This window comes from Leisingera sp. (assembly GCF_982940295.1).
In genome coordinates this window covers 1-57671 of sequence record NZ_CEYXRG010000014.1, presented here as the reverse complement: position 1 = coordinate 57671, position 57671 = coordinate 1, and the positions used below count along the sequence as shown (strand labels likewise).

Sequence of the window (57671 nt, the reverse complement as noted above, 5' to 3'; positions counted from 1 at the left end):
GCATTCTCCACGCCTGCGCGACAAGCGCCACGGGGTGCTGGGCAAGCCGCCAAACCGCCGCTAACCTGCCGTGGAACTTGCCTTTTCAGACGGATCTCCCAGCGATGAAGATTGCCTATGTCCTGAACACCTACCCGCAGCCCTCGCACAGCTTCATCCGCCGCGAGCTGCAGGCGCTGGAGCGTCAGGGCGTGGACATCCTGCGTCTGGCGATGCGCCCCGCCGGCGCAGCTTTGGCCGATCCCGGCGATCAGGCAGAGGCCGCGCGCACGGAGTATGTGCTGCAGGCCGGGGCTTGGCGTCTGCTGGCGGCTCTGGCGCGGGAAGCGGCGGCGCCGGCCCGTTTCGGGCAAGCACTCAGGCTGGCTCTGAAACTGGCCCGGGCCTCGGACAAGGGCGTCCTGCGGCACCTGGTCTACCTGGCCGAGGCGGCCTATGTGAAACAGCGCTGCGCGGCGGAAGGCGTGCAGCACATGCACGCTCATTTCGGCACCAACTCTGCTGCGGTGGCGATGCTGGCGCATGTGCTGGGCGGCTCAAGCTACAGCTTCACGGTGCACGGGCCGGAGGAATTCGATGCGCCGCACGCCCTGTCGCTGGGTGAGAAGATCAACCGGGCCAGCTTCACCGTGGCCGTCAGCAGCTTCGGCAAAAGCCAGCTCAGCCGCTGGGCCGCGTTCGGCAAATGGGACAGCCTCAAGGTGGTGCACTGCGGCATCGAGCCGGACCGCTTTGCGGATCACGCACCGCTGCCGCAGGGGCCGCTGCGGCTGGCCGCGATCGGGCGGTTTGTCGAGCAGAAAGGCCAGATGGTGCTGGTCCGCGCCATGGCACGTCTGGTGCGGGAGATCCCGGACCTGCATCTGACACTGATCGGCGACGGGGAGATGCGCGCGGATCTGGAGGCGGAGATCGCCCGGCAGGGACTAGGCGGCAACATCACCCTGACCGGCTGGCTGCCGGAAGACGGCGTGCGGACAGAGCTGGCCCGGTCCCACGCGCTGGTTATGCCCTCCTTTGCCGAAGGCCTGCCGATGGTGGTGATGGAGGCGATGGCCGCCGCCCGTCCGGTGGTCGCGACATATATTGCCGGCACGCCTGAACTGGTCGTGCCGGAGCAAACCGGCTGGCTGGTGCCGGCCGGGGATGAGGCCGCATTGGCAGAAGCCGTTCTGGCGCTGGCGCAAACACCGCCGGACAGGCTTGCCGCCATGGGACAGGCCGGCCGCGCCCGGGTGCTGGAGCGCCACGACAGCGTAGGCGAGGCAGCCAAACTCGCCGCGCATTTCCATGAGGTCATCCAGCATTAACCGCGGGAGCTCTCCCGCCGGTCGCCGGCGCATCTATGAGATGCACCGCTCCCGTTGGGCCCGGCTCAGCGCACGTGGCGCTGAGCCTGGCCCAAGGCCGCCAAGGGTGCGCTGGCGCAGCCAGGGCATCCTGCGGGCGCGGGAGGGCTTCGTCTTTGCAGGCGCAGTCAGCGGCCGCGGGCCCAGCGGGACCGGGAGGCAAAGAGAGGCGTTTTGACCGCAAGGGCAACTGCGCTGTAAATCAGAAACCCGGCTGGATCCGTCACCAGCAGCTTCAGAACCGCCCCACCGTCCGGCGGCCGCTTGCCATCGTTCCGCATCAGCTGCGGAAACCTGGCTGCCACTTCCGCCACCCCGGCATTCTGCCGCCGCCGCACCCGCACCAGGTTTCGGAACCCTTCCACCATCGGCCAGCTGTAGCTTGCCTCCACCTGCACCCGCTCCGCCGGGGTAAAGCTCAGCCGGGCGAAGATGTCGTCAGCGATGATATCGGGCCAGTCCCCCCAGCGCTCCCGCCCGGCGCGGTTCATGGCAAAGATGCCAAATCCCGGCACGCCGCGGGAAAAGAACGGCAGCCGTGTCCACAGCCGCGCATAGGCCCGGGTCACCGCACTGCGGGCAGGGGCCACCTGCGGGCGGCCGCTGGCATAGCGCGGCGCGCCATCCGCCAAGGCCTCAGCCAGTTGCGGGATCAGCTCGGGCGAGACCCGCACATCGGCATCCAGATAGATCAGGATATCCCCGCGCGCCGCGGCGTCGCCATCCGTCAGCGCCCGCAGTTTTCCGCCCTCCGGCTGCTCCAGCACACTGAGCGCCCAACCGGACGGAGGCTCAGCCCCCCGGGCCAGCGCCGCGGTCGCGTCGGTGCAGCCATTGGCCAGCACCAGCACCTCACCCGTCATGCCGCCCGGCAGCGGCTCAGAGGCGAACACCGCCTCCAGGCAGGCCGCGATATAGCCCGCCTCGTTATGGGCCGGGATCAGCACCGACACCCGGGGGGTCATTTCACCGCCTCCAGTGCGTCCCAGCGCGGGTTGGCGTCGCTCAGGGTTCGCAAGGCCCCCCAGCTGCCCCATTTACCAGGCACCCCCACATCGGCGTAGGCGGTGAACAGCGACCCGCCAAGCGCGCGCCAGCCCGCCAGCAGCTCACGGTAGAGCGCGCCCATTTCGGGCGTATAGTTGAAGTGGGTGAAAAAGCCGGTCAGCGTGCTGTCCTCCACCATCGGGCCGATGCCGACCACATGGCTGCCGCCCTCATACATGATCAGTTCCAGCCCGTGCTTTTGCGCGACGCCCGCATGATACGGCAGCACCCGGCCCAGAAGATCCGCCAGCGTGTCGGCGCTGTCGCCCGAGATCAGCCCGTCGCGCAGCTCGGCCCCTGCCTGGGCTGAGGCCGCATCATACTGGTGCCGCTCGATAAAGTCCGCCGCCGCCGCAGCTGTCAGCCCGCGCTCGGCGGCAACCGCCCGGGCCTGATCCCGGCTGGCGGCGATCCAGGCGCGGACCTGCCCGGCGCGGTCCTTCAGCCCAAGGATACCGCCGAAATAGCCGGTTACCGCATAGGCGTCGAAATAGGCCGCAGGCGCCAGCCTGTCTGCCCGTTCCGCTTTCCACAGCGGTGCCGTCAGCACCTGTTCCTCCAGCCCCAGCCAGCCGGTCTGCGAGGAGATCACCCGCACCAGCCGTTCGCTGTCCGCCCCGAAAACCTCTGTCCAGATCTGCGCGACCTCTGCCGCGCGGCCGCCATAGAACTGCATCCAAAGCCCCTCGCCGCCCCAGCGCGCCTGCGCCTGGGCATCCGCCCAGGCGGCCTGCTGGAATTGCCAGTTCCAGACTTCGTTGGAATATTCCACATAAGCGCGCAGATCCTCGTCCAGCCCTTGCTCCGCCAGCCGGGCGAACTGGCGGACATAGCTGTCGTCCGCCATATGCGGCATGGTGAACCAGGGATCGGCGCCCAGCGTATTGGCCAGCGCCACCATCACCTCAACCGGCACGCCCTTTAGTGCCCAGGTGTAGTCGCGGGGCAGGGGGCGGTCCTCCCAGCCTGTCTGGCTGGAGTCATTTGTCGCCATCCAGTCCATGAACCGCAGCGCGGCAAACCCGTCCAGCCGGTCCAGCCACAGCGGATTGAACAGGGCGCCGCCGTCAAATGCCGCCAGATGCTCTTCCTTCACCACGGTGATATTGCGGACGTAGCCGCCATCCCGGCCCATACGCTGGATGCGGATCTCCACCGGGCCGGGGCCAGGAGTGAAATCAAACCGCACCTCGCCCTTGCCATAGCGGACGTTTTCCGCACGGCCCGAAACCTCGACGATGCCAGCGCCATCAAACCGCAGCACATAGCGGCCTCTCAACGAAACCGCGTCCTCCGGCAGGTCGGTCAGGATCACCGTCCCGATCGAGCCCAGCTCCGGCGGGATCGCAGTGGGCCAGCCGTCGGCGTCAAGATAGCCCGCGGCCAGCAGGTCGCCGTGATCCGCGCCGCCCCAGCGCCCGGGCAGGTGGCCGACCCAGGGCCGCGCGGTTTTGAAATGGTCCAGGAACGGCGCCTGGGTGCTCCAGTCGGCAATGCCCGCCAGGTTGATGGCGATGGGCTGGCGGGCGGGTTTTCCTGTCAGCTCCGGCACGTCTTCCAGCACCGCAGCATTCAGCACGGGCAGCACCGGATCCTGCGGCAGCGCCGCCGGTTCCGCGGGCAGGGCTGCCGTGCGCACGCTGTCGCCTTGTGACGCGGCCCAGGCAATGTCCTGCAACCGCTCCGCCAAACCAGGCGGGGGCGCCGGGTAGGGTTTGCCCCAGCGGTCAGCCAGCCGGTGCGGCAGGCCCGCGGGGTTGTCGCCGGTCAGCACCGCATATTGCAGCAGCGCCAGAAAGTAGAACCCCGTGGCGTTGGGGTGGATGTCATCGGCAAAGACATCGCGGATGCTGCTGAGCCCCGGCATCGTGCCCGCGCGGATCGCATCGTCGAGCCGCGCCATAGCCTGGCCCGCGGGCAGCAGCTTCACATCACCGCCGGTGGCCGTATTAACCTCATCCACCACCGCCTGCCAGCGCGGCAGATCCTGCTCCAGCCGCTGCCGCCAGGGCGCATCCGCGCCGTCGTCAAAGGGCACATCGGCGCCGGTGCCGCTGTTCAGGCTGTGCCAGGTTTCCTGCAGATAGAAGTCCACCGCCGGGTTCGCCGCCCGCGCCAGCTCATAATAGCGGGTGACGGCGCCTCCGGTATCGCTCCACTTCAGGTGATTGGCCAAGGGGATCGCCTCGGTCACGATCACCGCATCCGCTGGCTGGCGCAGCCTTTCACGTGAATCAACGCCCTCCGCCGTGCTGCTGTGCTGCCAGTTGTAGCTGAGCGGCGCGCCATTGATGATCTGCGCCTCCACCGTCGCCTCAGCGCGCGCGTCGAGCAGCTGCTCCAGCATCTGCGGATTGTCCGGACCGAACAGCGAATGGCCGATCATCACAACCGAAGTGATCAGCGCATCCAGGTTCATGCCGGTGCCCCCGCCGCGGTCAGACCGGTACGGGGCAGGCGGCGCACCACCTGCCAGACGATCTGCTGCACCTTGGCCGCCGCCTCAGCGCTGAAGGCCTCTGCCGGGGTGCCATCGGCGCGGCTCAGTTCATGCGGCAAGCCGACGGGAGAGCGCTGGTACAGCACCGCGTAATGCGCCAGCGCCACCGCATAGGCGCCCAAGTCATTGATATGGATCGTGTCCAAGTCCCCGTCGGGCGTGCGTGCAAACAGCGATTCACGTGAAGCCAGGCCCGGGATCTCGCCAGCCTCCGCCGCCCGCACCACCGCCGCCAGCACCTGGCCGCCGGGGATCAGATACACCGGATGCTGAGGATTGCGGCGGCTGTCCGCTGCCAGCAGCTTGCCGACCCACAGCGCCTCCAGATCGCCGTCAACCCGCTCCAGCCAGCCGTCGGGATCATCCAGCCGGTGCCAGGTCTCATAGAGATACAGGCGGGTCTGCGGCGAAGCCTTGCGCGCCAGATCGGCCCATTTCCCCAGATACTTGGCCGCATCGAAATACTTGATTGCGTCGCGCAGCTCGACCATTTCGGTCAGCACCACTGCGCCGTATTCACCCGACCCGATGGCCTCCCTCGCCTCCCGGAAGGCCGGCGCGCGGTTGGCCGTCTCAAAATTAAGGATATCCTCCCCCGGCTCCCAATGCGCCCGGAGAGAGGTGCCGGACCCAAGCTGGCTGTTAAACCCGTGCCCCGCTGGCGCCAGCTGCGCCAGCATATACGGCATGTCCGGCCCGACCAGCGAATGGCCCAGGTGAAACACCTTCAGCGGCCCCCCCGGCGGGGTCAGCGGCGGCGGCACCGGCACGGACCGGCTGCGGGTTGCAAACACCATCAGCCCCAGCGTGGCGGCAGCAGCCCCCAGCGCCAGAAACCCGCGCCGCCCCATCATCCGCGCCCCCGGATTTCCGCCGTGGTCATGATCAGTCCGGCCCCGACCGCAAACCGCCCGCCAACCGCCTCGCCGCGCAAAAACGGCGGCCGGTCGGCGGTGAAAAACGCCTGATAGGCCCCCGCCGCCAGGTCGAATTCCAGCTCCATCCCGTCAAAGCCGTAAAACGCCCGGCTCAGCGTGTATTGGGCTTTGTAGGCCGCTTCCTTGGCGGAAAAGATCACCTTGGCCATCTGCCCCGGATTGTCCTGGCCCTTCAGCCAGGCCTGTTCCCGGTCCGAGCAGATCGCGGGCAGCAGCTCATCCTTCAGCGGCGTGTCTTCCTCCACGTCGATGCCCAAGGCCTGCACCGCGCCCTCCCGGGCCAGCACCGCCATGGCGCAACTCTTGGTGTGGGTGATCGAGCCGACCACGCCCGCAGGCCAGACCGGCGCCCGGTCGCTGCCGACTTGCACCGGGGCAGGGGGGAACCCCAATTTCCGCATCGCCTGATGCACCGCGGCCCGCCCGGCAGCAAACTCGTTGCGCCGCTTCTTCACCGCATTGGGCGACAGCCCCGCGGCCTCCGCGGCCAGGGGTGCTGGCGGCGCGCCCAGCGGGTCGGCCCCGGCCAGCGCCACATCGGCGGCAAAAAGCGGCCGGACCAGCGCCAGCCGCTCTGCCAGTTTGCTGTTGTCGTTGCTCATCCAGCCCTTGCCCTGCGGTTTGCCCGCATCGCCCGCCGTTTCGACATGGTGTCGGCGCGGTCCGGCCCTGCGGTCTCCTGCGGCTTTTCTTCCGTATTTGCCGGGGTGCCTGCAAGCCCTTCGATATGCGCCGCCAGCCCCGCCAGTGTGGGGAAGCGGAAGATATCGGTGATCGACAGCGCCGACGTTTCCAGTTCTGCGCGCAGCTCCCGGTGCGCCTGCACCGCCAGCAGCGAATGGCCGCCGAGCGCAAAGAAGTTATCTTGCGCCCCGATGCCGCTGACACCCAGAATGCGTCCCCAGACCGTGGCGATCCTGGCCTGCGCACCTGCATCCAGCGGCACCGCTGGCACGGCTTCGGTCCGTGCCGGCTGCGGGTCCGGCAGCGCCTTGCGGTCGATTTTCTTGTTTGGAGTCAGCGGGAAAGCCTCCAGCGTGACGATATGCGCAGGCACCATCACCTCCGCCAGCCGGGCCGCGAGCGCCTGTTTTAGAGCGTCCTCGGACACCGGTGCAGAGGCGGTGACATACCCGATCAGCTGCTCGGCCCCTGCTTCACCGCGCGGCACCACCACCGCGCCGGTCACACCCGGCTGCGCCGCCATCGCGGCCTCAATCTCTCCCAGCTCAATCCGCTGGCCCCGGATCTTCACCTGATGGTCGGTTCGGCCCAGGAACGCGAGCCGGCCATCCGCCGTCCAGCGCACCAGATCACCGGTGCGGTACAGCCGGCCCTCAGCGAACGGCGCGTTAACGAACCGTTCAGACGTCAGCTCCTCCCGCTGCCAATACCCCGCGGTGACACCCGCGCCGCCGATATACAATTCCCCGGGAGTCCCCGCGGGGACAGGCGCTCGTTTTTCGTCCAGCACATAGACCTGCGTGTTGGCAATCGGTGTGCCAATCCCAGCCGTCCCCGCGGGGACAGCAGAGATTTTCTCCACCGTCGACCAGATCGTCGTCTCGGTCGGCCCGTACATGTTATGGATCTCCGCCCGGGTCGCCGCCCGCAGCGCCTGCACCAGATCACCGGGCAGCGCCTCGCCGCCGACCAGCAGATGCTTCAACTGCGCAAGGCAAGCGCTGGCATCCGCATCCGCGGCAATCATCCGCGCCATCGACGGCGTGCACTGCATGTGGCTCACCCCATGCCGCACGATCTGCGCCGCCAGCGAGAAGTCATCCGCCGCAAGCTCCTGCGGCGCGTTCGACAGGCGCAGCACCTCGGCCAAGGGTTTCAGCCCCTCCAGCACCACCTCCGGCGCGATGCCATAGTCGATCAGGCAGGCCACCTCATCCACACCGATGCGTTTCAGCTGCTCCACCCGCTGGCAGGCGTCCTGGATGGTGCCGAACAGACCGGAGTCCTCGAAATAGCGCTCGAACGCGAAATCGAGGATGGCTTCCAGTTCCTCCTCCGACAGCATCCCCAGGTCCATCTCGAACGGGTTGTTCACCCCTTCGGGTTTCTTGAAGGCGGGGAAAGCCCAGGCGTATTGCTTGATCAGCCCGGCGGCGGAGCGCAGGTAGTCCTTCATCGGCTCCCGCGCGACCCGGCGGGCCTCCTCGCGGGTCTCCGCCAGATAGCTGTGCAGCATCAGCGTGACCTTGAAATCCGCGGGGTCGTGGCCTGCCTCACGCAGGGCCTCGTGGTAGATGCGGATCTTGCCCGCGACCTCATCAATGCTCTGGCCCAGCAGGTGGGTCAGCACATTTGCCCCGATCGCCCCGGCCTCGCGCCAGGTTTCCGGGTTGCCCGCGGTGGTGACCCAGACCGGCAGCTCCTTGGAGACCGGGCGGGGCTGGGTCAGAACGCTATGCTCGCCGCCGTCCTTGCGGGGGAAGGCCACTTCCTCGCCGCGCCAGAGCTTGCGCACGGTTTCAATGGTTTCGAACATCGCGTGTTTGTTGGCGGGTGGTGTGTTCTCTGGGCGCAGGATGAAATCGTCGGGCTGCCAGCCGGAAGCAAAGCCGATGCCCGCACGCCCGGCGGTCAGGTTGTCGATCACCGCCCATTCCTCGGCAATCCGCGCCGGATGGTGCAAGGGCGCGACGCAAGAGCCGGAGCGCACGCCGATATTCTGCGTCACCGCGGCGACCGCGGCACCCGTTACCGACGGGTTCGGATATGGCCCGCCAAAGGCGTGGAAATGCCGTTCCGGCGTCCAGACCGCGTTGAAGCCGTGCTGGTCGGCAAACTTGGCGCCCTCCAGAAGCAGGTGGTATTTCTGCGGCCCCGGCCCGTCGTCATTGCCCCAGTAAAACAGGTTGAAATCCATCTTGCGGTCCGACAGGGCCACCGGCCCCTTGGACAGCTCCAGCCGGCTTTCATCGCTGGATAAGACCAGCTTGAAGCCGCGGGTGAGGGTCCAGAACAGCTCCAGCACCGAGATGTCAAAGCTGAGGCTGGTCACCGCCAGCCAGGCGTCTCCGGGCTGGTGCGGGATGCGCTGATCCATGCCGGCAAAGAAGTTCGAGACATTGGCATGGGTGACCATCACCCCCTTGGGCAGGCCGGTAGAGCCGGAGGTGTAGATCAGATAGGCCAGATCGCTGCCGGTGGCGCCGCCATCAAAGTTTTCTCCGGTCCCCGCAGGGACAGTTTCAATCTCCAGCACCTGCGCGTCTGAGGCAGGCAGGCTGCCCGCCAGCGCGGCTTGCGTCACGATCACCTGCGCCTGGCTGTCGGCGATGTAATGCGCGATGCGGTCGGCGGGGTAGGCGGGGTCCAGCGGCACATAGGCGCCGCCGGCCTTCATCACACCAAGCGCGGCAAACACCAGCTCCGGCGCGCGGCGGATGTGGATGCCCACATGGCTGCCCGGTTTTACGTTCATTTCACGCAAGAGTCTGGCCACCGCATTGGCGCGGGCATTCACCTCGGCATAGGTGAAACTCTGGTCCTCGAAGACCAGCGCGGTGGTGTCCGGGGTCTTTGCGGCCTGTGCCTCGAACGCGGCGTGGATGGTCAGACCGGCGGGGAAGTCCGTTGCGGTCTGATTCCAGTCCTCCAGCAGCAGTTTGCGCTCAGCCTCGGGCAGGACCGGAAGATCTGCAACCGGGCGGTTTCCGTCCCCGGCGATGGCGCTCAGAACCAGTTCCAGCCGGGCGGCCAGCAGGGTCGCAGCATCTGGCGTGAGGGTGGCCGCATCGCAGTGCAGCGCCATGGCGCCACCTGTCACGGCGACGGTGGCGGTGCAGCCTTCGACCGCGGTATCCCGGCCAAGCATCAGGCCGATGCCGGGCATGGCCTGCGCCGGAATCTCCGGATCGCGGGCGACCAGGTCTTCGGCAAAGCCGCCGGATTTCCGCGCCTTGCCAATCTCTTGAGCGGTATGCTCCACGAGGGCCGCAACGCTGTCTTGCCGCCGGGCCTGCAAGGGCACCCAGGCTGAGATCAGGCCGGGCAGGCCCTCCATTCCTTCTACGGACAGCGCCACATCCCCGGTTTCGCCGCTGTTGCTGAGCAGGGCAAAGGCAAGCGTAGCAGCGGCGGCATGCTCTTCGCTTAGACCCGCAGGCATTGAAATTTCACGGCGGATGGAGCCGCTTCCACCCGCATCCAAGGCCAGCGGCACCTGCACCGGCTGCATCGCCGCAAGCCGCTGGCGCCAGTGGCTTTCGCCGGTTTGGACCGCAGCAAGACGGGCGGTGAGAGCCTTGGCCTCTGCTGCGGTCAGGGAGGGAACCATGTCTCCGGCTTTGACCAGTTTGGAGATGTCCAGCGGTTGGCCCGCGGGTGTGGTCAGGCGGGACAGGGTCAGGGCGCAGTCACCAGTGGCGATTTTTATGCTGGCTTTACCGGTCTCAAGCACGGTGCCCGGCTCGCCACTGCCCTTCGCAATTTCCGCGCTGCCGGCCAGAACAACGGTCTCGCCAACGCGCAGCTTGGCGGCGCACAGCGGGTTCCAGTAGCCGCCGGTATCGAGCGCCCGCACCAGCCGGGCGAGTTCCGCCGAAGGGCGGGTGAAGTCCAGCATACCGCCCGCGGCCGGGAGGTCGGATTTTCTGAACAGGCGGCGCTGGCTCAGGTCTTGTTTCCGGCGGCTCAGATCGCCGGTTTCCAGCTGGGTGACGACCTCGCCAAAACTGTCCATCGCCGCCGCATAGCATTTGGAGTTGAGGCTGAAAGCGGTCTCATCCGCCGCCACGTCGAACATCCGCTGGGCCAGGATATCGCCCTCGTCGACGCCGCCCTCGATCATGTGCCAAGTGATGCCGTGCTGCGGCTCGCCGTTGATCAGCGCCCAGTTGGGGGTGTTGAGACCCGCATAACGGGGCAGGGGTCCGTCGTGGAAGTTGACCGCGCCCTTGGCGGCTAGGGCCAGCACATCATCCGGGATCACGGTGAGGTTGGCTATCGACAGCAGCCAGTCGAAACCGCCGGTCAGGCCGGCGGGTTTATCCAGCAGTTCCAGCCCCTTATCCACGGCCCAGGCGCGGATGTCCGCGTCCTGCGAAACCACCGCCCGGATCTGGTGGCCGCGGGCGAGCAGCGCGTCGGCGCAGCCGATCAGAAGGGATTCATTGCCGATCAGGGCACAGGTGAATGCGGTCATTTCTGCTCCTTTGCAAGCGGAGAAGGGAGGCGCGTTTCCGAAGGCGGTGTGCGGCGCGGCGCAATCAGCGCGCGCAGGCTGTGCAGGCAGAGATCGCGCAGGAAATGCGGCGGATCGGCCTGCGGCTTGTTCTGGATGAGGCGGCGCAGGCCGTAGATCAGGCTGCCGCTGATGCGGGCCAGGGTGGCTGCGGCGGCATAGGCGCGGCCGTGATTTTTGACAAAGTAGTGCAGGCGCGAGTCGAACCAGTAGCCGGGCGTGCGCTGCCAGCCCCTCATCCCGGTGGAGGCGGAGCCGATGTGCGCAACCTCGCTGGCGGGCACATAGTGGGTGCGCCAGCCCGCGCGGGCGGCACGGCGGCAGAGGTCGGTCTCCTCGAAATAGAGGAAGAAGGTCTCGTCGAAACCGCCCACGGCTTCGATCACCTCGCGGCGGATCATCAGGCTGGCGCCGGCGGTCCAGTCGACTTGCACCTCGCCCCGCGGCATCTCCATCGCCACCACCCAGGGTCTTAGGAGGCGGGTAAAGATGCCGGTGCGCACGCTGGCCTCGAACTCCCCCGCGACAGAGGGGAAGCGGAAGGCGGTGCGGTGCGGCTCCCCATCGGTTCCATGCACATAGGAGCCGGCAAGCCCCGCGCCGGGGCGTTCCAGCAGGAAGTCGCGCAGAGTGCGGATGGTGCTGCCTTGCACAAAGGCGTCGGAGTTCAAGAGGTAATAGAACTCTGGCGCGCTGCCGTCCGCGAGGCCCGCCTGGATGCCGATGTTCATGCCTGCGCCGAAGCCGCCGTTGACCGGCGAGGCCAGCAGCCGCAGCCGCCCGCTGTCCAGCCAGCCGCGGGCCTCTGCCTCTTTGCGGATATGGTCAAAGGAGCCGTCGCCGGAGCCGTTGTCGATGATCAGCAGCTCGCCCGGCAGCTCCTCCATCTCGCGCAGCGCGGCCTCTGCCGCCTGCAGGGTCATTTCCGGCGTGCGGTAGTTAAGGAGGATGGTGAGGATGCGCTGCTGGCTCATGCCGGTCACTCCGCGGCCTGGGCATAGCGGGACCGCCCGGCGGCGGCATCAGCGGCGTCCAGGCGGGCCTTCACGCCTGCAGCCAGCACGCTGACGTTGGGGACCAGTACCATACTGTCGTGATCGCCCGGCACCTCGGCCACTTGGGTGTCCGGGGCCCATTTGGTCCAGTCGTTGTCGTCAAACACATACTCGCGCTCGCCGCTGACCCAGTTGCCGTTTGAGACCTGCCATTTGCGGTCCAGCGGCGGCCGGAACAAAGTAAGCGGGCCGTGCCAGGGTTTGAGGGCATAGGCCTCCACCGCGGCGCGGAAGGCCTGTTCGATCTTGCGGTTGTTGAATTCCGGCCGGGCGCCGGTCTCCGCCGGGCTGGCACGGCGTTTCTCAAACTCCCAGGCGATGCGGTTCCGGGCCCATTCGCCAAGGTAGCCCAAGCCCTTGCTGCGCAGTTCCGCAAGTTTGATCAGGGCCTTGTCGCGGCGGCTGAGGGCCGGGCGCACCGGCAGTGGCGTGTCCAGCAGGATCAGTGCGGCGGTGTCCTGGCCCTGGTCCTTCAGCTGCTGCGCCATCTCATAGGCGGTGATGCCGCCGCCGGAGAAGCCCCCCAGCAGATAGGGGCCCTCGGGCTGGATCCGGCGGATTTCGGACAGGCAGCTGCGGGCGGCGTCTTCAATCCGGCTGTGCGGGGTATCGTCGCCCACCAGCCCCTTGGCCTGCAGGCCATAGACCGGGCGGTCCTTGCCGACCTGCAGCGCCAGATGGCGCAGGTTCAGCACATTGCCGAACATGCCCGCAACCAGGAAGAAAGGCCGCCGCCCGGTGCCGTCGCCGGGATGCAGCTGCACCAGATGGGTATACTGCGGCTGTTCCTGCGCGGTCTCGGGCGCGTCCCCCGGTTCCGCCGCCACGCCGCCGCCGGTGCGCTCGATGATCCGCTCGGCCAGTGCCGCGACGCTGGGCGCCTCGAACAGCACCGACAGCGGGAACTCCACGCCAAAGCTGCGTTTGACCTGCGCGAACAGCCGCACCGCAATCAGCGAGTGGCCGCCAAGGTCAAAGAAGCTGTCCTCGATCCCGACCTGCGACATGCCGAGGAGCGCGGCAAACAGCTTGGCCAGCTCCTCTTCCACCGGGTTGCGCGGCGCGATGTAGTCGGTGTCGAGCTGCGGGCGGTCGAAGGTCTGGGCCTCAGCCTCCGCTGGCGCGCTTTGGCTGGCCTGGGCGATCAGCGCCGGCAGGTCCAGCGAGGACACCACCACCTGCGGCAGGCCGGCGGCAATGGCGCGGGCCAGGGCCCCGCCGCCTTCTTCCGCCTTGATGCCATTGGAGATGTTCAGCTGCAGGCGGCGTTCTTCGGGCGAGAGCGGCTGGGCGCTGGGGGCGGCTTCCAGTCCCAGCTCAGCGGCACTGGCGTCGGGCTCAGCCGCTGCGGCCGCGGCGTCGATGCCGGAGGCGAGGCGCTGCATACGGAAGCCTTCAACCTCGGCAAGGATGGTGCCCTCCGAATCTGTCAGAGTGACGTCAAAGACCGCAGAGGTGCTGTCCGGCGCGCTGGCCAGCCGCACGTGGCTGCAGATTTTTGGGGTCAGCGGGGCAAAGACGCGGATCGCACTGTAAGACACCGGCACCCACAGGGCATTTGCCTGGTATCCCGGGATCAGCCCCATTGCCCAGCCGGTCGCCAGGTCCATCAGGCCGGGATGCAGCAAAGTGCCGTCCTGCGCCGCAGCCTGCGGCAGGGACAGGCAGGCAATTCCTTCACCCTCGCCCAGGGCGGCGCGCTCCAGCACATGCCAGCGCGGGCCAAAGCGCAGATGCGCCTCCTGCGGGGATTGCAGGCGCCCGCCGACAGGCGCCTGCACCTCCGGGCATTGGGTGAAAATCTTCTGGAGGTTGAGTGCAGCGGGGCGTTCTGCCGCCGCTGCGAAGGCCAGCAAAGCCTGACAATTCAAAGAGTAACCATTTGTATACGCCGAGTAAATAAACAGTTCATAACCATTTTCTTTAGCTTCTAGCTTAACCAGAACCGTCTTGGGCGCACCGTCGTCCACGATCAAGGGGCGCAGGAAGTAGAGGTCGCGGATTTCGAACGGCGCTTGGACGCCCGCCGCCGCCAGCGCCTCCGCTGCCATCTCGATGTAGCCGGTGCCGGGCACCAGGGCGGTGCCATCCGCGGTGCGGTGCTCGTCCAGCAGCCAGTCGCCGGTGCTGAACCGGGGGGTGAAAATGCGGTTGCCGGCGGCGTCGAAGCTTTGCTGCTGCAGCAGCGGCTGCGGGCAGGGCTCCGGCGTGCTGACTCCCGCGGCGCTGTTGCGGGCGCTCATGGCGTCGGCGGCCATGCCGGTATCGGCCCAGACGCCCCAATCCACCGCCACAACACGGGTTTGCCCGCCTGCGCGGTGCTTGGCCCAGGCGTTGAGGTATTCGTTGGCGGCGATGTAATCCACCTGGCCCGCGGGCCGGGTCACGGCGGAGGAGGAGGAGAACAGCACCAGCAGCTCCAGGCTGCCGTCCGGGAACACCGTGTCCAGCGCGCGCAGCCCGCTCACCTTGGGGGCCAGAACGCGGGCGATCTGGTCTTCGTCCTTGGCCAGCAGGGGACCGTCGTTGATGACGCCGGCACCGTGGATCACACCTGTGAGCGGACCGTTTGCGGCCTCGGCCTGCTCCCTTGCGGTGCTCAGCTCGCCTGCGTGGCAGACGTCTGCGGCCAGCGGCAGCACGGTGCCGCTGCCGGTTTCCTCCAGCGCTTTGACGGCGCGGATGCGCCGGGCGGTGCGGTTGGCCGGGCTGTGGCTGCTGAGATACCGGTCCCAGCTGTCGCGCGGCGGCAGGCCCTCGCGCGAGATCAGCGTGATCCTGGCCCCGTAGTCCTGCATCAGGTGGCGCGCAACGGCCAGGCCGATGCCGCCATAACCGCCGGTGATCAGGTAATGGCCGCCCGGTTCGAAGGGTGGTGTTTCCGGTTCAGGCAGGGGCTGCGGGCGCCAGCTGAGTTCGAACCGCTTCTCCCCGCGCCAGGCGGCGGAGGTGTTTGCGGGCTCTGCCATCAGTTCTTCCAGCAGGCGCGTGGTAAGGTCCGTGTCCGCCGGTTTGCGGGCAAACAGGCCCCGCGGCGCCTCTGGCAGTTCGATGTCCACGGCGGTGCAAGTCAGCCCCGGCAGCTCGCGCGGGATCACACCCAGCGGGCCTGCGATCATTGCCTTCTCCGGATAGGGCAGGGCCTCGTCCCGCACCTGTGCAGCGCCGGTGGTGAAGACGGTCATATGCACCGGGCCGGGCAGATCAGCGTTACCCAGTTCCTGCGCCAGCGCGGTCAGGGAGTGGAACCCCATCTCCAGATTGCGGTCAAAGAAGGAGGAGCCGGGGCGGAAGGCTTCCTGTTCCGTCACCAGCCAGAAATGCGCGATGCGGTCCGGCAGTTTCCCGGCGCCGGCCAAATCTGCCAGCAGCGCGCCATAGGCGGCGCGGCCCTGCTCCGGCGGCAGGATATAGGTGTTGGGCGAAAGCTGCGCGTAGGTGTCGCCTGCGCGCACCCGCGCAACGGTGTGGCCTGCGGCCTCCAGCCGGTCTGCGGCGCGGGCGGCATGGCCTGCGTCATCCTCGAAGATCAGCCAGGTGTGCGGCTCTTGGCCCAGCTCCTGCAGCACATCCAGGACGCAATCGGCCAGACGCGGGCGCCAGGCGGGGCGGTAGCCCCAGTCTTTGAGGTCGTCGTGGCGCTCCGGCGCGGGGTCTTCCTCCTGCGCCGGTTTGCCCGGCTCGATGAAATAGCGGCTGCGCTGGAAGGCATAGCCGGGCAAGGGCAGGCGGTTGCGCCGCGCCTCGCCCCAGATCTGCTCCCAGTCGGCCTCCACCCCGCAGGCCCAAAGCCGGCCGATGACGCCAAAGAAATAGCTATCGTCCATCACCTCTTGGTCCGGGTGGCGCAGGGAGCTGAGCACCTGGCCCTGTTTTACCGCGGGCGACATCTGCGCCAGCGCGCTGAGCGCCTTGCCGGGGCCGACCTCCAAGAACACGCGGCCCGGGGTTTTGGCGAGGGTTTCGATGCAATCGGCATAGCGCACGGTGTTGCGCAGCTGGCCCACCCAGTGATCGGCGCTGGTGGCCTGTTCCGCAGTCAGGGCAGTGCCGGTGCGGTTGGAGATCACCGGCAGCTTGGGCGCCGCCAGGGTCAGCGAGCGGATGAAATCGCCATACTGCTGCAGGATACCGTCCAGCATCCGGGAGTGGGCGGCAATGTCGATCTGGATGCGCTGGTGCTCCACCTCGCGGTCAGTCAGCTCCGCCGCCAGACGGTCCAGTGCGTCCTGCGGGCCGGAGACGGCGGTGAGGGCAGGGGCGTTTACACTGGCAATGTCCAGGTCACCGCCGATGAAGGCCTCGACCTCTGCCAGCGGCAGGGCGATGGACAGCATCCCGCCCGCAGGGACGGTGTCAAACAGCCGCCCCCGCAGCAGGACCAGGTCGATGCAGCCCTCAAAGGACACAACACCAGCCAGGCAAGCGGCGGTGTTCTCGCCCATTGAGTGACCGACCAGTGCGGCAGGCTTCACGCCCCAGCTGATCCACAGCTGCGCCAGCGCGTATTCCACGATCATGATCAGCGGCAGCTGCACCGAGGGCTGCTGCAGGCGCGCATTGGCGGCGTCTTCCTCGCCCTCTTCCGGCAGCCAGAGGGCGCGGATATCGTAGTCGAGGCTCTTTTGCAGATGCTCCAGCCCGCGGTCCATCCAGTCGGCAAAGACCGGCTCGGTCTCATAAAGATCCCGCGCCATGCCGGCATATTGCGCGCCGCCGCCGGGAAACATGAAAACCACCTCCGGCGCGTCACCGAGGCGGTCGTGGGTGAAGACCTTGCGCGGATCGTTTTCCTCAATGAGTTGGGCAGCTTCGGCAACTGTCTCCGCCACCAGCACCCGCCGCTTGGCAAAACCGCGGCGGCCTTCCTTGAGGGTGAAGGCCACGTCGGCCAGATCGGCCTGGGGATTGGCCTGCAAATACTCCGCCAGCGCCTGGGTGTTGGCGTCCAGCGCCGCCTTGCACTGGCCGGAGACACAGAGGATCTGGAACGGGAAGTCGCTTTCCTCCGAGGGCGCACGCTCTGGCGCTTCTTCCAGGATCACATGGGCGTTGGTGCCGCCGACGCCGAGCGAGTTGACGGCTGCCCGGCGCGGCCCCTTGTGCGACGCCCAAGGGGTGAGGGCGGCGTTCACGCGAAACGGCGAGGTCTCGAAATCAATCGCCGGGTTCGGCGCCTCAAAGCCCAGCGAGGGCGGGATTTCCTTGTGATGCAGCGCCAGCGCAGTCTTGGTCAGGCTGGCAACACCGGCCGCGGTGTCCAGATGGCCGATGTTGGTCTTGACCGAGCCGATGCGGCAAAAACCGGTGTCCTGCGTGGTGGCCCGGTAGGCGTCGGTCAGCGCCGAGACTTCAATCGGGTCGCCCAGATAGGTGCCGGTGCCGTGGCACTCGACATAGTCGATGGTGTCCGCCGGGGTGCGCGCGACTTGCAGCGCGGCCTGAACTGCCGATGACTGGCCGCCGACTGAGGGTGCTAAATAGCCCGCCTTGTCCGCGCCGTCGTTGTTGATGGCGGAGCCCTTGATCACCGCCCAGATGTGGTCGCCGTCGGCAATCGCATCCTCCAGCCGCCGGAGCGCCACGGCGCCTGCGCCGGAGCCGAAGACGGTGCCTTGCGCCCGGTGGTCGAAGGCATGGCAATGGCCGTCCGGGCTGAGGATCTCGTTTTCCTTGTAGAGATAGCCGCGCCCCTGCGGCAGCTCGATGGTGACACCGCCCGCCAGCGCCATATCACACTCGCCTTCGCGCAGGGCCTTGCAGGCGTAATGCACCGCGACCAGCGAGGTGGAGCAGGCGGTCTGCACGTTGACGGACGGCCCCTTCAGGTCGAACACATGGCTCACCCGGGTCGACAGGAAATCCTTGTCGTTGCCGGTGTGGCGCAGCAGGAACATGCCCACATCGTCGACCAAGGCCGGGTTCGAGCAGAGGTTGAAATAGAAATAGCTGCCCATGCCGCAGCCCGCGTAAACGCCGATGGGGCCGTTAATGCTTTCCGGCGGGTGGCCTGCGTTTTCCATCGCGCCCCAGGCCACTTCCAGGAACTTGCGGTGCTGCGGGTCGAGGATCGCGGCCTCCTTGGGGCTGAAGCCGAAGAACTCCGCATCGAATTCATCAAACCCCTGCAGCCGGGCCGAGGCGGGCACATAGTTGGGGTCCGCCAGCACGGATGCCCGCTCGCCATTTGCCAGCAGGGTGCCGCGGTCCAGCACCTCAATCGATTCAATGCCGTCACGCAGGTTCCGCCAGAACACCTCTGCAGAGCCAGCGCCCGGCACCGTCACCGACAGCCCGACAATGGCAATATCGCCGGAAGAGTTTTTCTTGGCAGCGCCCGCCGCTGCGGATGTTCCATCCTGCATCGTCAATACCTGACCCCACTGGCCCTTCGCAAACAGCCCGGCACGCCGCAGCCAGTCCGCTTCGCGAAACTGGCAGGGCCCGCCGGACGGGTTCATTGTCTGGTGCCGGGGTTTCCCCGGCGAATGCGCCGGCCTTGCGGCATAGATCCCCATCTGGTCCGCAGGGCCGGCTGATCTCATTTTTACCTTCGTCAATCCATGCGGCTGTCCTGTGGACGCATTGTGTCAATTTCGGCCGCAAACGCGGAAAGATTGCGGCATCACAGGATGCTGCGCCGCTCGGGTCCGGCGGCGTCCGGCAGCATCGCCTGCGCCCCGCCGAACAGGGCGGTTTTCGGGCGGAACAAATCCGGGTAGAGCAGCCGCTCCGCGTAGCCCAGAACCGACCCCGCGCACATCCATGTGATCGGGATCAGCGTCGCGTTCAGCAGCATGTCGACCATGGTCGCGGCGAGGATCAGCGCAATCGGCGCGGCATAGGGCGAGACGCTGCCGGCAGGCGCCCGCCGCGCGGCATGGGCCAGCAGCAGCAGCGGCGCGGCCAGCAGACCCATCTCGGCGATGTAGCCCAGCCAGCCGAAGGTGCCGAAAACGATGATCCAGCGCCCGTCCGGGATCGACAGGATCTGGCCGGTCTCCTCGTGCCGCAACAGGTTGCGGCCCCAGCCGCCCCAGCCGAACCAGGGTTTCTCAGCTGCGCGCGCCAGCAGCTGCGCTTCGTTCTCGAACCGGTAGTTCAGCGAATGCGCCCGCTCGGCGCTGATCATCTCGGCCTGGGCCACCAGCGCCTCGGTCGGCACCAGCCCGGTGTTGCGCAGCATCGGGTAGACCACTGCAATCAGCGCCAGCACCAGCGCGGCCCGCAGCTGCCAGCGCAGGGGCGCCAGCGCCACCACCGGGGTGAAGGCCAGCGCATAGGCCAGCGAAGCCAGGCTCTTGCACAGCACCAGCACGACGAACAGATAGGCCGCCGCCAGCGCCAGGCGCAGCCGCTGCCCGCCAGCGGCTGTGCGCGCCAGCGCGGCGGCGGCCAGCAGCGCCGACAGCATAAAGAACGCCAGCCACAGCGCATGGGGCAGAAACACGATGGGCCGGAAGCCGCCCTGGCGCATCATCTGGCTGAAGTCATGCTGGAAAAAGCCGTAGATCCAGACATTGATCTGCGGGCTGAACCGGATCTCAATCAGCGACGGGATAGTATAGGCCAGCGCGCCGATCATCAGCGCCAGCAGCAGCTCGCGCTGGGCTTCGGGCGTGGACAGGTAGCGGCGCGCCAGCAGGAAGGGGATCAGAACGATCATCTGGTTGATGATGACGGACCCCAGGTCGCGCCAGCGCAGCCCGGGCAGCTGATCGGTCAGGAAGAGGATCGGGTCGGAATTGGCGATCCTGCGGAACAGGATCGGCTCGCCATTGGTCAGCACGGTGGGGATGACCCCGAACACGAACAGCAGCACCAGCAGCCGCACCGCCGGGTGCCGCGGCAAAAGCGGAACCGGCTTGCGCAGCAGAAAGACGCACAGCAGTAACGCCATCACCGAGGGGATGGCGAACTTGTCCATGTCCGGCACCAGCGGCAAGTCGAACTCGGCCAGCGGCGGCAGCAGCAGATAGCCCGCGATGATGCACCACAGCACCGCCCGTTCCAGCGGCAGGCGCCGGAACAGCACCAGGCTGGCCAGCGGCCAGGCCAGCAGCATCAGATAGGCCAAAGCGTTGGGCAAAGCCCCGTGCTCCCTCAGTTCCCCGGTTGTTGGTTCAAAGTTTAACGATTGCCGCAGGCGCTGTCGCGCGGATTTGCAAGAACCGGTAAACGGTGTGCAGCTATGCCACGCTGGCGGCGGGGATCGGCTTCCCGCGCTGGCCTGACACGGGCGCGGGATGTATCAGGGAGCCGTCTAAGACCGGGGGATGGAGTGCATTTTGATTTCAACGGGCGCAGGGTGGCGGTGAACATGCCCCGCCGGGCGCTGCTGGAAGCGGAGATCCGCGCCCGGTTCAAGGCGGGCCAGGGCTTTGCGCTGGCCACGGTCAATTTGGATCACCTGGTGAAACTGGCGCAGTCGCCGGAGTTCCTGGCCGCCTATCAGGCGCAGGATCTGGTGGTGGCGGACGGGCGCCCGATTGTCTGGCTGTCACGGCTTGCGGGCCGCCCGGTGGAGCTGATGCCGGGCTCGGACCTGGTGCTGCCCCTGTGCCGGCTGGCGGCAGAGGCCGGGGTGCCGGTGGCGCTGGCAGGCAGCTCGGAGGAGGCGCTGGCGGACGCCGCAGCAGCGCTGACCGACCAGGTGCCGGGACTGGAAATCGCCTGGTGCCACGCCCCTTCGGGCCGGTTCGATCCGGACGGCGAAGAGGCGGACCGGATCCTGCACCGGCTGGATGAAACCGGCCCCTGCCTCTGTTTCCTGGCGCTGGGCGCCCCCAAGCAGGAGCGCCTGGCGCAGCGCGGCCGCCGCCTGGCGCCGCGCACCGGGTTTGCCTCTGTCGGGGCCGGGCTGGATTTCCTCGGCGGCCATCAGAAACGGGCCCCGGCCTGGGTGCGGGCGATTGCTATGGAATGGCTGTGGCGGGCGTTCTCCAACCCGTCCCGAATGCTGCCGCGCTATGCCAAATGCCTGGCCATCCTGCCTGCCCAGATGCTCAGGGCCTGGCGGCTCCGGACCCGCTGAGCAGCCTGATGCGAGGCTCTGCCTCGCGCTCCGGGATATTTTCGGCCAGATGAATAAAGGATCCGGTCTTCATCTGGCTGCAAATATCCTGGGGTGAATTGGCCGGAAGGCCAAGAGGGGCAAAGCCCCTGCAGGCGCTACTTGTATTCCAGAATGCCGCGCGCCGTACCGCGCCAGCGGCGCCAGCGGTACTCCAGCGCGCCGGAGGCCTCGGCGAATTTGCCAAGCACCGAAAACAGCGCCTGCTCGTACCCCATGCGGCGGGACAGGCGCAGAACCTGCGCCGGATAGATCAGCGCCGCCAGCAGCAGGACAGGGCTGATCAGCCCGGCGGCCGCGATGGCTGCGGGCAGCACCGCACCCCAGGCAAGCGCGCGGCGGGTCTCGGCCACCCAGTGGCGCTCAGGTCCTGCGCCATGAAGCGCTGCGCCCTCGGCAAAGGCATGGCCCGCCCTGCGGCTGCGGTTCCACCATTGGCCGAACCGGGTCATCTGCGCGTCGTGCAGCGTCATCTCCGCATCCAGCCGCCAGACTTGCCAGCCCGCCCGCCGCAGCCGCAGGCACAGTTCCGGCTCCTCGCCCGCGATCAGGCTCTCGCGGTAGCCGCCCGCGGTATAGACCGCCGCCACCCGCATCAGCGCATCACCGCCGCAGGCGCTGGCCTCTCCCACCGGCGTGTCCCATTCCGCGTCACACAGCCGGTTATAGACCGACGCCTCCGGGAACCGTTCCCGCCGCCGTCCGCAAACCACGGCCACCCGGGGATGCGTCTGCAGAAAATCCGCCGCGGCGGCGAGCCAGCCGGGGTCCACCTCGCAATCGCCATCTACGAATTGCACCAGCTCAATTCCAGTGCTGAGCGCTGCCAGCCCGGCGTTGCGGGCACGCGCCGCGGTGAAGGGGCGGCTCAGGTCCAGGTCCACCACTTCGGCCCCCAAGCGCCGCGCCGCCTCCGTTGAGCCGTCGGTGGAGCCGCTGTCCACATATATCAGCTGCTGCACCTGTCCCTGCAGGGAGCGCAGGCAGCGGATCAGCCGTTCGCCTTCGTTGCGCCCGATCACCACGGCGCCGATCGCCGGGGCGCTCATGCGCCGCCCCTTGCCAGATAGCTGCTGTAACCGGGCGCGCGGCGCAGGAAGCCCAGGTGCTGGAGGCCGGCGATGCTTGCGTCTTCCAGCGCCGCATCGGACCACAGGCTCAGCTCCGGCTGCGCCTGCATCGCATCGCTGCGCAGCCTGTCCTCGCCATGTTCCGAGACCGCCTCGGCCCGGGTCTGCAGATCGCGGGCCAGGCTGTCGCCAGCGAATTTGTAATGGCGGATCAGCCCCTCAACGTCCGCCACCGCCACCCCGGCAGAGACATGCGGATGCACCGCTGCCTGCACGCCGGCACCGTTGAAAACCAGCGGGTGCTTGCTGAGGCAGCAGCGCTCGCCGAAGACCTTGCCGCGAACCCCGCCGTACTGCATCTTCGCGCCTCCCGGCGGCAGGCTGTTCTGGCGCAGGTAGTAGGCAAGCCCGGTGTCGTCGTGGCCATAGTCCAGCGCCTGCACCGTGCTGACGTCGCAAAAGCGGAACGCCTTGACCGCTTCGGCATAGGACAGCCCGCGGGCCGCCGCCAGCGGGCCCTTGGGGAACATCTCCAGCATTTGCGCCTGCAGCGCCGTATAGCCCTGCTGCGCCAGATAGCCGGTCAGCCCGCTCAGCCCGGCGGTGCCGCTGCCCTCGAAATCCAACAGCTCATCCATGTCGGCAAACAGGCACCAGCGGTCCGTGCCGTACCGGTCGGCGGCATAAGCGCGGAAGCTGTTTTCAAACTCCAGCCAGGGCAGGGCGGAGCGCAGCACCGCGGTGCCCGGCTCGCGCCGGATGCGGTCCACCGTGCCGTCGGTCGAACCGTTGTCGAAGAAGACAAAGCAGGAGACCCCAAGCCGCCGGTAATGCTCGAAAAACACGTCGAGGTAATAGATCCCGTCCCGCACCAGCGCGATCAGCACCACCTCCTGCGGTGCTGCAAAGCGGCGGGCGGGCCCGTGTAGATGGCGCAGCGACCTGTGCAGCCGTGCACGGTGCAGGGCGTCCTGCGCCATCCGCCCGGCGCGGGCCGCCAGTCTGTGGCCGATTGATCTGTGCACGCGGGGCTCCGTCTTGCGCCTGCCGGGACTGTTGCTGTCAACCTGCAAGGTTCCGCCGGCGGCTGCAAGCGCTGCCTGCCCGCTCAATTGCATTTGCGGCGGGATTGCTGCAGGCTCTAGACCGGGGAAGCGATCGGAAAGGACCGCGGCAGATGGCGGCTGAGCTGACCGTTCTGGCCGGAGTTGCCGGCAGCAGCAGGACCCGGCTGGCCCTGGCGGCGCCCGGGATCGGGGTCACCGCGCTGCAGAGCTTTTCCAACGACAGTTTCGCCAGCCTGCAGGATGTGCTGCAGGCCTATTGCGCGCAGCCCGGCTTGCCGCCGCTGCAGGGGGCCTGCCTTGCGGTGGCCGGTCCGGTCAGGGAGGGGCGCTTCCAGCTCAGCAACCGCAATTGGAGCGGATCGGCAGCTGAGATTGCCGCGGCGCTGGGCCTGCCCGGCAGCGCGCATGTGACGGTCATCAACGATCTGGCGGCGCTGGGCCATGCGCTGCCGGTGCTGATCCCGGGGCAGCTGTCTTGTCTGCGCCCCGGACGGCAGACTGGGACCCAGGCGCTGGTCGCGGGTATCGGCACGGGGTTCAATGCCGCCGCTATGGTGGAAGGGGAGGCGCTGGAGGCCGAACTGGGCCATACCGGCCTGCCGCAGGCGCTGTGCCGCCGGCTGGACAGCCTGCTGGACCATGCGCCGGAGTCGTTCGGCAGCATCGGGGCACTGTTTTCCGGGCCAGGACTGGTCCGCTTTCATCAGGCGCTGACCGGCGCCGCAGCCAGCAGCGCCGAACTGATCGAGGCGGCTTATCTGGCTGATCCTCACACGCCGGAGGCGCGCACCGTCTGTGAATGGGCGCATCTTCTGGGCCTGCTGGCGCGGGAGCTGACGGCGGCCTATCTGCCGCGGCAGGGGCTGTTCTTTGCCGGCAGCGTGGCCCGTGGCATCCTGAGCACGCCCGCGCGGGAGAATTTCCTGGATAGCTATACCGCCCCCGGCGGGCGGCTGGGCGGGATCTGCGCGGACATACCGCTGTGGCTGATCACCGATGACGCTGCTGGTGTCAGCGGTGCCGCCGAGGTGGCGCTGGCTGCTGCGGGGGAGGCGGAATCCGGCACGGATTCCGGTCCGGAAATCACCTGATTTCCGGGCCGTTTTCCGCGCCGGAAAACGGCGGCCCGCGGCTGGCCGCCCAAGAGCCGCCGCAGGCCGTCAGTAGTCGCGCTTGAAGAACAGCCCGAAGCCGGTTTCGCCCTCGCTGTCGACCGTGCCCTGCACCGTCAGGCTCTTGGTCACATCCAGGTTGATGCTCAGCTCGCTGTCGCCGCGGGTGTTGACGTTGAAATCGGTATAGACGTTCTCCGCCACGTAACCGCCCAGCCCCAGCTGGCCTGCCCCCAGGTTGTCGGCGCCAATATCGACCGAATCCGCGCCGGTGGCCTCGCGCACCCTGCTCTGGGCGCCGCCGCCGCGCCCGCTGAGCGTCAGCGCCGAGCCGGCCAGCCGGGCCAGCGCCAGCGGCGAGATGTCCTCGATATTGTCGCCGAACAGCAAGAGCGCCAGCGCCTCCTCGGAGGGGCGCGGCGGCTCCGCCGTCACCTTGATCTCGGGCGCATCGACCCGGCCGGAGATTTCCAGCGTGGCGGTGCCCTCCTCGGTGGCGGCGGAAGATCTGAACTCCAGATAGGGTTTCAGATCGCCCAGCAGGGTGATCCGCCCCTCGTCCAGCTCCAGCCGCCGGCCCAGGATGTCAAAGGTGCCGCGGATCAGGCTGATCTGGCCCGAGGGCGACAGCCGTGCGGTGGTGCCGCGCAGGCGGATGTCGCCGCCCAGTTCCGCGCGCAGGCCGCGGCCGCGCGCAAAGATCCGCGATGGCGCGCTGATCAGGATATCCAGTTCGGTCCTGGCCGAGCCGCCCCCGCCGCCGCCGTTGTTGCCGGTCAGCCCGGCCCGCGCCAGGGTCTGGCGCACATCGCGCGGCGCGTTCACATGGCGGATCGGCGGGATCGGTGCCGACGAGACCGAGCCGCCTGCGGTATTGAGGTTGATATTGGTCTCGCCCACATTGATCTGCCCGTCGATCCGCTTGTCGCCCGCCATGGCTCCGGACAGGGTGAGGCTGCCATTCAGCAGCGTCTCGTAAGACAGGTTGTCGGTCACCACCAGATTGCCGATGGCAATCTGAAGATTGCTGCTGAAGGGCGGGCGCATCGCCACCGGGCCGTTGATCCGCAGGGTGCCGCCGTCACGGCCGCGGGCCGAGACCTGCACCTGGGCGCTGGAGCGGGCAAAGGAGACGGTGGCATTGATATCGTCCAGCCGCTGCGCCGCCGCCGGGATCACCAGCGAGGCGCCGGGAACCGAAACAGTGCCGCTCAAGGAGTCCAGCGCCGGCTCCCCGCGCAAGGCCAAATCGAAATTCGCAGGCCCCTGCAACAGGTTGGGAGAGATGAACGGGTTCATCCCCTCCAGCCGCAGAGTGCCCTTGGCGTTCACATCAGCGGTGCCTTCGGCCTCGTTCCAGCTGCCCGCGATGCGGCTGTCGATGCCTGCAGGGCCGCTGGCGGTGCTGTCCACCGTCCAGGTGCCATCGCGGCGGGTGGCGGTGCCCTTGGCGGCCAGCCGCCCGGCCAGGTCAGGCACCAGCTGCTGCAGCCGGCCGATGGCGCCCTCAAACTTCAGATCGGTGTCGCCGTTGCTCTCGGCAAAGCGGCCCTCGGCCTTGACGCCAAGGTCCGCCGGACCATCGGCCGTGGCCGCGATCTGCCATTCGCCGTTGCGCCGCTCCGCGGTGCCTTCCGCCGTCAGACGGCCTGCCAGTTCCGGCACGAACCGCTCCAGCTCGTTGAAGGCGGCGGCAAAGGTGAAATCGGCATCGCCCTCCAGCGTCACCGACCCGTCCAGCTTGGCGCTGGAGGAATGCGGCCCGGTCAGCTCGGCCACGCCATCAAACCGCCTGCCGGTGCGGGTTAGGGTGGTGGCCAGCTCCAACGTGCCGGGGGCCTGAGGCAGCAGCACCTCCACCTTGGTCAGACGGGCTGTGATCTCCATCTGGCCGGATTGGTCGTTCAGCGTGCCCGCGGCAGAGGCCTCCAGCGCGCTGCCCGCCAGCTCGAAAGTGTCGACGGTAATGCCGATCTCGTCCCGCGACGCCTTGAGAGCCAGCGTGGTGGTGCCCGCCAGCAGCTCATCCGCCTTGGCAATCCCGGCAGAGAGGTTCTCGGCAATGAGGTCCAGATCGGTGTCAAACGCACCGGACAGCGGCGTGAAGGAGCCCTGCACATCCGCCCGCACCGCGCCGCCAAGAGGCCGCCCGGCGAGGTCCGAGAAGCGCGCCAGCTCCGACGCCTCCGCGGTCAGATCCGCGGTGATCTTCAGCCCTTCCTCCAGACCGTCCAGGGTGACATCGCCCGCTGCCTGGTAATCGGTGCCGCGCAGTTCCATATCCGTGATCCGCAGCGCCCCAGGCCCGTCAGTGCTGAGGGTGCCGTCAAAGCGGATGTCGTTGCCGGTGGCCTTGGCCAGCGCCGGGTCGCGCGGCTGGAAGCCGCTGAGCGCCGCCGACAGCCGCCCCTCCAGCGCAAAGCCGCTGGTCTGGTCCAGGGTGCCGCGGCCGGTGACTTCGGCCTGATCGACCAGCGCGCCCGGGTGGCTCAGCTGGTTCAACACCCCGTCCAGGCTCCAATTGCCGTCCGTCCGCTTGCGCAGCTGCAGGTCGGCTGCCGCCAGCGTAGTCTGGCCGCCGCCCACCGGCAGGGCCACCGCGGCCTGGCCCGGGGGCGGAGTGATGGCGGCCTTGAGGTTGGCGGTGTCCAGCCTGCCGCCCGCCGCCAGCGCCGCGGCGCCGCTCACCTGCAGCGCCCGGGTGCGCAGGGCCAGTGTGTCCAGCGCCACAGCGCCGCTGCCTTCGCGCGTGCCCTTGACGTTCAGCCGCAGGCCGGGACCGAAGAAGGGCCGGTGCACCGGCGGCAGCAGCACGTCGATATTGCCGCCCAGATTTGCGGAAAAGCGGATATCGCGCGGGCTCTCCGGCGCCGCGTCTGCGGGTAAAGGCTGGGCCGCCAGCACCACCTGGCCCGCCAGCCGCTCCGTCCCGTTGGAGCTGAAGCTGATATCGGCGGTGAAGTCCGTGACCGGCCCGCTGCCCTTGGCGGTCAGCTGCAGGTCGGGGTTGCCCGGCAGATCCAGGCTGCGCGAGATCAGCCCGCCCGCGGCCTCATCCGCGGTCAGATCCAGAGTGATCTGCTGGGTTTCGTTGGCATAGCCCGCCTCCAGCCGCAGGTGGTCGCCGGGCTTGTCCAGCCGCACCGCCTCCAGCTTGGTGTCCAGCGCGCCGTCCGCCAGCCGCAACGAGCCCTCGACCCTGAGGCTGGCGGCGGTTCCCGCCAGTGCCTCGCCCAATTCGATCCGTGCTGCCTTGATCAGGCCCAGCTCAATCGCCACCGGCAGCTCCGGCAGTGCAAAAGGCGTCGCCGCCGCCTCCGGCAGTTCCGGATCGGGCGGCAGCGGCTTGGGCGCGCGGTCCACGGCGATGCGCTCCGCCGACAGCTCATTGACAGAGAACCGCCCGCGCAACAGCTCCAGCCGGTTCCAGTCCAGCGCCGCGCCCTCGATGGTCAGCCAGATGCCGTCCTCGTCGGCCACCGTGATCTTCTGGATCTTGGCCTCAGAGGAAAACGCGCCCTCCAGCCCGCTGACGCTGATATAACGGCTGTCGCCGGACAGCGTGTCCTCCAGGAAATCGACCAGCAGCCCGCCGGCGTCCTCCTTGGTGGTGTCCTGCGCCGCCAGCGGCGCGGCCGCCAGGCCCAGGGCCAGGCTATAGGCAAGTAGCTGTCTCAAAACGCCTGTCCTATCCCGATGTAGAATTGCAGCCCGTCCTCGGTTCCCCCGTCGACCGGATAGGCGAGGTCGAGCCGGATCGGCCCGATCCCCGCCACATCATAGCGCAGCCCGATGCCGGCGCCTGCATGGCGGGCAGACGATCCCGAAACAAAGCTGTCTGCGTCCACAAATCCAATGTCGTAAAAACCGACCAGGGAAATCGTATCGGTGACCTTGCCCCGCACCTCGCCCGACAGCGCCGCAAAGCTGCGCCCGCCTGCGATGCCGCCCGCAACCGGGACGCCCAGCGACTGGAATTCATGCCCGCGCACCGTTCCGGCTCCGCCGGAGAAGAACAGCAGGGTGGGGGAGATTTCACTCAGCGACGGCCCGACGACCGAGCCCAGCTGCAGCCGCCCGGCCAGCACGATCCGGTCGTCCGCACCCAAGCCCCAATAAGCGCGCCCGTCCGCCTGGATCTGCAATCCGGATTTGCTGCCGCCGACACCGATAAAGGGTGTGGCATCGCCCTGCAGGTAATAGCCGCTGGCCGGGTTCACCCGGCTGTCGCGCCCGTCGTATTCGGCGCGCAGGCGGCCTGCGATGTATTTGAACCGGCGCTGGCCGAACACGTCCTCCGCCAGGATCGAGGACACCCCCAGTGCGGCTTCGGCAAAGAATGTGTCGGAGAAGGTGCGCCGCACGCCCGCTGCACCAAAGACCTGGGTGGCTTTATAGTGCTCCTCGTCCAGCTTTTCGGCCTCGGCCAGGTAGAAGATCAGGTCATCCGGCCCCAGCGCCGCGGGCCGGTCCAGCCGCACGGCCACGCGCCCGTCGATGTCATTGCTGCTGCCGATGCCGCTGAGCCGCGCCTCGATCCGCAGCTTCTCGGCGGCCCCGAACAGGTTGCGGTGCATCCAGCTGCCCGACAGCTCCACCCCGTCCGAAGAGCTGATCTCGGCCCCGAACGTCAGGCGCCGCGGCGGCAGGTCCTCGACCACCGCGGTGTAATCCAGGGTGCCGTCCGGGTTCGGCTGCTCCGCCTCGCGCAGCACAACGCTGGAGAAGGTGCCCGTGCGGCGCAGCCGGGTGGCGGATTTGGCGATCAGATCGGGGTGGAATTCCTCCCCCGCCGGGAAGCCGGCGATCCGGCGGATGGCCTCCTCGCGGACCCTTGTGTCGCCGGTCACGGCCATCCGGCCAAAGCGCAGGCGCGGGCCAGGGGCCAGCCGCAGCTGGGCATCCAGGCGGGCTTGCAGGTGATTGGCGGTGATCTTCTGGTCCGACACCGTGGCCTTGGCATAGCCGCTGCGCCGCCAGGCCCGCACGCCGGCCGCTGCCGCATCGCGGATTGCGCCGGTGCTGGCGGGCTGGCCGGGGGCGTATTCCTCGGGGAATTCAACATCGCTCTGCCGGGGCAGCGGCGACAGCTCCGCCTTGCCAAAGGCAAACCGGGGGCCGGGCTGGACGGAAATCTCTACCTTGCCGACGCTCTGCGGCGGGTTCAGCGGCTCGATCAGCGCAGCCTCGCGCCCGTCCAGGCGGATATTCACCACCGGCGCGAAATGGCCTGCGTCGTACAGAACCTGCACCAGCGTCCGGTAATCGGACAGTGCCGCCGCCAGGATCTCCTGCAAATTGGTCTCGCCGCTGGCCGCAACCGAGGCCGAGGCACCGCGCAGCCGGTCCGCCAGCGCGGCATCGGCTCCGGGGGCTTGCAGCGTGGCGTCCGCGCCAAAGGCGGCAGGCGGCACAAGGATCAGAAAGCTGAAGGCAAGGGCACGCGCGGTCAAACGCGGGCGGAATGGAAAATTCATGTCTGCTCCCGGCGGCGGGCGTAAAAAAATCAGCCTTGCGGCCCGGCAGGGCAGCAGGCGTCAGGGCTGAGCCTAGCACGGGGAAATTGCGAGATGGAACCAGCAAAGCGGCGGCATTCCGCCTGTCCCCGGCGGCGGCGGATTGCCGCGCATCGGTTTCGCCTGATGGGCAACGGCTGCGGCAAGCACGGATTACGCCGGATGCGGCGGCGCTATTTTGCCACTTTGGCGCGTGCGCCGAATAATTGACCGTAAAGGTGATTGGAATGTGATTATTAAACTGTACTATTCAGTTCAGCTCCGGCAGGTAGAACTGCCGGAGCTGTCACTGATTAACAAACACTACATCAGGTAACGTCAGGCGCAGCCACCACTCACATGCAGCTAGGCCTGGCAGAATGATACCACGTGGATTATTGCTGTCCATATAATTGTCAGTTTGATAATTTCACGTGGTATCACTTTGCACGGCTTCGCCTGAAACAGAAGGTAGAGATTTCAAGGGGTAAGAGTTTTGAATAGTCTAAGGTCAATTTTCGAGCTGCGGGACATGCTGTACCAGATGGAACGCGATATGGGGCTCGACCGGCTTAGCCCGGCGGAGCGGGATGTGCTGCTGGCAGCCCACGCTTTGACCAGCGCGCCGGGGGCGCCGGTGCAGTCGGACCAGATCCGCAGCCACCGGCTGGTGCAGGGAATTGCCCAGGCCACCTACCACCGCACATTGAAATCGCTGCTGGGCATGGGCCTGCTGGAGCGGGCAGGCGGCAGCCGGGCCAAGCATTACGTGGTCCGCTTCGATCCTGCTCTCCAATGACGGCAGGCCGCTTGCGGTAAAACATCGGATTGCAGCTTCCGCGGCCTGTGTCTAAACGGGCGGCATGAGTCGATATTACAAGTTGCTATCCCGGTTTCAGGGTTTTGCGGTGATCGCCGCCGTCTACGTCGTCTGCCACGGATTGACCGCATGGGTGGTCACTCCGGTGCAGAATATGTTCCTGCCGGACATCACTGTCTTTGCCAGCCTGGCCTACCTGCCGCACGGTGTGCGCGTGCTGTGCGTCTGGCTGTTCGGCTGGAAAGCCATCCCGCCCCTCGCGGCAGGCGCGCTTTTGTCGGAAGTGCTGTTCACCGAGGCCAGCGTGCGGACGCTGATGGAGCCGGTGCTGCTCCAATCCATCGGCGTCGGAGCCTTCTCCGCCTTTGCGGCCTTTGAAATCGCCTGGCTGTTCGGCTGGAGCCTTTATGCCGGGGAGTCGCGCCGGATCGCCTGGACCGGTCTGCTGGCCATCGGCGCACTGGCGTCGGTCATCAACTCGCTGGGGCAGACGGTGGTGTTCTCAGGCCTGATATTCGCAGACGACCAGCTTCCGGTGATGGCGGTTTATGCCGCTGGCGACCTGATCGGGCTCGCGGCCTGCATGTTTGCACTGATGCTGATCTTCCGCTGGTTCCGGCTTGCGGGGCAGCGGCACAGCCCGCAGTAACAGCCGGGCCCGCCACGGGCGGGCCTGCGGCGGACACCTGCGGCCCGGGCGGTTTTCAGCCCGCCATCAGCCGGGCCACATCCAGCATCCGGGCGGAAAAGCCCCATTCATTGTCATACCAGCCAAAGACCCGCACCTGAGTATCGCCTGCCATGCGGGTTTCCGGCCCGGCAATCACCAGCGATTCCGTCCGCGCGCGCAAGTCCGAGGAGACCAGCGGCATATCCGTCCAGCCCATCACCTTGGAGGCGGCGATGCCTTCACGCAGGGCGGCGGTGAAATCCGCCTCGCTCATCGGGGTTTTGAGCTGCGCCACCAGATCCACCGCCGACACGCTGGCGGTCGGCACCCGCACCGCGGCGCCGCTGACCCGGCCCTTCAGGTGCGGCAGCACCTCGTCGATCAGATGCATGGCTGAGGTCGTCGTCGGCACCATCGACTGCGCGCCGCCGCGCGAGCGGGCAAAATCGCCGCGCGGCGCGTCCACCATCGGCTGCGAGTTGGTGTAGCAATGGATCGTGGTCATATGCGCGGTGTCGATGCCTGCGATCTGGTCCAGCAGCTTGACCAGCGGCGTCAGCGCATTGGTGGTGCAGGAGGCGTTGGAGACGATGCGGGTATCCCCCAATGCCTCCTCGTTGGCGCCCAGCACCATGGTCAGCTCAGCCGCCGGAGAGGGACCGGAGATCAGCACCTTGCCAGCCCCCGCCTTCAGCCCGCGCTCCGCCACGTCGGAGGTGCGGGCGATACCGGTGCATTCCAGCACCAGGTCGACGCCGCTCAGATCGACCTTTGTCAGATCGGGTTCGTGGCTCACGGGAATGTTCCGGCCCATCACCTGCAGCGCGCCGCCGCCATGCTCCACCGGATGGGCAAAGGGGCCGAAGGTGCTGTCGTACTGGAACAGATAGGCGCACATGTCCAACGGCGCGATATCGTTGATCCGCACCACCTCGATGCCGTCGCCGCGCGGCGTGGTCAGAATCTGGCGCAGGATGGCGCGGCCGATGCGGCCGAATCCGTTGATAGCAAGTTTCATGCGCAATCTATGGCAGGCGCGCTGGGACCGCTCAATCCGTATGCCCCGGGAAAATGATCACATTTCCCAAGAGGATGTTTCAGAAAAAGACGGCAAAACCCCGCAACCGTCAGGCGCGCCGCTATTTGCGGCAAATGACCTGAGCGTAATAGGTGCCGGTGATGCTGCGCACCATCGTGTCGAGGTTGACGCTGCAGCCGGTGGCCGCCCGCATGGCCCGCACCGCCTGGCGGGCGGTGAGCACCGCGGGCGGGCGGAAGGCCAGATGCTCCAGGTTCATCCGCGTGGCGCTGTAGCGGCCCGCGGTGCCCTCGACCGGCACCACCAGCCAGTCGCGGCCCAGAACGGAAACCTTGGTGCCTTCCACGCCTTTTGCGGAGGCGGCGGGCGCAAGCGCGGCGCACAGGGCCGCGGCCAGTGCAGTCTGTTTCATCATCGAAATGCTCCTGCGGAAAATGCCTGCGCTCAGCCTAGCGCAGCCCCGGCACAAAGCAAGACACGCCTTACAGGTGGTCCACCGCCTCAGCCTGGCGTAATTCCGCCGCGCACAGCTGCAGCCCGCGCAAGAGCCGCTCGGCATCGGCCTGCGGCTGCCGCCCGCGCGGGGCGGAGCAGCCTGCCACGATCGGCGTCTGGCCGGGCCGCGACACCGGCACCGCATAGCCGGTGATCCCGGCCTCGAACTCGCTGTCGGTCAGGCAATAGCCCTGCTCGCGCGCCTGGGCGATACGCTCCAGAATGGCGGCGGGATCGGTCAGCGACTGGCCGGTGTGGTGCGGGATCTCTGTTTCTGCCAGCACCGCCGCGGCCTCGTCATCCGGCAGCCCGGCCAGCAGCATCCGCCCCAGGCTGGTGTGGGCCAGCGGAATATGCGAGCCGGCCGTGAAGCCATAGGTGATATGGCCATGATCCACCGTTGATTGCGCCAGCAGCAGCACCCGGCCCTGATCGAGCATCGCCAGCGTCACCTCGATCTCCATTTGGCGCGCGTGGCGGTTCAGCACCGGCTGCACCCGGCGGCCGAACTGGTTGGCCTGCAGGAACCCGCCCGCCAGCGCCAGCACCCGCGGGGTCAGCGACAGCATCCGCCCGTCCTGGCGCAGATAGCCCGCCTGCACCAGCGTCAGCGCCCCGCGCCGGGCGGTGGCCCGGTCCTGACCGGTGCGCCGGGCGATCTCGGCCAGGGTCATGCTGGGGGAGGCCGCATCAAACACCGCCAGAACCGCCAGCCCCTTGGCAAAGCTCGACGAAATATTCCTGTCCTGTTCCACCGCTGTCATCTGCGCCGCCTAACCTGTTCTTGAAATGCTGCCGCCGGTTCCGGCGGGTCTGTGCGAATGCTGCACACAATGTTCGCCTGATGAACTCTGTCAAGCCGCAAAACCTCCGTAATATCCGGATTACGCAACGGGTTACCGGGAAACCCGGCGGCAGACTGGACGCTGGGGGCAAATCCGGTGCAATTTCAATCAGCTCACTCGCCAAGAGGCCGCCCATGGCACAAGATTTCACATCCGGCAAACTGGCCCGCCTGGGGCTGCTCAGCGCAGAGGACTGCCGCAAGGCGGCTGAGATCACCTCCCGCGCGCAGTTCGACGGGATCGAGACGGTGCGGGTGCTGTTCCCGGACCAGCACGGGCTGTTGCGCGGCAAGACAGTGATGGCGGAGGGTTTTGCCGCCGTTTTCGAACGCGGCCTCAACGTGCCCGCAACCCTGCTGCTCAAGGACACCTCCCACCGCAACGCTTTTCCGGTGTGGGAGGGCGGCACCGGCCTGGCCGGGCCGATGCAGGGGGCGGGCGACGTGCTGCTGGTGCCGCGCCCGGACACCTGGCGTGCGCTGCCCTGGTCCGGCCATTCCGCCTGGATCTTCTGCGAGCCGGTCTACCCCGACGGCCAGCGGATCCCCTTTGCCTCCAGCGGCGTGCTGCAGCGGGCGGTGGACCAGCTGGCGGGGCAGGGGATGGCCGCCACCTTCGGGCTGGAGGTGGAATTCCACATCTTCGAGCTGACGGACACATCCGCCGCACACGACCAGGCAGGCCGCCCCGGCGCGCCGGTCCAGACCCGCAACCTGACGCAGGGCTATCAGTATCTCACCGAAACCCGCTACGGCGAGGTGGAGGGCGTGCTGGACCTGTTGCGCCGCAACGCCCAGAAACTGGGCCTGCCGGTGCGCTCGGTCGAGATCGAAATGGGCCCCAGCCAGGTCGAATTCACCTTTGCCCCCGACAGCGCCATGGCCCAGGCTGACGCGATGGTGATGTTCCGCACCATGGTCAAGGAGGTCTGCGCCAGAAACGGCCTGCACGCCAGCTTCATGGCCAAGCCGCGGCTGGACAACGCGATGGCCAACGGCTGGCACGTGCACCAGTCGCTGCAGGACCTGGCGACGGGCCGCAACCTGTTCGTGCCGGAAACCGCCGGGATGCTGACCCCGCCCGCCAGCGCCTGGATGGCTGGCCTCTTGAAATACGCCTCGGAAACCTCGCTGCTGATCGCCCCCACGGTGAACAGCTACAAACGCTACCTGCCGTTCCAGCTGGCCCCCAACCGGATCGGCTGGGGCGAGGACAACCGCGGCGCCATGCTGCGCGCGCTGATGCAGCCCCATGACCCCGCCAGCCGGATCGAAAACCGCGCCCCCGACAGCTCCGCCAACCCCTATTACGCGCTCGCCGCCCAGATCATCGCAGGCGCCGCCGGGATCACCGAGGGGCTGGAGCCGCCGAAACCCACCCTGTCCCCCTACAGCGAAGACGCCGAGCGCCTGCCGCGCTCGCTGGGGCAGGCGCTGGAGGGGTTCGCAGGCTCGACCCTGTGCCGCGAGGCGCTGGGCGCGGACACCGCAGATTACCTCCTGCAGCTCAAGCAATTCGAATGGGAGCGCTATCTGGATACCGTCAGCGAATGGGAGCAGGCGGAATATTTCAACCTGTTTTAAGCGCCCGCACCGCTGCTTGGGGATGCGCAAAAAATCTATCCATTCCGGGATTGCCGTCTTGATCGCTGGCCCCGCCCGTTGATACCGTATACCCGCGTATGCGGGGGCCGCCCTCCCGCCATATGCGGCGCCCTTTCCGGCGGCCTCAACCCATTCAAAACCCACGCCTCTTCGAAGGACAAAACCCCCATGAAATATACCGAGGAACACGAGTGGCTGCTGCCCGAGGACGACCTGATCACCGTCGGCATCACCGCCCATGCCGCCGAACAGCTGGGCGAAGTGGTCTATGTCGAACTGCCGGAGCCGGGCACCGAAGTCTCCAAGGATGACGAGATCGTGGTGATTGAATCGGTCAAGGCCGCCTCCGACATTCTCGCCCCGCTCGATGGCGAGATCGTCGAGGTGAACGAGGCGCTGGCCGATGACCCCGGCAAGGTGAACGAGGACCCGGAAGGCGGCGCCTGGTTCTTCAAGATCAAGCCCTCGGACCTGTCGCCGATGGACGACTATATGGATGAAGCCGGCTACAAGGACTTCATCTCCTGATAAATCCCGCCTGCTGCGGCCCCCGCAGCAGGCTGCGCGCGGTGGCGATCACGATCCCGCCAGCGCCCTATGCACCCGCCGGTTGCGGGCTACTATCCGGTCATCGCCAGAACACCCGCGATCAGCAGGAGGTGCGCAATGACCGGATTTTCAGGGCTCAAGGCCCTTTTCATCAACACATCGCTGAAAAAGGACGGCAGCAAAAGCCACACCCGCCTGCTGATGGAGGCATCCTCTGCCATCATGGGAAAGAACGGTGTCGCGGTGGAGCATCTGCACATGCTCGACCACCAGGTGCCGCCCGGCGTCTACCCGGACATGACCGAACAGGGCTGGGAGCGCGACGACTGGCCCGGGATCTGGGAGAAGGTGAAGGCGGCACAGATCCTGGTGATCGGCACCCCGCTCTGGCTGGGCGAGGAAAGCTCCGTCTGCCGCATCCTGATCGAGCGGCTCTATGGCATGAGCGGCGAACTGAACGACAAGGGCCAGTCGATCTTTTACGGCAAGGCCGGCGGCACCGTCATCACCGGCAACGAGGACGGCATCAAACACACCGCGATGACAATCTGCTACGCGCTCAGCCACCTGGGCTTCACCATCCCGCCGCAGGCCGACTGCGGCTGGATCGGCGAGGCCGGGCCGGGGCCGTCCTATGGCCATGAGGTGGAGGGCAAGCCGGCGGGGTTCGAAAACGAGTTCACCCAGCGCAACACCACCATCATGACCTGGAACCTGATGCACCTGGCCGCCATGCTGCGCGATGCGGGCGGCTACCCGAACGAGGGCAACGACCGCAACGCCTGGTCGGCGGGCTGCCGGTTCGACTATGAAAACCCGGATTATCGCTCCTAGGTCTAGGAGTGTGTCAGGCGCTGGCTCGGGAAACCGTCTTGTTCCCTGCCGGAAACAAGACGTTGCCTCCGGCGGGGAGTGATGCGCGTCCCGGAAACCGTCCGGGGGGACGGTTTCAGCGCAGAACGGGCGGAGCCCCAGCCGGAAGAAGCAGGCAGCGCTGCCGTCCCAGACAGGCGCTTGGACGTCTGGTAAACGCAAAAACCACAAACAACAGGAAGGCGCCGATGGACACTCTTCAACTCCCGCTGGCGGGCTCATGCATGTGCGGTCAGGTGCAAGTCCGCGTGTCGGCCCCGCCGCTTCTGACGCTCGCGTGCCACTGCCGCGACTGCCAGAAGCTTTGCGCAAGCGCCTATTCTCTGACCGCGATGTTCCCGGCAGAGGCCTTCTCTGTCACCGGGGAGCTGGTGACAGGCGGGCGGAGGACTGAGCGCCGGCAGCACAACTTCTGCCCCAAGTGTTTGAACTTCCTGTTTTCACGTATTCAAGGCGCAGAGAGCCGGGTGAACCTGCGCACAACCGTGTTTGATAACCCGGCCTGGTCCGAACCCTTCGTCGAATTGATGACAGAGGAAAAACTCTCATGGTCGCATGTTCCCGCCACGCATAGTTTCGCCCGGTTCCCGGAAACGGCTGCCGAACTCGAAGCCCTGATGGCGGACTATTCAAAGCGCCGGGGCCTTTAGGCAAGGCCGTTGTTCTCCAAGGGGCCAGCCTTCCGCAGGGGGTAAGAGGTGGACTGGCGTTGCCAGCTCAGTACCCGCGCTGCCGGTCCACCTCGTGCAGCAGGTCTTCCCCGGCCTCCAGCCGCCGGTAATTCTCCACCACGTCCTTGAGCGCATCACCCAGATGCCAGCCCGACACATGCGGGGTGATGGTCACCTGCGGGTGCGTCCACAGCGGGCTGTCCGCGGGCAGCGGCTCGCGGCTCACCACATCCAGCACCGCGTGGCCGGGCGTGCCTTTGGCGAGCGCTGCCAGCAGTGCGGGCTCATCCACCAGATCGCCGCGGCCCGCATTGATCAGCACCGCACCTGGCTTCATCGCCGCCAGTGTGTCTGCGTTCATCAGTCCGCGGGTGGCGGGGGTGGAGGGCAGGATCGCGCAGACGTAATCGCATTCGCCCAGCATCTGCGGCAGCGCGGCTTCGCCGTGGCGGCAGCCGACGCCTTCGATCTCCTTGGGCGAGCGGCTCCAGCCCAGCACCCGGAACCGCATGTCCCGCATCAGCCGTGCCGTCATGCCGCCGATATGGCCCAGGCCCAGAACACCCACGGTGGTGTCCTGCGGACGTCCGGGCGCCCGCGGCTCCCAGGCGCTGCGGGATTGCGAGGCCGCATGCGCCGCCATGTTGCGCTGGCCGCGCAGAACATAGGCCAGGCAGTATTCGGCAATCTCATGCGCGGGCTCCTGCGGCTTCAGCCGGGTGACCCGCACATGCGGCGCCAGGCCGGGATGCGCGACGATGCTATCCACCCCGGCCCCCAGCTTCTGCACCAGCTGCAGGTTCGGCAGCCGCGCCGGCAGGTCGCCCTTCAGCGACGAGACCGCCAGCATCGTGATCTCCTCCAGATTGCCGGGGGCTGAGATGGGGCGGATATCGGCGCCAGGGGCTGCTGCCCGCAGCTCTTGTGCCAGCTGTTCCTCGGTGTACCAGCCGTCGTGGCCGATGCTGATCAGCACTGCCATGGGTCTCCTCCTCCTCCCCGCTGCCTGTGTCCTCATGCCGGACTAAGCCACGGTTCAGGGCAAAGCGAAAGCCGCTTTTTGATACGGCGGCGCAACCGCTTGGCGCGTCAGTCCAGCCGCCGCACCAGGATCTGGTTGCCCTCGCCGCGCTTGGTCTCGAACAGCTTGAGCGAGGCAATCAGGTCGCTCAGCTTGCGCTTGCCATAGCTGCGGGTGTCGAAATCCGGCGAGGCGGCGGTGATGTACTGGCCGATCTGGCCCAGCGTGAACCACTCGTCGTCCTGGTCGATCGCGTCCATCGCCCGGATCACCAGCTTGGTCGGGTCCGCGAGTTCCGCCGGCGCATTGCCGTTGTCCTCCTCCGGTTTCTTGGGTTTGGGCTTGGCCTTGCCCGTGTCCTCCAGCAGGTTCTCGACATAGATGAACCGCTTGCAGGCTTTGACAAAGGCGGCAGGCGTCTTGCGCATCCCCATACCGTAGACGTCCAGCCCCTGTTCGCGGATGCGGCTGGCCAGCCGGGTGAAATCGCTGTCCGATGAAATCAGCACGAAGCCGTCAAACCGGCCCGAGTGCAGGATGTCCATCGCATCGATCACCAGCGCGATGTCAGAGGCATTCTTGCCGGTGGTATGGGCAAACTGCTGGTGCGGCACGATGGCGAGCGAGGCCAGCTTGTCCTTGTTCCAGCCCTGCGGCCCGCCGCCGGCAAAATCGCCATAGATGCGCCGGATGCTGGCCTCGCCGAAGGAGGCGATCTCCTCGAACATCGCCTCGGCGAATTTGGCGGAGATGTTGTCGGCGTCGATCAGGACGGCCAGGAGCGGCGGTTTGGTGGTGTCGGCCATTGCGGATTATACCTTTTGCAAATCTGTTGGGGCAGGGCGGCGGCGTGCTTGCCTGCCATTGCCTGCTGCCGGACTGTCCGGGCTGAGTATGGGGGGCGCCCGCCAGGATGCAAGGGGCGGGACGCCGGACCCCGGCAGCGGCCGCCGGGCGGTGCACAGGGGGTGTACGGGGGGTGCACAGGGGGTGTACAGGGGGGCCGCCGGTTTTCCGGCCCGGCAGCGCCTCAGATGAAGGGATCCTCCGGATAACCCACCCGCGCCAGATAAAGCCCATGGCCAGGGCAGACCGGACCGCAGGCAGCCCGGTCGCGGGCCTCCAGCGCGGCCTTCACATCCGCCGGATCCCAGGCGCCCGCGCCGACGCGCTCCAGGGTGCCGACAAAGCTGCGGACCTGGTTGTGCAAGAAGCTGCGGGCGCGCACGTGAAAGTGGATCTCCGGCCCGGAAAAGCCCTGCACCCGCTCCACCGTCAGCTCATCCAGCGTCTTGACCGGGCTTTGCGCCTGGCAGATCGAGGAGCGGAAGGTGGTGAAATCGTGGTTTCCGATCAGATAGCTGGCCGCTTCCTGCATCGCATCCGCGTCGAGGTCGTGGCTCAGCTGCCAGACCTGGCCTGCGTCATGAGTGGCCGGCGCGCGGCGGATAAGGATGCGGAACAGATACTGCCGCTCCACGGCTGAGAACCGCGCGTGCCAGTCGCCCTCGACCCGGGCGCAGTCGACAATCGCTACCGGATCGGGTTTCAGGTGGTAGTTCAGCGCCTCCGACAGACGGAACGGGTCCCACTCTTTGGCCAGATCGCAATGCGCCACTTGTCCCAGCGCATGCACGCCTGTGTCGGTCCGCCCGGCGGCGGCGATGGTGTGCTCGCCCGGCTCCAGCTTCGCCAGCGCAGCCTCGATCGCCCCCTGAACGGACGGCAATTCCTTCTGCCTTTGCCAGCCGGCAAAAGGCTTCCCGTGGTATTCGACTTTCAAAGCAAAACGCGGCATGGGCGGGCAAGTAGCAATGCAACAGGGCCGGGGCAAGTCCCGTCTGCACTCTGGTAAGCCGCCAGCCGGCTGCCTATCTTGATGCGGGCAAGAACAGAGCAGGATCAGGGCCTTGGTGATAACGTCCCTAGCAGACGGGGTAATGAGCGGGGTGGAGAGCGTCACCAGCGGCCTCTCCTCGGCGCTGTTCGACCGGCCCTTGCGGCTGGGCGTCACCGGGCTTGCGCGCTCCGGCAAGACGGTGTTCATCACCTCGCTGGTCGCCAACCTGATGGACCGGGGCCGGATGCTTCAGCTGAATGCCGCCCGCGAAGGGCGGATCGAGGCCGCCTTCCTGCAGCCCCAGCCCGACGACACCGTGCCGCGGTTTGACTATGAGAGCCACCTTGCAGCCCTGACCGGGCCGTCACCCCATTGGCCGGACAGCACCCGGGCGGTCTCAGAGCTGCGCCTCAGCCTGAAGGTGCGGCCCGCCGGCCTCCTGTCCGGGCTGCAGGGGCTGCGCACGCTGCATCTCGATATCGTCGACTACCCGGGCGAATGGCTGCTGGACCTGGCGCTGCTGGACAAGAGCTATGCCGAATGGTCCTCGGACGTCCTCTCCCGCATCGCCGCTCGCCCGCAGGCGGAACACTTCCTGGCAGAGAAATCCAAGGCTGTCCCCGCGGGGACACATGACGAGCCGCAGGCGCAGGCGCTCGCCGCCGCCTTCACAGGCTACCTCAAGGCCGCCCGCGCCGCCGGTTTCTATGACTGCACGCCGGGCCGCTTCCTGCTGCCGGGCGACCTGGAGGGCTCGCCGGTGCTGACCTTTGCACCGCTGCCGCCGGAGGCCAGCCCGCCCCGCGGCAGCCTCTGGCGCGAGATGGAGCGCCGCTACGAGGCTTATAAATCCAAGGTCGTCAAACCCTTCTTCCGCGATCACTTCGCCCGTATCGACCGGCAGGTCGTGCTGGTGGATGCGCTGTCCGCGATCCACTCCGGCCCGCAGGCGGTGGAGGATCTGCGCCACGCCATGGCCGATATCCTCGGTGCCTTCAAACCGGGCCGCAACCGCTTTTTAACCCGGCTCCTGGGCGGCAAGCGGGTGGAGAAGATCCTGTTCGCCGCCACCAAGGCCGACCATCTGCACCACGCCCAGCACGGCCGGATGACCGCCATCATCGAGGCGCTGACCCGCGAGGCGCAGGATCGCGCCCGTTTTGCCGGGGCCGAGACCGCGGCGCTGGCGATGGCCTCCCTGCGCACCACAACCGAGGAGATGCGCCCGCACAACGGCGCCGAACTGCCCTGCGTGCGCGGCACCCTGCTGCAGACCGGCAAGCAGGCGGCATTCTATCCCGGCGCGCTGCCTGAGGACCCGTCCCAGCTGCTCACACCCGCCCGCCAAGGCGCCGAGCGCTGGCTGGAGGGAGACTATCAGGCGATGGCCTTTGCGCCCGCGCCGCTGACCCTCAAACACGGCAGCGGCCCGCCGCATATCCGCCTCGACCGCGCCGCCGAATTCCTGATCGGAGATGCCCTGTGACCCTCGCCCTGCGCCCCGCCGCCCCCCTGGATGCCGGTGCCGTGGGGGATATCCTCTACCGCTTCCAGCAGGACACGGAGTGGATGCCCAAGCTCTACACTTGGGCGGAGGTGATCTCCTTCTGCGGCATGATGATCGACCGCGGCTGGGTCACCGTGGCAGAGCTGGAGGGCCGCGTCGCGGGGTTCCTGGCTCAGGACGGCCAGGAGGTCTGCTCCCTCTACCTCGCCCCCGGCGCCTGCGGGCAGGGGGCTGGCAAGGCGCTGCTGGACGCTGCCAAATCGTCCGCACCGCGTCTCACCTTGCGCACCTTTGCCGCCAACACCCGGGCGCAGAAGTTCTACCTGCGCGAGGGCTTTGCCGAGACCGGCCGCGGCGATGGTTCGGGCAACGAGGAAGGCCTGCCCGACATCGCCTATGAATGGCAGGCCAAGCGGGAGGCCGCGGCATGAGCAAGAAGCCAGTCCTTTTCGATCTTGAAGAAGAGGCCGGGGCGCCCCCGGTTGCGGAGGCGCCGCCGGTGCCGGAGCCCGCGGCGCCGGAGGCCTTGCCGCCCTCCGTAATGGAGCAGGCGGCCCGAATTGCGGCCCGCAAGCCGTCGCGCTTGGCGCGCTGGTTCTGGGCGCTGCTGGCCGCGGTCGTTGGGGCCATGGCCTCGGTCGCGGCCTGGGACTTTGCCACCGGGCTGATCGCCCGGGTGCCGGTGCTGGGCTGGGCGGTCAGCGCCGGGCTGGCCTTGCTGCTGCTGCTGGCGCTGGCGATGGGCTTACGCGAGCTGGCAGCGCTGTCGCGGCTGCGGCGTGTCGATACCCTGCGGCACCAGGCGGCGGAGGCCGCGGACTTGGCCGCCGCCCGCGCCTTCACCAGCCGGCTTGAGGGCTTCTACAAGGGGCGCGATGATCTCACCTGGCACCAGGCCCGGCTGGCGGAGCGCCAGGCGGAGGTCCTGGACGGCGATGCGCTCTTGCTGCTGGCGGAGGAGGAGCTGCTGGTGCCGCTTGATGCGCTGGCGCTGCGGGAGGTGGAGGCCGCCGCCCGGCAGGTGGCCACTGTGACGGCGATCGTGCCGATGGCGCTGGCGGATATTCTGACAGCGCTGATCTCGTCCTTGCGGATGATCCGCCGGGTGGCCGGGATCTATGGCGGGCGGCCCGGCTTCTTCAGCTCCTGGCGGCTGACCCGCGCGGTGCTGGCGCATCTCGCCGCCACCGGCGCGGTGGCCGCAGGCGATGACCTGCTGGAGCCGGTGCTGGGCGGCTCGGTCCTCTCCAAACTCTCCCGACGGTTTGGCGAAGGCCTGGTCAACGGCGCGCTGTCCGCCCGCGTCGGTATCGCCGCCATGGAAGTCTGCCGCCCGATGCCGTTTTCCCCGCGGCACCGGCCCAGCACCCGCAAAGTGGTGCAGCGGGCGCTGACGGGCCTGTTCTCCAAGGAGAAGTAAAGCGCGCGCCCAGGCTCATGCGCAGCATGAGCCGGGCCCAAGTCTGCTGAGGCGGACTGGCGCAGACAGGCCGCCGGCAGGCGCGGGAGCCCCCGGCGGACGGGTTTCAGAACAGTTTCGGCGGCTGGTCCTTGGGCTGGCGCATCGCCACGATGCCGGTGCGGAAGCCTTCACCGATCCGGTCGGCCAGCGCGCCCCATTGCAGCGCGGTGCGCTCCGGCAGCTCAGCCCGCAGCACCTCGTGAAACAGGCCGAGCCACAGCGGGAAATGCTCTGCCTTCACGTCCGGCCGCGAAACATGCACCCGCATCGGATTGCCGCTGTAGCTGCGCTCCCGCAGGATCGCATTGCGCCAGAACCCCGCAATCTTCTCTTCATGCTCCGGCCAGTCGGTGACATGCGCGGCAAAGACCGGCCCCAAGACGTCATGCGCGCGCACGCGGGCATAGAATACGGAGATCACGCGGGAAATCTCCTCTGCGGTGATTTCGAACCGCGCCAGCGGGTTTGCGGTATCTGTATCGCTCATCGGACGCTCCGGTCTGCTTTCGACCGCTAGATAAGGCGAACGCGGGTCCGGCGGAAGGGGGCAGGCGCATCTGCCGCGGCGCGGTGGCGCGGCATCACTGGCGCCCGGCGTCCCTGCCGCTATGGTGGGCGGGGAATTGGTCAAAGGTATTGATTTATGGCGGAGACCACAAAGCGGATACTGGTTCCGGGCGCTTACGGGTTTATCGGCGCTGAGGTTGTCCGGGCACTGCGGGGCGAAGGATACTCCGTGACCGGCTTCGGCCGCAGCGCTGAGCAGGCGGCGCGGGTGCTGCCGGGGGTGCCCTTTGCCGAGGGGGATCTGCGCCAGCTATTGCAGCCCGAAGACTGGGCCCAACTGCTGCAGGGCGTGGATGCGGTGGTGAACTGTGCGGGTGTGCTGCAGGACATGGTGCCGGGAGAGCTGGAGGCGGTGCATCACATCGCCATAGCAGCCCTGGCGGCAGCCTGTGCGGAGCGCGGTATCAAAGTGGTGCAGGTCTCTGCCGCCGGGGCCGGGCCGCAGGCCGGGACAGAGTTCATGCGCAGCAAGGGTCGGGGCGATGACGCTTTGCGCGCCTCCGGTGCCGCGGCCTGGATCCTGAGGCCCGGGCTGGTGATCGGGCAGGGGGCCTATGGCGGCACAAGGCTGCTGCGGATGCTGGCAGCGGTGCCGCTGGTGCAGCCGGTGGCACTGGCAGATGCGCCGGTGCAGTGCGTCGGGATGGCGGATCTGTCAGCGGCGGCGGTTGCCGCGCTGAGGGGGGAGCTGCCGCAGGGAACCTATGATCTGGTGGAAGACCATCCGCACAGGCTGGAGGATGTGCTGGCAGAGACCCGCTCCTGGCTGGGGTTCGCACCTGCGAGGCGGGTGCTGCGGTTCCCGGACTGGCTGCTGCCTCCGGTCGCGGCCAGCGCAGACGCGCTGAGCCGCCTTGGCTGGCGTTCCCCCTTGCGCAGCACCGCAATTGCCGAAATCCGCGGTGGCGTGCGCGGAGATGCGGAACCGCACCGCGCGGCGATGGGGCAGGGGATTGCGCCGCTGAAAGCGATCTATCAATCGCTGCCTGCGGGCCGCGCGCAGCGGCTGGATGCCCGGATGGCGCTGCTGATGCCTGCCGCGGTTGCGGTGCTGAGCCTGTTCTGGCTGGCCTCCGGGCTGATCGGCCTGTGGCAGCTGGAAGCGGCGGCGACGGTGCTGCTGGATGCAGGCTGGAGCATGGTCCTGGCCAAATCCAGCGTTGTGTTCTGGTCTCTGGTTGATATCGCCCTGGGGGCGGCGGTCGTTTGGCGGCCCTGGGCGGCGCGGGCCTGTCTGGGGATGGCGGCGGTGTCGCTGATCTATCTGCTGGCAGCCTCGGTGGTGACGCCGCAGATGTGGGCAGACCCGCTGGGGCCGCTGGTCAAGGTTCTGCCGGGCGCGCTGCTGGCGCTGATCACGCATCAGTTGCTGCAGGAGCGCTGAGATGGACCCCGACCTGATCTTGCGCTGGCTGCATGTGATCGGTGCCTGCGTTCTGCTGGGCACCGGGGCAGGCATCGCCTTCTTCATGCTGATGGCGCACCGCACGCGCGACGCCCGTCTGATCGCCCATACCGCGGGCGTGGTGGTGCTGGCAGATCTGCTGTTCACCACGACGGCAGTGATTGTGCAGCCTGTCACCGGCGGGCTGCTGGCCTGGCGGCTGGGCTGGCCGCTGAGCGAGGGGTGGCTGGCACTGTCACTGGCCCTGTACGTGCTGACGGGGGCTTTCTGGCTGCCGGTGGTCTGGATCCAGCTGCGGCTGCGCGACCTGGCGCGGGCGGCGGTGGAGGCGGGAGAGGCGCTGCCTGACCGCTATCACCGTCTGTTTGCGATCTGGTTTGCCTGCGGCCTTCCAGCCTTCGCCGCCGTGCTGATGATCCTCTGGCTGATGCTGGTGCGGCCTGATCTTGGGCTGTGGCTGATACGCTAAAACGGAGTTTTCGCCCGGCGGCACTGCCGGGCTGCGCCTGCCTGCCCCCCGGCAGGCGCAGCCCTCAACAGGATGCGGCGCATCTGCCGCTTTACGCCTCCGCTGCACCGGCCTATAAGGCGGTTCATGTCCCTATTCGCGGCCATCATTATTCGAATTATATCCCCGGCGCTCTGAAACCATTGAGCCGCCGGGCAAAGGCGCTTGAGCCATCGCGCCGAACCGAATATCCCACATTCCGACCTTGATCATCCAAAGGACGCCCCCGATGTGCGCCGACACGCCCCAGACGCCTGACTATAAAGACACCCTGAACCTGCCGAAAACCGGTTTTCCGATGCGCGCGGGCCTGCCCAAGCGCGAGCCTGCCTGGCTGGAACGCTGGGCGCAGATCGGCGTCTATGACAAACTTCGCGAGAAGGCCGCCGCGGCCAAGGGCGGCGACGCGGAACGCAAGCCCTTCACCCTGCATGACGGCCCCCCCTACGCCAACGGCCACCTGCACATCGGCCACGCGCTGAACAAGACCATCAAAGACATGATCGTGCGCTCGCACCAGATGATGGGCTTTGACGCGCGTTATGTGCCGGGCTGGGACTGCCACGGACTGCCGATCGAATGGAAGATCGAGGAGCAGTACCGCAAGAAGGGCAAGAACAAGGATGCGGTGCCGGTCGTGGAATTCCGCCAGGAATGCCGCGCCTTTGCCGACAGCTGGGTCGATATCCAGCGCGAGGAGTTCAAACGCCTGGGCATCACCGGCAACTGGGATGATCCGTATCTGACCATGAACTATCACGCCGAGGCGGTGATCGCGGATGAGTTCATGAAATTCCTGATGAACGGCACCCTCTATCAGGGCTCCAAGCCGGTGATGTGGTCGCCGGTCGAAAAGACCGCGCTGGCCGAGGCCGAGGTCGAGTACCACGACAAGGAAAGCTTCACCATCTGGGTGAAGTTCAAGGTGGCCGAGGCGGGCGGCTTTGTGGCCGCCGACGGCGAGGACGCGGATTTCGCAGGCGCTGACTCGGCGATCGTGGCGCAGGATCTGGAAGGCGCCCATGTGGTGATCTGGACCACCACCCCCTGGACCATCCCGTCGAACAAGGCAGTGGTTTACGGGGCGGAGATTGCCTATGGCCTCTATGAGGTGACCGGCACGCCCGAGGAATGCTGGGCCGCTGTTGGCGACCGTTTCCTGCTGGCCGATAACCTGGCCGCGGATGTGTTCAAGCGCGCCCGCCTGGGTGAAGATCAGTTCAAGCGCTTGCGCGGTGTCTCCGCCGAGGAACTGTCCAGCCTGTCGCTGAAGCACCCCCTCGCGGGCGCTGAGGGCGCAAACGGCGAATGGGACGGTATCCGCGACTTCCGCGCAGCCCCCTTTGTGACCGACACCGAAGGCACCGGCTTTGTCCATTGCGCGCCGAGCCACGGGATGGAGGAGTTCGAGCTCTACCGTGATCTGAACATGCTGGAGCAGATGATCACTTACAACGTGATGGACGACGGCGGCTTCCGCGCCGATCTGCCCTTCTTCGGCGGCACCTATATCCTCAACCGCAAGGGCGGCGAGGGCGATGCCAACAAAAAAATCATCGACAAGCTTGTGGAAGTCGGCGGCCTGCTGGCGCGCGGCAAGATCAAGCACAGCTACCCGCATTCCTGGCGCTCCAAGGCGCCGATCATCTACCGCAACACGCCGCAATGGTTCGCCTCCGTCGACCGCAAGCTGGACGACGGCATGGATGAGATGGGCGACAGCATCCGCGAACGCGCGCTGCGCTCGATCGACGAGCTGGTGAAATGGTGGCCGCAGACCGGGCGCAACCGCCTGCATTCGATGATCGAAAGCCGCCCCGACTGGGTGCTGAGCCGCCAGCGCGCCTGGGGCGTTCCGCTCACCTGCTTCACCAAGAAGGGCGCGCTGCCGACCGACGCGGATTTCCTGCTGCGCAATGAAGACGTGAACAAGCGCATCGTGGCCGAGTTTGAGGAGCACGGCGCCGATGTCTGGTACGAGGACGGATTCAAGGCGCGGGTTTTGGGCAACAGCGTGGACCCGGACGACTACGACCAGGTGTTCGACGTTCTGGACGTGTGGTTCGACTCCGGCTCGACCCATGCCTTTGTGCTGCGCGACCGCGAGGACGGCACCGAGGACGGCATCGCCGACGTCTACATGGAAGGCACCGACCAGCACCGCGGCTGGTTCCATTCCTCGCTGCTGCAGGCCTGCGGCACCAAGGGCCGCGCGCCTTACCGCAACGTGGTGACCCACGGCTTCACTCTGGACGAGAAGGGCATGAAGATGTCCAAGTCGCTGGGCAACACCATCGTGCCGGAGGAGGTCGTCAAGCAATACGGCGCCGACATCCTGCGCCTGTGGGTGGCCCAGACCGATTACACCGCCGACCAGCGGATCGGCCCGGAAATCCTGAAGGGCACCGCCGACAGCTACCGCCGCCTGCGCAACACCATGCGCTTCCTGCTGGGGTCGCTGGGTGACTTCAAAGAAGAGCAGCGGGTGGCGCCGGAAGACATGCCGGAGCTGGAGCGCTGGGTGCTGCACCGTCTGGCGGACCTCGATCAGAAAGTGCGCAGCGGCTACCAGACCTTCGACTTCCAGGGCGTGTTCTCGGCGGTGTTCAACTTCGCCACCGTGGACTTGTCGGCCTTCTACTTCGACATCCGCAAGGATGCGCTCTATTGCGATGGCGACACGCTGAACGCCCGCGCAGCGCGCACCGTGCTGGACATCCTGTTCCACCGCCTGACCACCTGGCTGGCGCCGATCCTGGTGTTCACCATGGAAGAGGTCTGGCTGGAGAAATACCCGGGCGAAGGCAGCTCGGTGCATCTGCAGGACATCCCGGAGACCCCCGCCGAGTGGCTGAACCCCGATCTGGCCGCCAAATGGTCCAAGATCCGCCAGGCCCGCCGGGTGGTGACCGCGGCGCTGGAGGTGCAGCGCACCGACAAGGTGATCGGGGCCTCGCTGGAGGCCGCCCCGGTGGTGCATGTGCGCGACACGGAGGCGCTGGAGGCGCTGAAGTCGGTCAACTTCGCCGATATCTGCATCACCTCGGACATCGCGCTGACCAATGATCCGGCCCCGGCCGAAGCCTTCCGGATGCCGGAAGTCGATGGTGTCTCGGTGGTGTTCGAGAAGGCTGAAGGCGGCAAGTGCCAGCGCTGCTGGAAGATCCTGCCGGATGTGGGCGACCACAGCCATGCGGGCGTCTGCGGCCGCTGCGATAGCGCGCTCGGCTAACCCGAATTTCACCCATTAGATGTGTTCAACGCCCGGCCTATGGCCGGGCGTTGTCTTTTTTACGATACAGTCACGGTTCTCCCTGCACTTTTTGCGTGTACTGCCTTGTGTCCCTGGAAATTGGATTCCGCTAGATGTTGACCGGTTTTCCACAACTGGTTAAGAATTCGTTAATTCCATGAAGAATTTCAGCCGTATATTCAAAACATGGCATGGGCAGGGGGGCAGTTTTCGATGCTGAAGCTGAAAGCGGACGCGCAACCGGCGGACGAGCTTGGCAAGCCGCGCAGAATGGCAGTCCGGATCGACGGGGTGTCTGCGCCGAAAAATATGAAAATCGGGCTGGTGGCTGGCGGCACAGGCCAGAAGGCAAGCAGTGCTGCGGAACCGGCAAAGGCGCCCGAACCCGCTGTAAAGAGCGCGGCAAAGGCGGCAAAGGCAATCAAGACGGCCCCGGCCGCCCTCAAAACCCTCGCGGCGCAGCAGCCCTTGGCGGCAGCGGAAACCGGCAGCACCTTGCCGAAACTGGGCTTGGCTGCGGCAGGGCTGGCGGTGGCTTCCGCCATGCTGCTCTATTTCCAGTTCGGCGCCGGGCCTGAGCCTGCAACCGCAGAGCAGGCCAGCCTGCAAGCGGAGGCCGTTCTGCCTGCCGGCGCGGCCTCGGCTGCGGGCCTGGCAGAGGGGGCAGGCAGCGGCGAAGACGCCCTGGTTGCCCGCATCACCGCAGGCACGCTGGCGGCGCTGCGCAGCAAGCAGGCTGAGTCTGGCACGACGGCGCCTGCCGCCGCCGCAGCCGCGCCGGCCGAAGGCACCGCCTTGTTCAAGATGGTAATGACTGCCGCCGCTCAGGGCCAATCAGAGGCCTATATCGACCAGATGGTGAACGGCGCATATGCGCGCCAGGAGATCACCGTTCCGGCCAGTCTGATTGGCGCAGACGGGCGGGTCGACACGGCGACGCTTATGGCGCTGTTCGTCGGCAATTAATCTTTGCTCCGGCGGCTGCGCCGGAGCTGCCCTTCGGCAAGCAGGCGCAGCTATCTGCGCTGCCGGGCCGGGGATTTCACAACAAAAACAAAACCAAGACGCGCCGTAGGCTGCAACGGGCCGCGGTGCATTATCCTTCCGGGGGGACCATGAAGACGTTTTTTGCTGCCGCAGCCATGGGGCTGTTTGCCCTTGCTGCCAATTCCGCAGCTGCCGAGACCTGCGGCGGGGTGTATACAGTACAGTCCGGCGACAGCCTGTCGGTGATAGCCGACAAGATGTACAAAGACGCCGGCAAGTGGAGCGCCATCCACAACCGCAACATCGACAAGATCGGCCCCAAGCCGAATGCGATCCGGGTCGGCATGAAACTGTCGCTGGCCTGCCTGGAAGGGCTGCCGCTGGGGCTGCCGGGCGGCAAGGAAATCGCTGCCGCCGTTCCCGCCGCCGCCGTGCCGGTCAATGTGGCGCCCGGCAATGCCGCTGTGCGCAAGAAGATCAACCTGCTGACCGCCGACGACTTTGCGCCCTTCACGGGCAAGGAGCTGCACAACGGCGGCATGATGACCGACGTGCTGAACGCTGCGATGCGTCATGCCAGCCCCGCGCAGGGCTATGCCGTTCACTGGGTCGACCTGTGGACCTCGCATGAGGAACCGCTGCTGTCGAACGCGCTGCTGGATGCGGGCTTCCCTTGGTACAAGCCCGACTGCGAGAACAACCCGGCCGAACCGCGCTGCGCGAACTTCCTGTTTTCCGAGCCGATGTTCGAGGTGCTGGTTCTGATGTTCACCGATAAGACGCGGCCGCTGACGTTCACCAAGGACGAGGACCTGTTTGGCAAGACCTTCTGCCGCCCGCAGGGCTATGAGACCTATCTTTTTGAGCAGCAGGGGCGCCACTGGCTGCGTGATGGCAAGGTCAAGGTGGTGCAGCCGCTGACCACCGCCGAATGCTATGAGATGGTTCTGGCAGGCAAGGCCGACGCCGTGGTGATGAACGAATTCACCGGCCGCGCGCAGATCAAGGAGCTGGGCCTGTCCAACCGTTTCGACGTGGTGCCGGAGCCGATCTCGATCCAGGCGCTGCACGTGATCGTGCACAAGACCCACCCGGAGGCGGACCAGCTGATGGAAATGGTCAATTCTGCGCTGCGCGGCATCCGTGAGGACGGAACCTATCAGACGATCATCGAAGACCACATGGCCAGGGTCTGGGCCGGATATTGAGGGGGAAAGGCATGCTGAACCGCTTCTGCCGTCATATGCTGGGCCTGGGTTTGCTGCTTGGGCTGCCCCAGGCCGCCCACGCAATTTGCAATGTGGACTACGTTGCGCAGCCGGGCGACAACCTGTTTTCGATCGCGGAGACGCATTACGGCGACCGCGAGCGCTGGACCATGATCTATTACCGCAACCAGGAGGTGCTGGTCGGCTCCTCGGTGGTTCCGGGGCGCAAGCTGCACATCCCCTGCATCAAGGAGGCCACCGCCCCGGATGCCACGCCGTTGCGCCAGCACGAGGCGGACCTGACGCTGCTCACCGGTGGCGGCTATGCGCCCTTCACCGACCGCAGCCTGCCGGGGCAGGGGATGGTGACCGAGCTGGTCAATGCGGCGCTGGAGCTGGCGCCCGCGCCGGTCAGCTATTCGGTAAGCTGGGAGGACGACTGGTCCAAGCACCTGTTCCCGATGCTGGACAAGAAGGAGTTCGACATGGGCTTTCCCTGGCTCAAGCCCGACTGCGCAGCTGAGCCGGACAACGAGCGCTGCGCCAATTTCCACTTCTCCGAACCGGTGATGACCATGCCGATCATGCTGTTTGCGCGCGCGGACAGCGGCTTTGAGTTCCGGGAGGACGCGGACGCCGAGGGCAAGACCCTGTGCCGTCCGGCCGGTTATTTCACCCATGACCTGAACCGCGCCGGACGCCGCTGGCTGGACGAAGACAAGATCACGCTGGTGCAGCCGCAGACGCCTGCCGATTGTTTCAGCATGGTGGCAGAGGGCAAGGTGGATGCGGCGGCGGTCAACCTGTTCCTGGGCGCCAGCACAATCGTCAAGGAAGGCCTGCGCGACACTGTTGTGCCGCTGGAGAAGCCGCTGTCGGAAGAAGGCCTGCATGTGGTGATTTCCAAGCGCCACTGGCGCGGCACCACTCACCTTTACCGGATCAATGCGGGCCTGCAGAAACTGCGCGGCAGCGGACGGTTCGAGGAGATCATGTCGCGCCACCTGGAGCTGTTCTGGGCGCAGCTGCAGTAAGGCGGAGCCGGGTCAGGCTGACAGGGTTTTTGCCGCCTCATATCCGTGGCAGGCAGCTTCGCATTCCGTCTCGCTGTCCGGATCCTGATGTTCTGCACGCTGCAGCAGCAGGTGCTCTGCCAGCACTGGGTTTTCAGGAAGCAGGCCGGTTGCGGCTGCGGCACCGTTCTGGCCCGTACGGGCCGGCTGCCCGTGGCGGTCATCCGGATCGGACGGGTTTTGCGGATGACCGTCCGGCTCCTGCTCGCGCGGGCTGGTATTTGCGGACTCGCTGCGGTCCGGATCATCAGAGCGGACAACCGGACGGGCGGTCAGATGGCCGCGGTTCGGTTTGGCTGGATCGACACTTCCTGAAACTGGCAAAAACATAGAGCGGGTCCTTCGCGGTGGCTTTGAACCGGTCTTAAGCGAAGGTTAACATAAGACGCTTAACAGCAGGTTAATGCATGTTTCCTGGCCGTTGGCGGGCCGCCGCCGCGGATTGCCCGCGCGAAAACCGGGCTGGAAATCAGCCCGATCAGCCGGTGATGAGCCGGGCCTTGGCATAGTTGGCTTCCGCCTGGAGGGCGCTGACCGGTTTGGGGCCTGCCTGGCAGCCGTTCATCAGGTCCTGATAATATGCGGCCATGTCCACGCCGTTCACCTGCTTCAGGTTCAGCGCTTCGGCGCGGGCTGCGGCCCGGGCCGGCCCGACATACTGAGGGGTCAGAGCGTCGGGGCGTTCGCCGGTCAGCGCCTGTTCACGCTGCAGGCTGCGGGCCATGCCCTGGCTGGTGCCGTTGATCAGCGGAGCATCCACCGGCTGGCCGCCTGCTTCTCCGATTGCGGGCTGCTTGCGGTACGCGGCCTGCGTCTGCTTCATACCGTTGTACAGGCTGGCGGGGCTGGAAACTGCAGACAGCATTTGAATACCTTTCACTACGCTCTTGAAACTCACTTTATGATAATTTGAAGTAAACCGGTGAGGAATCCTTAGGACTGGTTAACGGCGTGTTAAGTGTACGGCCGGTGCCGGGCGCGGGCCGCCTTGCCAGCCATGCCTTTCCTGAGGATGATGCGGCCAATGGCACAGCCGGGGAAACGTGATGATTGCAGCCAGCCTTGATACGCCTGTCGGCGTGCTCAGCGTGTCAGAACGGGACGGTGCTGTCGTGCGGCTGGCCTGGTCTGCAGAGGCTACAGGTCAATCAGCCTTGCTGGACCGGGCGCTGGAACAGTTGCGCGCGTATTTCGCCGGTGAGCTGACGGAATTCGATCTGCCGTTGCAGGTGGAGGGGTCGGAGTTTCAGAAAGCGGTTTGCGCAGCGATGCTGGCGATCCCTTTTGGCGAGACGCGCACCTATGGCGATATTGCCAGGGACCTTGGCGCCCCGCCCCAGCCGGTGGGCAATGCGTGCGGCGGCAACCCGATCCCTGTGATCATCCCCTGCCACCGGGTGCTGAGCGCAACGGGTCTGGGGGGCTTTTCCGGCCAGGGCGGGGTAGAGACAAAGGTCGCGCTGCTGAAACACGAGGGCGCCGCCAGCCTTCTGATCTAAACCTGCCGGCAGGCGCCAGCTTCCGCATTTGCTTCTTTCTGGCGGAAGGCACACAGTGTGAGTGCGCCCCGGGGGGGGGCGGGTGCGCCGTCCCCCGGGTAACAGGCCGCGCTGCGGGGCGGCCCGGAAGGGATCAGGCAAACAGGGCCTTCACCTGCTCATAAAGCGGTGCGGTATCCGCGCCGGAGGTTTCGGAGAAGTCGCTGATCAGCGCCAGGATCACCGATTCCATATCTGCTTCGGACGGTGGTTCCTGGGCGGGTGCCGCGGCGGTTTCTGCGGTTGTGTCCGGGCTGCCCGCCGGTTCTAAGCCTCTGGTTTCGGCCGTGCCCAAAGTGCTGCCGGCAGGCGGCTGCGCGGCTTCGGCAGCTTCGGCCTGCTGGGCGCGCCAGCCCCAGGCCTTGGCATGCTCGGGCGGCCCGGGCTGCTTGCTGCCGGTCACTGCGTTCAACGCGTGGCTCAGCCCGTTAGGCGGGAGGGAGGGGGCGGATACGGAATGCATGGCGTTCTCCTGTGGACGCTGCCGCGACGGCAAGTTCCGCATCAGTGTCCGCATTGGCCCGTTAAATCCGGCTTAGTGGCCGGACTTCTTTCTAACGCAAACTCCATTTAAACTATCGGCCATTTGTTAAAGCTTGCCAGGGCATACAAAAAACGCGGCCGGAGCGGGGCGGCACGCGCAGATCGCCGCTGCCTCAGGGGTGCGAAGGCGCGCGGCGGCGTTCGGGAATGATTTGCTGGGCGATGCCGACGAACAGCAGGTAGACCGAGGTGACCACCAGCCCCCAATGGGCCCAGCTGGCCGGGTGGAAATCGACCCAGGCGGCCCAGCCGGCAAAGAACGTCCAGGCCAGCGCCACCGGCAGCGAGACTTTGCGCCAGCGGGCCGTGCGCACCGGATGGATGAATTTCAGCGGCAGGAACATGGCAATGGACAACAGCGTCACCAGCACAAGAATAGTCCAATGGCTGGGCTCCAGCGCAAAGATCACCAGAACCGGCATGTTCCACACGCCGGGATAGCCGGAGAAGGAATTGTCCTTGGTCTTCATCCGCGTGTCGGCGTAATACATCGCGCTGCCAAAGGTGATCACGATGATCGCAAACCAGCCGGTCCAGCCGGCCATCAGCCCCGATTGGAACAGGGCAAAGGCCGGGATGAACACATAGGTCAGATAGTCGATGATCAGGTCCAGCAGCACGCCGTCGAACTCAGGCGAATAGCGCTTGACGTGATAATGACGGGCCAGCGGGCCGTCGATGCCGTCCACGGCAAAAGCCACCACCAGCCAGACGAACATCAGGCTCCACTTGCCGTCCGCCGCCGCCAGCATCGCCAGCATGGCGAACACGGCGCCGGTTGCGGTGAGCAGGTGAACGGAAAGGGCGCGCAGTTGAGGTGTCATTGGTCCCTGATGGCGGTTTTGCCCACAGGCCGCAAGCGTTCAATGCAGCTTTGAGCGGAATTCCGTGCCCGCAGTAAACTGAATGCGCGCCATGCGGCGGCCCAGGGGAGCGGGGTCGGTGATGCCGGGGGAGGAGAACGGCGCCCTGGACGGCAGATCGCCCATCCGCTCCCACGGCTGGCCGCCGGGCGGCGGGGCAGGGGCAGCAGGGGCACCATCAGCATAGAGGGCGGCAGAACCGGGAATGGTCATAGCAGAATCCTTTCTGGATCGGTTTCCGCCATCAAGCCGGAGCAGCCTTAACACGGGCTTGCCAAGAGGCGGAGACAGCCCGGAAAAATAGCGCGCATTTTAACTAACCGGGTCCGCGGTCCCGGTCCGCGCAGGCGGTATCAGCCGCAGCAGCGGCTTCCCATCTGCACCGGCGGGCAGGGGACAGTGCCGTAGGAGCAGAACACGCAGCAGTCTCCGGGCTTGGGCCGCAATAGGACACGGCAGCCCGGGCATTCGTGAAACCATTGGCAGGCATCCTGCGGCATTTCCAGCGCAGCCTCGTGCCCGCATGCGGGGCAGGTCAGAACACTGGTCAGAACAGGTATTTTGTCAGTCATGGGCAGGCCTCCCCGCCTTGAGCAGAGGCCGGATAGTGCGCCGCGTCAAGTCATGCCTTGGGGTGGGCGCGCATGTAGACATCCATCAGATGAGTGGTGTCCACCGCCGTATAGGCCTGGGTGGTCGACAGCGACGCATGGCCCAGCAGTTCCTGAATGGCGCGCAGATCGCCGCCGGCTTCCAGCAGATGGGTGGCGAAGCTGTGGCGCAGCGCGTGCGGGGTCGCGGTGGCGGGCAGGCCCAGCTGGGCGCGGGTCCGGGCCATTACGCCTTGGATCTGGCGCGGGTTCAGCGCGCCGCCGCGCACGCCGCGGAACAGCGGCGCTGCGGCCTCCTGCGGATGCGGGCACAGCTCCAAGTAACGGTTCACCGCGTCGCGGGCGGCGGGCAGCACCGGCACCACCCGCTCCTTTTTGCCCTTGCCAAGGATGCGCAGCACCGGCGGCAGCGGCGCGTCGGAGCCCTTCAGCCCCAGCGCCTCGGAAATCCGCAGGCCGCAGCCGTAAAGCAGCGTGACCACCGCCGCATCCCGGGCCGCCACCCAATCCTGCTGCGATTGCAGCTCCACCGTCTCCAGCACCGCCTTGGCGGCTTCCGGCGCCAGCGGGCGCGGCAGTTTCTTCTGGAACTTCGGGGCACGGGCCAGGAGCACCGCTGCGGGTTCGAACCCTTCGCGTTCCGCCAGCCAGCGGTAGAAATTCTTGACCGCCGAAAGCTTGCGCGCCAGCGAGCGCGCACCGGTTCCGGAGTTGCGCTCTGACGCCATCCAGGCGCGCATGTCGGAGGTGGTGATCCGCGCCAGCGCACCCAGCCCCTGCGGGCCGCCGGAATGTGCGGTCATGAAGGCGAGGAATGCCGAAACATCGCCGCGGTAGGCGGTCAGCGTGTGGGCCGAGGCGTCCCCCAGCCCGCCCAGACGCGCCAGCCAAAGCTGCAGCGCATCACGGCAGGCCGGGGAGATCATCGTCATGACAGCCAGCTGCGCATCGCGCGTTCAAAGACGCCGCCGAAGAAGGCCAGCAGATCGGTGCCTTGCATCGGCGAGAACTGATGCGGATCTTCCGAGCCCATCACCAGCATCCCTGGCAGGCGGCCCTCACCAAGATCAAGCATAAGGCAGGCCTCGGAGCGGATCCATTCCGCCTTCAGCCCATAAACCCTCGGGCTGCCGCTTTGGGTCTGGCGCAGGGTCACGGTGCGCTGGCTGCCGGGCTGGCCTGCATAGCTTTCGGCGAATCCCGGGCCTGCCAGTTTCAGCGCATCGGACTTGCGCTCCACCGCGGCGCCGCCGGGCTGGGCGGTTTCCAGAACCAGCGCCAGGGCATCGACGCGCAGAATTTCCGGCATGTCCTGTTCCAGGCAGGCGAGGAAGGCGGTGAAATCCTGCGGCTCCAGCAGGCGCAGAACGGCGCGGTGAATGAGGTTGGTGCCGGCCAGATTGTCATAGGCCGCGGCAATCACCGATCGGTGAGTGTCCTCCAGCCGGTCAAGCCGGGCCGCCATCCGCTCCATCGCGATGCCGCGCAAGTCGACAACATTGGAGCCCATGGCGCGCTCATTGGCGGCGACGAGGGCGTTCATCAGGTGCTGGTCCTCCAGCACGGCATCGGGTTTGGCGAGGATAGCCTCGCGCAGCTGGTCTTCCAGGCTGACTGAAGGGCTTGTACTGCTCATGCGTGAAACTCTTACGGCTCCGGACCTCTGACGGGTTTGGTTCCGTGTATAACACGGGATTTGCGCAATGCTGCGGAAAATTTCCGGACCGGCAGAAATTGCCGCGCGCAGGCAGGCTCCCGCCCGTCGCCGGTGCATCGAAATGCTCCGCTCCCGTTGGGCCGGGCGCCGGGCAGA

Annotated in this window: 46 protein-coding genes; 19 read left to right on the top strand and 27 right to left on the bottom strand. The window is 66.9% G+C overall.

The annotated features are described in order from the left end of the window. Positions 1-104: 104 nt before the first annotated feature. Positions 105-1310, top strand: a complete 1206-nt coding sequence (locus AC4HIX_RS13700) for a glycosyltransferase (protein ID WP_490399350.1) — start codon at positions 105-107, stop codon at positions 1308-1310. A gap of 167 nt (positions 1311-1477) precedes the next feature. On the opposite strand, the gene AC4HIX_RS13695 is transcribed toward AC4HIX_RS13700, so the two are convergent. The 8 genes from AC4HIX_RS13695 to AC4HIX_RS13660 all read right to left on the bottom strand — a co-directional run bounded on the left by AC4HIX_RS13695 (position 1478) and on the right by AC4HIX_RS13660 (position 20178). Next, positions 1478-2314 (bottom strand): glycosyltransferase family 2 protein, encoded by an 837-nt coding sequence (locus AC4HIX_RS13695; protein ID WP_490399349.1) that lies wholly within the window; start codon positions 2312-2314, stop codon positions 1478-1480. Next, a complete protein-coding gene (locus AC4HIX_RS13690; protein WP_490399348.1) occupies positions 2311-4815 on the bottom strand; it encodes a hypothetical protein in 2505 nt (834 codons plus the stop codon). The genes AC4HIX_RS13695 and AC4HIX_RS13690 overlap by 4 nt, the downstream gene beginning before the upstream one ends. Beyond that, positions 4812-5747, bottom strand: coding sequence for a hypothetical protein (locus AC4HIX_RS13685; protein WP_490399392.1), 936 nt, complete (start codon positions 5745-5747; stop codon positions 4812-4814). The genes AC4HIX_RS13690 and AC4HIX_RS13685 overlap by 4 nt, the downstream gene beginning before the upstream one ends. Further along, positions 5747-6436, bottom strand: coding sequence for a 4'-phosphopantetheinyl transferase family protein (locus AC4HIX_RS13680; RefSeq protein ID WP_490399347.1), 690 nt, complete (start codon positions 6434-6436; stop codon positions 5747-5749). Before AC4HIX_RS13680 ends, AC4HIX_RS13685 begins: the two co-directional genes overlap by 1 nt. Further along, on the bottom strand, positions 6433-10995 hold the full coding sequence (locus AC4HIX_RS13675) for a MupA/Atu3671 family FMN-dependent luciferase-like monooxygenase (protein WP_490399346.1): 4563 nt from the start codon (positions 10993-10995) through the stop codon (positions 6433-6435). Before AC4HIX_RS13675 ends, AC4HIX_RS13680 begins: the two co-directional genes overlap by 4 nt. Continuing rightward, positions 10992-12008, bottom strand: a complete 1017-nt coding sequence (locus tag AC4HIX_RS13670) for a glycosyltransferase family 2 protein (protein ID WP_490399345.1) — start codon at positions 12006-12008, stop codon at positions 10992-10994. Before AC4HIX_RS13670 ends, AC4HIX_RS13675 begins: the two co-directional genes overlap by 4 nt. A 5-nt stretch (positions 12009-12013) precedes the next feature. After that, positions 12014-18454 carry a type I polyketide synthase gene (locus AC4HIX_RS13665; protein ID WP_490399344.1) on the bottom strand — a complete coding sequence of 2147 codons (6441 nt, stop codon included), beginning with the start codon at positions 18452-18454 and terminating at the stop codon, positions 12014-12016. A gap of 260 nt (positions 18455-18714) precedes the next feature. Beyond that, positions 18715-20178: a hypothetical protein gene (locus tag AC4HIX_RS13660; RefSeq protein WP_490399343.1), complete on the bottom strand. Its 1464-nt coding sequence runs from the start codon at positions 20176-20178 to the stop codon at positions 18715-18717. Between the two features lie 192 nt (positions 20179-20370). Between AC4HIX_RS13660 and AC4HIX_RS13655 the strand changes: the two genes are divergently transcribed. Continuing rightward, entirely contained in the window at positions 20371-21123 is a 753-nt protein-coding gene (locus AC4HIX_RS13655) for a WecB/TagA/CpsF family glycosyltransferase (protein WP_490399342.1), read from the top strand. Between the two features lie 137 nt (positions 21124-21260). Here AC4HIX_RS13655 and AC4HIX_RS13650 read toward each other — a convergent pair whose 3' ends face one another. Together AC4HIX_RS13650 and AC4HIX_RS13645 are read right to left on the bottom strand one after the other, a co-directional pair. Then, positions 21261-22211 (bottom strand): glycosyltransferase family 2 protein, encoded by a 951-nt coding sequence (locus tag AC4HIX_RS13650; RefSeq protein ID WP_490399341.1) that lies wholly within the window; start codon positions 22209-22211, stop codon positions 21261-21263. Then, positions 22208-23257, bottom strand: coding sequence for a glycosyltransferase family 2 protein (locus AC4HIX_RS13645; protein ID WP_490399340.1), 1050 nt, complete (start codon positions 23255-23257; stop codon positions 22208-22210). Before AC4HIX_RS13645 ends, AC4HIX_RS13650 begins: the two co-directional genes overlap by 4 nt. A gap of 152 nt (positions 23258-23409) precedes the next feature. Here AC4HIX_RS13645 and AC4HIX_RS13640 point away from each other — a divergent pair, with 152 nt between their 5' ends. After that, entirely contained in the window at positions 23410-24390 is a 981-nt protein-coding gene (locus AC4HIX_RS13640) for a glucokinase (RefSeq protein ID WP_490399339.1), read from the top strand. A gap of 69 nt (positions 24391-24459) precedes the next feature. On the opposite strand, the gene AC4HIX_RS13635 is transcribed toward AC4HIX_RS13640, so the two are convergent. Continuing rightward, positions 24460-28089 (bottom strand): translocation/assembly module TamB domain-containing protein, encoded by a 3630-nt coding sequence (locus AC4HIX_RS13635; RefSeq protein WP_490399338.1) that lies wholly within the window; start codon positions 28087-28089, stop codon positions 24460-24462. Next, positions 28086-29888, bottom strand: coding sequence for an autotransporter assembly complex protein TamA (locus AC4HIX_RS13630; RefSeq protein ID WP_490399337.1), 1803 nt, complete (start codon positions 29886-29888; stop codon positions 28086-28088). The genes AC4HIX_RS13635 and AC4HIX_RS13630 overlap by 4 nt, the downstream gene beginning before the upstream one ends. Positions 29889-30438: 550 nt before the next feature. Here AC4HIX_RS13630 and AC4HIX_RS13625 point away from each other — a divergent pair. Both AC4HIX_RS13625 and AC4HIX_RS13620 read left to right on the top strand, forming a co-directional pair. Beyond that, positions 30439-30705 (top strand): hypothetical protein, encoded by a 267-nt coding sequence (locus AC4HIX_RS13625; protein ID WP_490399336.1) that lies wholly within the window; start codon positions 30439-30441, stop codon positions 30703-30705. Positions 30706-30769: 64 nt separating this feature from the next. Then, positions 30770-31375 (top strand): hypothetical protein, encoded by a 606-nt coding sequence (locus AC4HIX_RS13620; RefSeq protein ID WP_490399335.1) that lies wholly within the window; start codon positions 30770-30772, stop codon positions 31373-31375. A 55-nt stretch (positions 31376-31430) separates the two neighbouring features. Here the strand turns inward: AC4HIX_RS13620 and AC4HIX_RS13615 are convergent, their stop codons facing one another. The 3 genes from AC4HIX_RS13615 to AC4HIX_RS13605 all read right to left on the bottom strand — a co-directional run bounded on the left by AC4HIX_RS13615 (position 31431) and on the right by AC4HIX_RS13605 (position 33694). Next, on the bottom strand, positions 31431-32414 hold the full coding sequence (locus tag AC4HIX_RS13615) for a type I glyceraldehyde-3-phosphate dehydrogenase (protein ID WP_490399334.1): 984 nt from the start codon (positions 32412-32414) through the stop codon (positions 31431-31433). Positions 32415-32535: 121 nt separating this feature from the next. Next, positions 32536-32850: a hypothetical protein gene (locus AC4HIX_RS13610; RefSeq protein ID WP_490399333.1), complete on the bottom strand. Its 315-nt coding sequence runs from the start codon at positions 32848-32850 to the stop codon at positions 32536-32538. Between the two features lie 67 nt (positions 32851-32917). Then, the gene (locus tag AC4HIX_RS13605; RefSeq protein WP_490399332.1) at positions 32918-33694 is read right to left on the bottom strand and encodes an IclR family transcriptional regulator domain-containing protein; all 777 of its coding nucleotides are present in this window, start codon (positions 33692-33694) and stop codon (positions 32918-32920) included. A gap of 215 nt (positions 33695-33909) precedes the next feature. Between AC4HIX_RS13605 and AC4HIX_RS13600 the strand changes: the two genes are divergently transcribed. The 4 genes from AC4HIX_RS13600 (at position 33910) to AC4HIX_RS13585 (ending at position 37451) form a co-directional block, all read left to right on the top strand. Continuing rightward, positions 33910-35358, top strand: coding sequence for a glutamine synthetase family protein (locus tag AC4HIX_RS13600; protein ID WP_490399331.1), 1449 nt, complete (start codon positions 33910-33912; stop codon positions 35356-35358). Between the two features lie 189 nt (positions 35359-35547). Next, complete coding sequence (gene gcvH / locus AC4HIX_RS13595) at positions 35548-35907, top strand: glycine cleavage system protein GcvH (RefSeq protein ID WP_027236694.1); 360 nt, start codon at positions 35548-35550, stop codon at positions 35905-35907. A gap of 138 nt (positions 35908-36045) precedes the next feature. Beyond that, a complete protein-coding gene (locus AC4HIX_RS13590) occupies positions 36046-36762 on the top strand; it encodes a flavodoxin family protein (RefSeq protein ID WP_490399330.1) in 717 nt (238 codons plus the stop codon). Between the two features lie 227 nt (positions 36763-36989). Beyond that, positions 36990-37451, top strand: coding sequence for a GFA family protein (locus tag AC4HIX_RS13585; protein ID WP_490399329.1), 462 nt, complete (start codon positions 36990-36992; stop codon positions 37449-37451). A 67-nt stretch (positions 37452-37518) separates the two neighbouring features. Here the strand turns inward: AC4HIX_RS13585 and AC4HIX_RS13580 are convergent, their stop codons facing one another. From AC4HIX_RS13580 to truA, 3 genes are all read right to left on the bottom strand, one after another. After that, positions 37519-38454, bottom strand: a complete 936-nt coding sequence (locus AC4HIX_RS13580) for a 2-hydroxyacid dehydrogenase (RefSeq protein WP_490399328.1) — start codon at positions 38452-38454, stop codon at positions 37519-37521. A gap of 107 nt (positions 38455-38561) precedes the next feature. Continuing rightward, entirely contained in the window at positions 38562-39299 is a 738-nt protein-coding gene (locus AC4HIX_RS13575) for an NYN domain-containing protein (RefSeq protein WP_490399327.1), read from the bottom strand. 224 nt (positions 39300-39523) lie between these two features. Beyond that, positions 39524-40291, bottom strand: coding sequence for a tRNA pseudouridine(38-40) synthase TruA (gene truA / locus AC4HIX_RS13570; protein ID WP_490399326.1), 768 nt, complete (start codon positions 40289-40291; stop codon positions 39524-39526). A gap of 112 nt (positions 40292-40403) precedes the next feature. On the opposite strand from truA, the gene AC4HIX_RS13565 reads away from it, so the two are divergent. The 3 genes from AC4HIX_RS13565 to AC4HIX_RS13555 are packed head-to-tail and all read left to right on the top strand — an operon-like array spanning position 40404 to position 43260. After that, complete coding sequence (locus tag AC4HIX_RS13565) at positions 40404-41819, top strand: YcjX family GTP-binding protein (protein WP_490399325.1); 1416 nt, start codon at positions 40404-40406, stop codon at positions 41817-41819. Further along, positions 41816-42271, top strand: coding sequence for a GNAT family N-acetyltransferase (locus AC4HIX_RS13560; protein WP_490399324.1), 456 nt, complete (start codon positions 41816-41818; stop codon positions 42269-42271). Before AC4HIX_RS13565 ends, AC4HIX_RS13560 begins: the two co-directional genes overlap by 4 nt. Beyond that, positions 42268-43260 carry a YcjF family protein gene (locus AC4HIX_RS13555; RefSeq protein ID WP_490399323.1) on the top strand — a complete coding sequence of 331 codons (993 nt, stop codon included), beginning with the start codon at positions 42268-42270 and terminating at the stop codon, positions 43258-43260. The genes AC4HIX_RS13560 and AC4HIX_RS13555 overlap by 4 nt, the downstream gene beginning before the upstream one ends. Positions 43261-43366: 106 nt before the next feature. Here the strand turns inward: AC4HIX_RS13555 and AC4HIX_RS13550 are convergent, their stop codons facing one another. Further along, on the bottom strand, positions 43367-43789 hold the full coding sequence (locus AC4HIX_RS13550) for a group III truncated hemoglobin (RefSeq protein WP_490399322.1): 423 nt from the start codon (positions 43787-43789) through the stop codon (positions 43367-43369). A gap of 156 nt (positions 43790-43945) precedes the next feature. Here AC4HIX_RS13550 and AC4HIX_RS13545 point away from each other — a divergent pair, with 156 nt between their 5' ends. From AC4HIX_RS13545 to AC4HIX_RS13520, 6 genes are all read left to right on the top strand, one after another. After that, positions 43946-45253, top strand: coding sequence for an SDR family oxidoreductase (locus AC4HIX_RS13545; RefSeq protein WP_490399321.1), 1308 nt, complete (start codon positions 43946-43948; stop codon positions 45251-45253). A 1-nt stretch (position 45254) separates the two neighbouring features. After that, on the top strand, positions 45255-45743 hold the full coding sequence (locus AC4HIX_RS13540; protein ID WP_490399320.1) for a DUF2269 family protein: 489 nt from the start codon (positions 45255-45257) through the stop codon (positions 45741-45743). A gap of 268 nt (positions 45744-46011) precedes the next feature. Next, a complete protein-coding gene (gene ileS, locus AC4HIX_RS13535) occupies positions 46012-49014 on the top strand; it encodes an isoleucine--tRNA ligase (RefSeq protein ID WP_490399319.1) in 3003 nt (1000 codons plus the stop codon). A 234-nt stretch (positions 49015-49248) separates the two neighbouring features. Next, positions 49249-50001, top strand: coding sequence for a hypothetical protein (locus AC4HIX_RS13530; protein WP_490399318.1), 753 nt, complete (start codon positions 49249-49251; stop codon positions 49999-50001). A 149-nt stretch (positions 50002-50150) separates the two neighbouring features. Next, positions 50151-51230 carry a LysM peptidoglycan-binding domain-containing protein gene (locus AC4HIX_RS13525; RefSeq protein ID WP_490399317.1) on the top strand — a complete coding sequence of 360 codons (1080 nt, stop codon included), beginning with the start codon at positions 50151-50153 and terminating at the stop codon, positions 51228-51230. A gap of 11 nt (positions 51231-51241) precedes the next feature. Continuing rightward, positions 51242-52264, top strand: a complete 1023-nt coding sequence (locus tag AC4HIX_RS13520; protein WP_490399316.1) for an ABC transporter substrate-binding protein — start codon at positions 51242-51244, stop codon at positions 52262-52264. Between the two features lie 12 nt (positions 52265-52276). Here AC4HIX_RS13520 and AC4HIX_RS13515 read toward each other — a convergent pair whose 3' ends face one another. After that, positions 52277-52633 carry a hypothetical protein gene (locus AC4HIX_RS13515; protein WP_490399315.1) on the bottom strand — a complete coding sequence of 119 codons (357 nt, stop codon included), beginning with the start codon at positions 52631-52633 and terminating at the stop codon, positions 52277-52279. Between the two features lie 148 nt (positions 52634-52781). After that, positions 52782-53168, bottom strand: coding sequence for a hypothetical protein (locus AC4HIX_RS13510; RefSeq protein ID WP_490399314.1), 387 nt, complete (start codon positions 53166-53168; stop codon positions 52782-52784). 181 nt (positions 53169-53349) lie between these two features. Between AC4HIX_RS13510 and AC4HIX_RS13505 the strand changes: the two genes are divergently transcribed. Then, positions 53350-53802 (top strand): methylated-DNA--[protein]-cysteine S-methyltransferase, encoded by a 453-nt coding sequence (locus tag AC4HIX_RS13505; protein ID WP_490399313.1) that lies wholly within the window; start codon positions 53350-53352, stop codon positions 53800-53802. A gap of 133 nt (positions 53803-53935) precedes the next feature. Here the strand turns inward: AC4HIX_RS13505 and AC4HIX_RS13500 are convergent, their stop codons facing one another. The 6 genes from AC4HIX_RS13500 to AC4HIX_RS13475 all read right to left on the bottom strand — a co-directional run bounded on the left by AC4HIX_RS13500 (position 53936) and on the right by AC4HIX_RS13475 (position 57494). After that, positions 53936-54304 (bottom strand): hypothetical protein, encoded by a 369-nt coding sequence (locus AC4HIX_RS13500; protein ID WP_490399312.1) that lies wholly within the window; start codon positions 54302-54304, stop codon positions 53936-53938. Positions 54305-54497: 193 nt separating this feature from the next. Then, entirely contained in the window at positions 54498-55208 is a 711-nt protein-coding gene (locus AC4HIX_RS13495) for a CDP-alcohol phosphatidyltransferase family protein (protein WP_421055511.1), read from the bottom strand. 39 nt (positions 55209-55247) lie between these two features. Beyond that, entirely contained in the window at positions 55248-55460 is a 213-nt protein-coding gene (locus tag AC4HIX_RS13490) for a hypothetical protein (protein WP_475046964.1), read from the bottom strand. Positions 55461-55600: 140 nt separating this feature from the next. Continuing rightward, positions 55601-55819, bottom strand: coding sequence for a GDCCVxC domain-containing (seleno)protein (locus tag AC4HIX_RS13485; RefSeq protein ID WP_490399311.1), 219 nt, complete (start codon positions 55817-55819; stop codon positions 55601-55603). A gap of 50 nt (positions 55820-55869) precedes the next feature. Beyond that, positions 55870-56790, bottom strand: coding sequence for a tyrosine recombinase XerC (locus tag AC4HIX_RS13480; RefSeq protein ID WP_490399310.1), 921 nt, complete (start codon positions 56788-56790; stop codon positions 55870-55872). Then, positions 56787-57494 carry a DUF484 family protein gene (locus AC4HIX_RS13475; protein ID WP_490399309.1) on the bottom strand — a complete coding sequence of 236 codons (708 nt, stop codon included), beginning with the start codon at positions 57492-57494 and terminating at the stop codon, positions 56787-56789. Before AC4HIX_RS13475 ends, AC4HIX_RS13480 begins: the two co-directional genes overlap by 4 nt. Positions 57495-57671 lie beyond the last annotated feature (177 nt).

Bases quoted from the DNA above. Each gene is read 5' to 3' on its own strand.
- AC4HIX_RS13700 (WP_490399350.1), top strand. From the start codon at position 105: ATGAAGATTGCCTATGTCCTGAACACCTACCCGCAGCCCTCGCACAGC.
- AC4HIX_RS13695 (WP_490399349.1), bottom strand. From the start codon at position 2,314: ATGACCCCCCGGGTGTCGGTGCTGATCCCGGCCCATAACGAGGCGGGC.
- AC4HIX_RS13690 (WP_490399348.1), bottom strand. From the start codon at position 4,815: ATGAACCTGGATGCGCTGATCACTTCGGTTGTGATGATCGGCCATTCG.
- AC4HIX_RS13685 (WP_490399392.1), bottom strand. From the start codon at position 5,747: ATGGGGCGGCGCGGGTTTCTGGCGCTGGGGGCTGCTGCCGCCACGCTG.
- AC4HIX_RS13680 (WP_490399347.1), bottom strand. From the start codon at position 6,436: ATGAGCAACGACAACAGCAAACTGGCAGAGCGGCTGGCGCTGGTCCGG.
- AC4HIX_RS13675 (WP_490399346.1), bottom strand. From the start codon at position 10,995: ATGACCGCATTCACCTGTGCCCTGATCGGCAATGAATCCCTTCTGATC.
- AC4HIX_RS13670 (WP_490399345.1), bottom strand. From the start codon at position 12,008: ATGAGCCAGCAGCGCATCCTCACCATCCTCCTTAACTACCGCACGCCG.
- AC4HIX_RS13665 (WP_490399344.1), bottom strand. From the start codon at position 18,454: ATGCAGGATGGAACATCCGCAGCGGCGGGCGCTGCCAAGAAAAACTCT.
- AC4HIX_RS13650 (WP_490399341.1), bottom strand. From the start codon at position 22,211: ATGAGCGCCCCGGCGATCGGCGCCGTGGTGATCGGGCGCAACGAAGGC.
- AC4HIX_RS13640 (WP_490399339.1), top strand. From the start codon at position 23,410: ATGGCGGCTGAGCTGACCGTTCTGGCCGGAGTTGCCGGCAGCAGCAGG.
- AC4HIX_RS13630 (WP_490399337.1), bottom strand. From the start codon at position 29,888: ATGAATTTTCCATTCCGCCCGCGTTTGACCGCGCGTGCCCTTGCCTTC.
- AC4HIX_RS13625 (WP_490399336.1), top strand. From the start codon at position 30,439: ATGCTGTACCAGATGGAACGCGATATGGGGCTCGACCGGCTTAGCCCG.
- AC4HIX_RS13620 (WP_490399335.1), top strand. From the start codon at position 30,770: ATGAGTCGATATTACAAGTTGCTATCCCGGTTTCAGGGTTTTGCGGTG.
- AC4HIX_RS13615 (WP_490399334.1), bottom strand. From the start codon at position 32,414: ATGAAACTTGCTATCAACGGATTCGGCCGCATCGGCCGCGCCATCCTG.
- AC4HIX_RS13610 (WP_490399333.1), bottom strand. From the start codon at position 32,850: ATGATGAAACAGACTGCACTGGCCGCGGCCCTGTGCGCCGCGCTTGCG.
- AC4HIX_RS13605 (WP_490399332.1), bottom strand. From the start codon at position 33,694: ATGACAGCGGTGGAACAGGACAGGAATATTTCGTCGAGCTTTGCCAAG.
- AC4HIX_RS13600 (WP_490399331.1), top strand. From the start codon at position 33,910: ATGGCACAAGATTTCACATCCGGCAAACTGGCCCGCCTGGGGCTGCTC.
- gcvH (WP_027236694.1), top strand. From the start codon at position 35,548: ATGAAATATACCGAGGAACACGAGTGGCTGCTGCCCGAGGACGACCTG.
- AC4HIX_RS13590 (WP_490399330.1), top strand. From the start codon at position 36,046: ATGACCGGATTTTCAGGGCTCAAGGCCCTTTTCATCAACACATCGCTG.
- AC4HIX_RS13585 (WP_490399329.1), top strand. From the start codon at position 36,990: ATGGACACTCTTCAACTCCCGCTGGCGGGCTCATGCATGTGCGGTCAG.
- AC4HIX_RS13580 (WP_490399328.1), bottom strand. From the start codon at position 38,454: ATGGCAGTGCTGATCAGCATCGGCCACGACGGCTGGTACACCGAGGAA.
- AC4HIX_RS13575 (WP_490399327.1), bottom strand. From the start codon at position 39,299: ATGGCCGACACCACCAAACCGCCGCTCCTGGCCGTCCTGATCGACGCC.
- truA (WP_490399326.1), bottom strand. From the start codon at position 40,291: ATGCCGCGTTTTGCTTTGAAAGTCGAATACCACGGGAAGCCTTTTGCC.
- AC4HIX_RS13555 (WP_490399323.1), top strand. From the start codon at position 42,268: ATGAGCAAGAAGCCAGTCCTTTTCGATCTTGAAGAAGAGGCCGGGGCG.
- AC4HIX_RS13550 (WP_490399322.1), bottom strand. From the start codon at position 43,789: ATGAGCGATACAGATACCGCAAACCCGCTGGCGCGGTTCGAAATCACC.
- AC4HIX_RS13545 (WP_490399321.1), top strand. From the start codon at position 43,946: ATGGCGGAGACCACAAAGCGGATACTGGTTCCGGGCGCTTACGGGTTT.
- AC4HIX_RS13540 (WP_490399320.1), top strand. From the start codon at position 45,255: ATGGACCCCGACCTGATCTTGCGCTGGCTGCATGTGATCGGTGCCTGC.
- ileS (WP_490399319.1), top strand. From the start codon at position 46,012: ATGTGCGCCGACACGCCCCAGACGCCTGACTATAAAGACACCCTGAAC.
- AC4HIX_RS13530 (WP_490399318.1), top strand. From the start codon at position 49,249: ATGCTGAAGCTGAAAGCGGACGCGCAACCGGCGGACGAGCTTGGCAAG.
- AC4HIX_RS13525 (WP_490399317.1), top strand. From the start codon at position 50,151: ATGAAGACGTTTTTTGCTGCCGCAGCCATGGGGCTGTTTGCCCTTGCT.
- AC4HIX_RS13520 (WP_490399316.1), top strand. From the start codon at position 51,242: ATGCTGAACCGCTTCTGCCGTCATATGCTGGGCCTGGGTTTGCTGCTT.
- AC4HIX_RS13515 (WP_490399315.1), bottom strand. From the start codon at position 52,633: ATGTTTTTGCCAGTTTCAGGAAGTGTCGATCCAGCCAAACCGAACCGC.
- AC4HIX_RS13510 (WP_490399314.1), bottom strand. From the start codon at position 53,168: ATGCTGTCTGCAGTTTCCAGCCCCGCCAGCCTGTACAACGGTATGAAG.
- AC4HIX_RS13505 (WP_490399313.1), top strand. From the start codon at position 53,350: ATGATTGCAGCCAGCCTTGATACGCCTGTCGGCGTGCTCAGCGTGTCA.
- AC4HIX_RS13500 (WP_490399312.1), bottom strand. From the start codon at position 54,304: ATGCATTCCGTATCCGCCCCCTCCCTCCCGCCTAACGGGCTGAGCCAC.
- AC4HIX_RS13495 (WP_421055511.1), bottom strand. From the start codon at position 55,208: ATGACACCTCAACTGCGCGCCCTTTCCGTTCACCTGCTCACCGCAACC.
- AC4HIX_RS13490 (WP_475046964.1), bottom strand. From the start codon at position 55,460: ATGACCATTCCCGGTTCTGCCGCCCTCTATGCTGATGGTGCCCCTGCT.
- AC4HIX_RS13485 (WP_490399311.1), bottom strand. From the start codon at position 55,819: ATGACTGACAAAATACCTGTTCTGACCAGTGTTCTGACCTGCCCCGCA.
- AC4HIX_RS13480 (WP_490399310.1), bottom strand. From the start codon at position 56,790: ATGACGATGATCTCCCCGGCCTGCCGTGATGCGCTGCAGCTTTGGCTG.
- AC4HIX_RS13475 (WP_490399309.1), bottom strand. From the start codon at position 57,494: ATGAGCAGTACAAGCCCTTCAGTCAGCCTGGAAGACCAGCTGCGCGAG.